This window comes from Crassaminicella indica, from assembly GCF_019203185.1.
Taxonomy (GTDB): Bacteria; Bacillota; Clostridia; order Peptostreptococcales; family Thermotaleaceae; genus Crassaminicella; species Crassaminicella indica.
Map to the genome: position 1 here is coordinate 807400 of NZ_CP078093.1, position 57671 is coordinate 865070.

Annotated in this window: 56 protein-coding genes, 1 tRNA gene, 3 rRNA genes, 3 riboswitches and 1 other annotated feature (2 of these 64 only partly in view); of the genes, 8 read left to right on the plus strand and 52 right to left on the minus strand. The window is 33.5% G+C overall.

Annotated elements, in window-relative coordinates; all coding sequences use genetic code 11:
- From KVH43_RS03845 to KVH43_RS03890, 10 genes are all read right to left on the minus strand, one after another.
- Positions 1-337, minus strand: the 5' end (the start) of a protein-coding gene (locus tag KVH43_RS03845) for a DUF7922 domain-containing protein (RefSeq protein WP_218283559.1). It extends 941 nt beyond the left edge of the window; 337 of the gene's 1278 nt are visible here — the first part of the coding sequence; the start codon lies at positions 335-337; its stop codon lies off the left edge, out of view.
- A 153-nt stretch (positions 338-490) separates the two neighbouring features.
- Positions 491-1354, minus strand: a complete 864-nt coding sequence (gene rsmA / locus KVH43_RS03850) for a 16S rRNA (adenine(1518)-N(6)/adenine(1519)-N(6))-dimethyltransferase RsmA (protein WP_218284066.1) — start codon at positions 1352-1354, stop codon at positions 491-493.
- Positions 1355-1370: 16 nt separating this feature from the next.
- Positions 1371-1901, minus strand: coding sequence for a ribonuclease M5 (gene rnmV, locus KVH43_RS03855; protein ID WP_218283560.1), 531 nt, complete (start codon positions 1899-1901; stop codon positions 1371-1373).
- Between the two features lie 142 nt (positions 1902-2043).
- A complete protein-coding gene (locus KVH43_RS03860) occupies positions 2044-3075 on the minus strand; it encodes a G5 domain-containing protein (RefSeq protein ID WP_218283561.1) in 1032 nt (343 codons plus the stop codon).
- Between the two features lie 406 nt (positions 3076-3481).
- Positions 3482-4249, minus strand: a complete 768-nt coding sequence (locus tag KVH43_RS03865; protein ID WP_218283562.1) for a TatD family hydrolase — start codon at positions 4247-4249, stop codon at positions 3482-3484.
- Between the two features lie 12 nt (positions 4250-4261).
- Positions 4262-6193 (minus strand): methionine--tRNA ligase, encoded by a 1932-nt coding sequence (metG, locus tag KVH43_RS03870; RefSeq protein ID WP_218283563.1) that lies wholly within the window; start codon positions 6191-6193, stop codon positions 4262-4264.
- Positions 6186-6479: a hypothetical protein gene (locus KVH43_RS03875; RefSeq protein WP_218283564.1), complete on the minus strand. Its 294-nt coding sequence runs from the start codon at positions 6477-6479 to the stop codon at positions 6186-6188. The genes metG and KVH43_RS03875 overlap by 8 nt, the downstream gene beginning before the upstream one ends.
- Positions 6480-6521: 42 nt before the next feature.
- Positions 6522-6763, minus strand: a binding site (T-box leader).
- A 329-nt stretch (positions 6764-7092) separates the two neighbouring features.
- Positions 7093-7440, minus strand: a complete 348-nt coding sequence (locus KVH43_RS03880; RefSeq protein WP_255547804.1) for a hypothetical protein — start codon at positions 7438-7440, stop codon at positions 7093-7095.
- A 284-nt stretch (positions 7441-7724) separates the two neighbouring features.
- On the minus strand, positions 7725-8258 hold the full coding sequence (locus tag KVH43_RS03885) for a spore maturation protein (protein WP_218283565.1): 534 nt from the start codon (positions 8256-8258) through the stop codon (positions 7725-7727).
- A 1-nt stretch (position 8259) separates the two neighbouring features.
- Positions 8260-8835: a nucleoside recognition domain-containing protein gene (locus KVH43_RS03890; RefSeq protein WP_218283566.1), complete on the minus strand. Its 576-nt coding sequence runs from the start codon at positions 8833-8835 to the stop codon at positions 8260-8262.
- Between the two features lie 164 nt (positions 8836-8999).
- On the opposite strand from KVH43_RS03890, the gene KVH43_RS03895 reads away from it, so the two are divergent.
- Positions 9000-9266, plus strand: coding sequence for a hypothetical protein (locus KVH43_RS03895; protein WP_218283567.1), 267 nt, complete (start codon positions 9000-9002; stop codon positions 9264-9266).
- A gap of 90 nt (positions 9267-9356) precedes the next feature.
- Positions 9357-9596 carry an AbrB/MazE/SpoVT family DNA-binding domain-containing protein gene (locus KVH43_RS03900; protein ID WP_218283568.1) on the plus strand — a complete coding sequence of 80 codons (240 nt, stop codon included), beginning with the start codon at positions 9357-9359 and terminating at the stop codon, positions 9594-9596.
- Between the two features lie 29 nt (positions 9597-9625).
- Here the strand turns inward: KVH43_RS03900 and KVH43_RS03905 are convergent, their stop codons facing one another.
- The 25 genes from KVH43_RS03905 to KVH43_RS04025 all read right to left on the minus strand — a co-directional run bounded on the left by KVH43_RS03905 (position 9626) and on the right by KVH43_RS04025 (position 32769).
- Positions 9626-10381: a tRNA1(Val) (adenine(37)-N6)-methyltransferase gene (locus KVH43_RS03905; protein ID WP_218283569.1), complete on the minus strand. Its 756-nt coding sequence runs from the start codon at positions 10379-10381 to the stop codon at positions 9626-9628.
- Positions 10382-10403: 22 nt separating this feature from the next.
- Positions 10404-10988: a peroxiredoxin family protein gene (locus KVH43_RS03910; RefSeq protein WP_218283570.1), complete on the minus strand. Its 585-nt coding sequence runs from the start codon at positions 10986-10988 to the stop codon at positions 10404-10406.
- Between the two features lie 123 nt (positions 10989-11111).
- Positions 11112-11282, minus strand: a complete 171-nt coding sequence (locus KVH43_RS03915; protein WP_218283571.1) for a DUF362 domain-containing protein — start codon at positions 11280-11282, stop codon at positions 11112-11114.
- Between the two features lie 87 nt (positions 11283-11369).
- Positions 11370-12275 carry a PSP1 domain-containing protein gene (locus tag KVH43_RS03920; protein WP_218283572.1) on the minus strand — a complete coding sequence of 302 codons (906 nt, stop codon included), beginning with the start codon at positions 12273-12275 and terminating at the stop codon, positions 11370-11372.
- Position 12276: 1 nt separating this feature from the next.
- Positions 12277-13257 (minus strand): DNA polymerase III subunit delta', encoded by a 981-nt coding sequence (holB, locus tag KVH43_RS03925; protein WP_218283573.1) that lies wholly within the window; start codon positions 13255-13257, stop codon positions 12277-12279.
- A gap of 29 nt (positions 13258-13286) precedes the next feature.
- Positions 13287-13991 (minus strand): dTMP kinase, encoded by a 705-nt coding sequence (locus tag KVH43_RS03930; RefSeq protein ID WP_218283574.1) that lies wholly within the window; start codon positions 13989-13991, stop codon positions 13287-13289.
- 206 nt (positions 13992-14197) lie between these two features.
- Complete coding sequence (locus KVH43_RS13410; RefSeq protein ID WP_420829647.1) at positions 14198-14482, minus strand: sigma factor G inhibitor Gin; 285 nt, start codon at positions 14480-14482, stop codon at positions 14198-14200.
- 28 nt (positions 14483-14510) lie between these two features.
- Entirely contained in the window at positions 14511-15011 is a 501-nt protein-coding gene (locus tag KVH43_RS03940) for a hypothetical protein (protein WP_218283576.1), read from the minus strand.
- Between the two features lie 142 nt (positions 15012-15153).
- Positions 15154-15333, minus strand: a complete 180-nt coding sequence (locus tag KVH43_RS03945; protein ID WP_218283577.1) for a hypothetical protein — start codon at positions 15331-15333, stop codon at positions 15154-15156.
- 236 nt (positions 15334-15569) lie between these two features.
- Positions 15570-15686 (minus strand): 5S ribosomal RNA (gene rrf / locus KVH43_RS03950).
- A gap of 37 nt (positions 15687-15723) precedes the next feature.
- Positions 15724-18647, minus strand: a 23S ribosomal RNA gene (locus KVH43_RS03955).
- A gap of 47 nt (positions 18648-18694) precedes the next feature.
- Positions 18695-18770, minus strand: a tRNA-Ala gene (locus KVH43_RS03960).
- A gap of 65 nt (positions 18771-18835) precedes the next feature.
- Positions 18836-20362, minus strand: a 16S ribosomal RNA gene (locus KVH43_RS03965).
- Together the 16S, 23S and 5S rRNA genes with 1 tRNA gene alongside form the textbook arrangement of a ribosomal RNA operon.
- Positions 20363-20580: 218 nt before the next feature.
- A complete protein-coding gene (locus KVH43_RS03970; protein ID WP_218283578.1) occupies positions 20581-21201 on the minus strand; it encodes a 50S ribosomal protein L25 in 621 nt (206 codons plus the stop codon).
- A gap of 486 nt (positions 21202-21687) precedes the next feature.
- Complete coding sequence (locus KVH43_RS03975) at positions 21688-22851, minus strand: M20 family metallopeptidase (protein ID WP_218283579.1); 1164 nt, start codon at positions 22849-22851, stop codon at positions 21688-21690.
- A 226-nt stretch (positions 22852-23077) separates the two neighbouring features.
- Positions 23078-23368 (minus strand): zinc ribbon domain-containing protein, encoded by a 291-nt coding sequence (locus KVH43_RS03980; protein ID WP_218283580.1) that lies wholly within the window; start codon positions 23366-23368, stop codon positions 23078-23080.
- 50 nt (positions 23369-23418) lie between these two features.
- Positions 23419-24603, minus strand: coding sequence for a hypothetical protein (locus KVH43_RS03985; protein ID WP_218283581.1), 1185 nt, complete (start codon positions 24601-24603; stop codon positions 23419-23421).
- A 228-nt stretch (positions 24604-24831) separates the two neighbouring features.
- On the minus strand, positions 24832-25428 hold the full coding sequence (gene thiE / locus KVH43_RS03990) for a thiamine phosphate synthase (protein ID WP_218283582.1): 597 nt from the start codon (positions 25426-25428) through the stop codon (positions 24832-24834).
- Positions 25429-26742, minus strand: coding sequence for a phosphomethylpyrimidine synthase ThiC (gene thiC / locus KVH43_RS03995; RefSeq protein ID WP_218283583.1), 1314 nt, complete (start codon positions 26740-26742; stop codon positions 25429-25431).
- Between the two features lie 18 nt (positions 26743-26760).
- Positions 26761-27864, minus strand: a complete 1104-nt coding sequence (gene thiH / locus KVH43_RS04000; protein ID WP_218283584.1) for a 2-iminoacetate synthase ThiH — start codon at positions 27862-27864, stop codon at positions 26761-26763.
- Complete coding sequence (locus tag KVH43_RS04005) at positions 27864-28640, minus strand: thiazole synthase (protein ID WP_218283585.1); 777 nt, start codon at positions 28638-28640, stop codon at positions 27864-27866. The genes thiH and KVH43_RS04005 overlap by 1 nt, the downstream gene beginning before the upstream one ends.
- An 11-nt stretch (positions 28641-28651) precedes the next feature.
- Entirely contained in the window at positions 28652-29458 is an 807-nt protein-coding gene (thiF, locus tag KVH43_RS04010; RefSeq protein WP_218283586.1) for a sulfur carrier protein ThiS adenylyltransferase ThiF, read from the minus strand.
- Between the two features lies 1 nt (position 29459).
- Complete coding sequence (gene thiS, locus KVH43_RS04015) at positions 29460-29654, minus strand: sulfur carrier protein ThiS (protein ID WP_218283587.1); 195 nt, start codon at positions 29652-29654, stop codon at positions 29460-29462.
- A gap of 94 nt (positions 29655-29748) precedes the next feature.
- Positions 29749-29858: riboswitch (TPP riboswitch) on the minus strand.
- 48 nt (positions 29859-29906) lie between these two features.
- A riboswitch (TPP riboswitch) is annotated at positions 29907-30005 on the minus strand.
- A gap of 63 nt (positions 30006-30068) precedes the next feature.
- A complete protein-coding gene (locus KVH43_RS04020) occupies positions 30069-31772 on the minus strand; it encodes a sigma 54-interacting transcriptional regulator (RefSeq protein ID WP_218284068.1) in 1704 nt (567 codons plus the stop codon).
- A 157-nt stretch (positions 31773-31929) separates the two neighbouring features.
- Positions 31930-32769 (minus strand): 3-hydroxybutyryl-CoA dehydrogenase, encoded by an 840-nt coding sequence (locus tag KVH43_RS04025; RefSeq protein WP_218283588.1) that lies wholly within the window; start codon positions 32767-32769, stop codon positions 31930-31932.
- A 406-nt stretch (positions 32770-33175) separates the two neighbouring features.
- Between KVH43_RS04025 and hpdB the strand changes: the two genes are divergently transcribed.
- From hpdB to hpdA, 4 genes are all read left to right on the plus strand, one after another.
- Entirely contained in the window at positions 33176-35893 is a 2718-nt protein-coding gene (gene hpdB / locus KVH43_RS04030) for a 4-hydroxyphenylacetate decarboxylase large subunit (protein WP_218283589.1), read from the plus strand.
- Positions 35894-35896: 3 nt separating this feature from the next.
- Positions 35897-36163 carry a 4-hydroxyphenylacetate decarboxylase small subunit gene (hpdC, locus tag KVH43_RS04035; RefSeq protein WP_218283590.1) on the plus strand — a complete coding sequence of 89 codons (267 nt, stop codon included), beginning with the start codon at positions 35897-35899 and terminating at the stop codon, positions 36161-36163.
- Between the two features lie 73 nt (positions 36164-36236).
- Positions 36237-37496, plus strand: a complete 1260-nt coding sequence (locus KVH43_RS04040; protein ID WP_218283591.1) for an MFS transporter — start codon at positions 36237-36239, stop codon at positions 37494-37496.
- A 21-nt stretch (positions 37497-37517) separates the two neighbouring features.
- The gene (gene hpdA / locus KVH43_RS04045; protein ID WP_218283592.1) at positions 37518-38456 is read left to right on the plus strand and encodes a 4-hydroxyphenylacetate decarboxylase activase; all 939 of its coding nucleotides are present in this window, start codon (positions 37518-37520) and stop codon (positions 38454-38456) included.
- 54 nt (positions 38457-38510) lie between these two features.
- Here hpdA and KVH43_RS04050 read toward each other — a convergent pair whose 3' ends face one another.
- From KVH43_RS04050 to KVH43_RS04110, 13 genes are all read right to left on the minus strand, one after another.
- Positions 38511-40493 carry a complex I subunit 5 family protein gene (locus KVH43_RS04050; RefSeq protein ID WP_218283593.1) on the minus strand — a complete coding sequence of 661 codons (1983 nt, stop codon included), beginning with the start codon at positions 40491-40493 and terminating at the stop codon, positions 38511-38513.
- Between the two features lie 25 nt (positions 40494-40518).
- Entirely contained in the window at positions 40519-42393 is a 1875-nt protein-coding gene (locus KVH43_RS04055) for a complex I subunit 5 family protein (RefSeq protein WP_218283594.1), read from the minus strand.
- A gap of 32 nt (positions 42394-42425) precedes the next feature.
- Positions 42426-43874 (minus strand): complex I subunit 5 family protein, encoded by a 1449-nt coding sequence (locus KVH43_RS04060; protein WP_218283595.1) that lies wholly within the window; start codon positions 43872-43874, stop codon positions 42426-42428.
- 11 nt (positions 43875-43885) lie between these two features.
- A complete protein-coding gene (locus tag KVH43_RS04065; RefSeq protein ID WP_218283596.1) occupies positions 43886-45358 on the minus strand; it encodes a complex I subunit 5 family protein in 1473 nt (490 codons plus the stop codon).
- A 1-nt stretch (position 45359) separates the two neighbouring features.
- Positions 45360-45722, minus strand: a complete 363-nt coding sequence (locus KVH43_RS04070) for a sodium:proton antiporter (protein WP_218283597.1) — start codon at positions 45720-45722, stop codon at positions 45360-45362.
- Position 45723: 1 nt separating this feature from the next.
- Complete coding sequence (locus KVH43_RS04075) at positions 45724-46143, minus strand: MnhB domain-containing protein (protein WP_218283598.1); 420 nt, start codon at positions 46141-46143, stop codon at positions 45724-45726.
- 22 nt (positions 46144-46165) lie between these two features.
- On the minus strand, positions 46166-46438 hold the full coding sequence (gene mbhE / locus KVH43_RS04080; protein ID WP_218283599.1) for a hydrogen gas-evolving membrane-bound hydrogenase subunit E: 273 nt from the start codon (positions 46436-46438) through the stop codon (positions 46166-46168).
- The gene (locus KVH43_RS04085) at positions 46435-46674 is read right to left on the minus strand and encodes a hydrogenase subunit MbhD domain-containing protein (RefSeq protein ID WP_218283600.1); all 240 of its coding nucleotides are present in this window, start codon (positions 46672-46674) and stop codon (positions 46435-46437) included. Before KVH43_RS04085 ends, mbhE begins: the two co-directional genes overlap by 4 nt.
- Positions 46675-46679: 5 nt before the next feature.
- Complete coding sequence (mnhG, locus tag KVH43_RS04090) at positions 46680-46976, minus strand: monovalent cation/H(+) antiporter subunit G (protein ID WP_255547838.1); 297 nt, start codon at positions 46974-46976, stop codon at positions 46680-46682.
- The gene (locus KVH43_RS04095; protein WP_218283601.1) at positions 46976-47242 is read right to left on the minus strand and encodes an MrpF/PhaF family protein; all 267 of its coding nucleotides are present in this window, start codon (positions 47240-47242) and stop codon (positions 46976-46978) included. Before KVH43_RS04095 ends, mnhG begins: the two co-directional genes overlap by 1 nt.
- Positions 47243-47246: 4 nt before the next feature.
- Positions 47247-47720, minus strand: coding sequence for a Na+/H+ antiporter subunit E (locus tag KVH43_RS04100; RefSeq protein WP_218283602.1), 474 nt, complete (start codon positions 47718-47720; stop codon positions 47247-47249).
- A gap of 243 nt (positions 47721-47963) precedes the next feature.
- Positions 47964-49964, minus strand: coding sequence for a sigma-54-dependent Fis family transcriptional regulator (locus KVH43_RS04105; RefSeq protein ID WP_218283603.1), 2001 nt, complete (start codon positions 49962-49964; stop codon positions 47964-47966).
- Between the two features lie 122 nt (positions 49965-50086).
- Positions 50087-50941: a hypothetical protein gene (locus tag KVH43_RS04110; RefSeq protein ID WP_218283604.1), complete on the minus strand. Its 855-nt coding sequence runs from the start codon at positions 50939-50941 to the stop codon at positions 50087-50089.
- Positions 50942-51161: 220 nt separating this feature from the next.
- Between KVH43_RS04110 and KVH43_RS04115 the strand changes: the two genes are divergently transcribed.
- Together KVH43_RS04115 and KVH43_RS04120 are read left to right on the plus strand one after the other, a co-directional pair.
- Complete coding sequence (locus KVH43_RS04115; protein ID WP_218283605.1) at positions 51162-52280, plus strand: HD-GYP domain-containing protein; 1119 nt, start codon at positions 51162-51164, stop codon at positions 52278-52280.
- A gap of 323 nt (positions 52281-52603) precedes the next feature.
- Complete coding sequence (locus tag KVH43_RS04120) at positions 52604-53473, plus strand: PhzF family phenazine biosynthesis protein (protein ID WP_218283606.1); 870 nt, start codon at positions 52604-52606, stop codon at positions 53471-53473.
- Positions 53474-53550: 77 nt separating this feature from the next.
- Here the strand turns inward: KVH43_RS04120 and KVH43_RS04125 are convergent, their stop codons facing one another.
- From KVH43_RS04125 to KVH43_RS04140, 4 genes are all read right to left on the minus strand, one after another.
- Positions 53551-54360: an undecaprenyl-diphosphate phosphatase gene (locus KVH43_RS04125; protein ID WP_420829650.1), complete on the minus strand. Its 810-nt coding sequence runs from the start codon at positions 54358-54360 to the stop codon at positions 53551-53553.
- 125 nt (positions 54361-54485) lie between these two features.
- A complete protein-coding gene (locus tag KVH43_RS04130; RefSeq protein WP_218283608.1) occupies positions 54486-55871 on the minus strand; it encodes an NCS2 family permease in 1386 nt (461 codons plus the stop codon).
- 183 nt (positions 55872-56054) lie between these two features.
- A riboswitch (purine riboswitch) is annotated at positions 56055-56154 on the minus strand.
- Positions 56155-56240: 86 nt separating this feature from the next.
- On the minus strand, positions 56241-56990 hold the full coding sequence (gene pstB, locus KVH43_RS04135; protein ID WP_218283609.1) for a phosphate ABC transporter ATP-binding protein PstB: 750 nt from the start codon (positions 56988-56990) through the stop codon (positions 56241-56243).
- 1 nt (position 56991) lies between these two features.
- Positions 56992-57671, minus strand: the 3' portion of a protein-coding gene (locus KVH43_RS04140; protein WP_218283610.1) for a PstA family ABC transporter permease. Its footprint extends 151 nt past the window's final position; only the last 680 of its 831 coding nucleotides appear in the window; the start codon falls outside the window, past its right edge; the stop codon is at positions 56992-56994.

Genomic DNA, 57671 nt, shown 5'->3' on the forward strand with positions numbered 1-57671 from the left:
CAATTACATTGAAATCGCTTAGACTATTTCCCTTACCATCCACATTATTGGGGTCAAATTTCCAAGTCAACTCACCTTTTCCATTTTCATCAATCACAAAAACACCATTGTCTGCATGAAGCTGCTTTCCATCCTTTGTTCCTATTAAGTACCCTCTATAAATATATTCCCCATTATCAAAATACTTCATATTTTGTATATATTGACTAAGTACACCTTTTCCGTTCTTTGTTTCAATCTTTGCATATCCTTTTGGCTTTTTTCCTTGTTTATTTTCAAAGCCGTCATCTTCTTTATCAAGTATAATAAAATATCTTCTATATTTTCTATTATCCATAATCACCCTCCCCTCTGTTCAAAAACTTTTTTATCACTTACTATTAATATATGTACCAACTATAAAATAAGTTCACTTTTTGCAAAAAAATAATAGTGCCAAACATTACTTAAAGGACTTGATATCCTAAGTAATATCTAGCACCAATATATTTTACAAATATTCCTGCAATGTATCAGCAAGCTTTGCAAACTCTTCTATCGTCAAGGTTTCTCCTCTTCTCCTCTCTTCAATCCCACTATGCTCCAAAGCCTTTTTTATGCTTTCTTTTTCTATTGGTAAAGGACTGTTTGAAAGAGCATTTAAAAGAGTTTTTCTTCTCTTTCCAAAAGCAGCTCGAACTACAGCAAACAGCATTTTTTCATCCTTTACATGCACTCTAGGCGTTTTCAGAACAGTTAATCTTATAACTGTTGACTCTACTTTTGGCTGTGGGATAAATACAGATCTTGGAACTTTTGTTATAATTTCTGGATCGCAATAGTACTGAACAGCTACAGATAATGCTCCATAATCCTTTGTATTAGGTTTTGCCTGCATTCTATCTGCAACTTCCTTTTGAATCATCACTACCATGTTTTTAAGGGGTACTTTTTCTTCAAGAAACTTCATTATAATAGGCGTAGTTACATAATATGGAAGGTTTGCAATTACCTTCACTGCTTTTCCTTCACATTTTTCTTCAATCAATCTATGTATATCTAATTTTAAAACATCCTTGTGAATTACTTCCACATTATCGTAATCCCTTAACGTTTCTGAAAGGATAGGGATTAATGTTTGATCAATTTCAATAGCAATAACCTTTTTTGCCCTTTCTGCTAATACCTGTGTAAGTGTCCCAATCCCCGGACCTACTTCGATCACTATATCATCCTTTTCTACCTCTGCCCCATCAACTATTTTTTCTAATATATTTTCATCAATTAAAAAGTTTTGTCCTAAGCTTTTTGAAAACTTAAACCCATATTTATTAACAATTTCTTTTGTTGTTTTTGGTAAAACTAATCTCTCCATCATATCTCCTACTCCATTATAATTTTTTTAAAGCTTTTTCAAATTCTTCTCTTGTAACACCGTAATTATTTAGCCTATTTAAAAACTGCTTTGCATTTGCATAGCCTACTCCTAAAATTTTTCCCAATTCATCTCTCCTTCTGCTTGCTTCATGAGATCCTATTAAATCATTTCTAATCAAGTCTATCTGTTTAAATACATCTCTTTTTTCTTCACTTTCCGTTCTAACCTTATTCAATGCTGCAATAATATTTTCAGAAGAAGCATTTTCTATACCTATATCTCCATTTTTTGTTGCCTGTTCTCTAGGTAAAAAAGCATGTTTACATCCTTTTATACGCTTTGAGATATTTTTTCTAATCTTCTCTCCTGCATGATCAGGGTCCGTAAATATAATAACCCCTTTCCTTTTTTGAGCAAATGCTATTCTTTTATATACATCTTCTGTTATCCCGAATCCATGCGTTATAATTATTTCTGCATCAACTGCTTTTTTTACAGCAATCATATCATCTCGTCCTTCTACTACAATAACTTCCTTAATCATAGTTTTCCTCCATATATTCTTTTGATTCTTAAATCATTGTACAATATAGTACCATTTATGTAAAACTGAAATTTATCAATTTTAATTTTCTTTTTTATAAAAAACTATAAATCAAAAACAAGGGTAAGGAATACTCCTTACCCTAATCTAAAACATAAACTAACACCTTTCTTTTTCCATATCTTGCTACATCTCTAGGACTTTCAAAATAAAGATCTATTCTTTTTCCCTTAATCGCCCCACCTGTATCTTCAGCGCTTGCAAAGCCATAATCCTTTGACCCATCAAGAGCTTTTACATACAGTTTAGTTCCTAAAGGAATTACTCTCGGGTCTACAGCTACAACCCCCGGTCGCACCCTTGTTCCACTTCTAGTTATCCCATACTCTGGATGACTCGGATGTTTTCCACAGCTCTCAAAAGTAGCATCATAAGCAGTTGCAGTCATCTTAATAACTTTTTTTACTCTAAGCTTTCCTCTAGCAGTTGCAATATACATAGCTGTCCCTTTTTCTATCACTGCATCCTCTGCCTCTGTCAAAATATTTTCTTCAAGCAATTCCTTTGATACTATGATCCCATCCTCATATACTACTTTGTATTTAGCTTCTCTTGATCCATTTTTACCTTTCTTTATGATCTTTGTTTTTCCTTCTTCCAATTTATCATTATATTTTATAACGCTTTGATAAGGAATAGTTTCCTTCTTTGTGATCACTTTTTCTTCTACTTTTACAACTTTAATTGTTTCATATTTTTTTACACTTGCATCTAATGCTGGTGAAATAATGTCTTTTTCTCCAACGGATATATGATATTCATCTAAGATGTCTTTTACTTTTTCATTTGCCGTCATAATCTCCTTAAGCTTCCTATCAACCTGTATATTTACAGGATAGGCTCTTTTAATGGCAATAATCATACCATTTTTTACTTTTCCTTTTAAAGGTTCTGAGAGCTGATCATGTGGATGGAGTGCTACTTTTCCTTTCCTTACTGCATCCTCTACATGAAAGAAAATGCCTTCCACCTTTACTTCTTTGTCACCATCCTTGATGACAACCTCTTTTGTCAGTGCATGGCTAGCATAAAAAAAGCTAATCACCAATACACTAATAAGAATCATAAAATTTCTCTTTGTAAGAAATTTCATGCTCCTAAAGGGTATTTCCATTGTTCTTTTACCTCCTTATTGATTGCCTTTTTCTGCGGCTTTTATAAAATCCCCTAGCTGTCAGAAAGCCTCTCTGTCTCTAAACAATCTATAGTATTCTATACAAAAAAACTTTTTTCGTCAAATTTTTGAACAAATTTTTGAATCGTTCCCGTTAATTTACACAAACCTCTACCTTATTTTTCATTTTCGCCGTATTTCCCAGGAAATTTTCAAATTTTAATCATCTAATAAACCTTCTTTAGTATATCCTTGTCCTATATATTTATATGCACAAAACATGAAATTATTTCTATTTGTACCAAATAAATCTTGACCTCGCTTACTGAAATTACATGAAAAATACGTTAAGAACCTCCTCAAATAATAAAAAACATAGGATAGATCAACTATCCTATGTTTTTTATTATTTAATGCCAAAAAATTTCTTTGCATTTTCAGTTGTTTGATGAGCTACTTCTTCTAATGATAACCCCTTAATCTCAGCAATTCTTTCAGCTACATATCTTACATAAGAGCTTTCATTTCTTTTCCCTCTGAAAGGTACTGGTGTTAAATATGGGGAATCCGTCTCAACAAAAAGGTACTCAAGAGGGATGCTTTCTACTACCTCTACTGTTTTTCTAGCATTTTTAAAGGTTACAGGTCCTGCAATAGATATAAAAGCACCAAGCTTTATATATTGACGTGCAAGCTCTCTACTTCCTGAAAAACAATGAATTACAACACCTGTATCAAAAGCCTTCTCTTCCTTAAGAATACGCATTACATCATCATTTGCTTCACGGTCATGAATAATTATAGGAAGGTTTACTTCCTTTGCCAAAGCAATCTGCTTTCTAAATATTTCTCTTTGTATATCTCTAGGAGAATGATCATAATGATAATCAAGTCCTATTTCTCCTATAGCTACAACCTTTGGCTTTTTAGCTAACCCTTTTAGAAGTGATAATGTCATATCATCCACATCCTCTGCATCATGTGGATGCACCCCTACTGCTGCATAAATCATATCATACTGATTAGCTAGCTCTATAGATTTTACTGAAGACTCAAAATCTGCCCCTGGATTAACTATATATGATATACCATTAGCTTTTGCATTTTCTATTATTTTTTCCCTATCATTATCAAACCTTCCATCATCCAAATGGGCATGTGTATCAAATAGCATAAATATCCTCCTTTAGCTTACCTGTGCTCCATCTTCAATATCAGCTGTTACAAGTGTTAATGTTTTTCCATCAGCTGCTGCTAAAATCATTCCTCTTGATTCTTCTCCTCTTAGCTTGATTGGCTTTAGATTTGTTACAACAATAACCTTTCTACCTACCAATTCCTCTGGTTTGTAGTGTTTTGCAATACCTGATACAATTTGTCTTACCTCGTCACCAATCTTCACTTGAGATACTAAAAGCTTATCTGCCTTTGGATGCTTTTTACATTCTAAAATTTGTCCAACCTTCAAATCAATCTTATCAAAATCATCAATTGTAATTTCAGGTTTTTGCGTCATTTCCTTCTTCTCCTCTTTCTTTAGCTCTTCACTTTTCTTTGTAGCTTCTAAAGCTTTTAATTCTTTTTCAATATCAATTCTTGGGAATAATGGTGCATCTTTTTTCACTTTTATACCGCTAGGAAGCTTTCCAAACTCAAAAGTATCTTCCCAAGCAGTTCCTTGTCCGTGATTAATACCTAGTTGTGTCCAAATCCTTTTAGATGTTGTATGCATAAACGGTAAAATCAAAACAGAGATAATTCTAATACTATCTGCTAGATTATATAAAACCGTATTCAATCTTTCCTTCTGTGCTTCATCCTTAGCTAAAATCCACGGAGTTGTCTCATCTATATATTTATTAGTTCTTCTTACAAGCTTCCAAATTTCTTCTAAAGCATTGCTATAATCTAGTGCATTCATTTTTTCTTCCAATTTTGCTGCAACACCAGTGGCTAAAGCTTTTAAATCATCATCAAATTCCGTACCTGTCTTTGCCTCAGGAATAATACCACCATTGTATTTTTCAATCATAGCAACTGTTCTACTTACTAGATTTCCCAAATCATTTGCAAGGTCTGAGTTGATCCTATGTAGAAGAACATCATTAGTAAATACACCATCCTGTCCAAATGAATACTCTCTTAACAAGAAATATTTTAATGCATCTGTTCCATATCTATCTACAAGGACTACAGGATCTACTACATTTCCTTTTGATTTAGACATTTTTCCACCCTCAAGTAAAATCCATCCATGTCCAAATACCTTCTTAGGAAGTGGAATATCTAGTGCCATTAGTATTGCTGGCCAAATAATTGTATGGAATCTTACAATTTCCTTTGCCATTAAATGTACATCAGCAGGCCAATATTTTTTATATTTTCCGTCTAACTCTTCTGGATAGCCTAAAGCTGTAATATAGTTTGATAATGCATCAAGCCATACATAAATAACATGCTTTTCATCAATAGGAACCTTAATTCCCCAATCAAAGCTTGTTCTTGATATACATAAATCCTCAAGTCCTGACTTTATAAAGTTAACCATTTCATTTTTTCTTGATGCAGGCTGTAAAAACTCGGGATTCTCTTCAAATAACTGAAGAAGTCTATCTTGATATTTTGAAAGCTTAAAAAAGTAAGCTTCTTCCTTTGTTTTTTCTACAGGTCTTCCACAATCTGGACATTTTCCATCAACAACTTGGGTCTCTGTCCAAAAGGATTCACAAGGAGTACAATATAACCCTTCATATTCACCCTTGTAAATATCTCCTTTGTCATAAAGCTTCTTAAATATTTTTTGAACTCTTCTCTTATGATCTTCATCTGTAGTTCTAATAAAATAGTCATAGGAGATTTCCATAGTCTCCCATAATTTTTTAATTCCTGCTACAATCCCATCAATATATTCCTTTGGCTCCATACCATTTTCTTTTGCTACAGCTTGAAGCTTTTGTCCATGCTCATCTGTCCCTGTCAAAAACATTACATCATATCCAGTAAGTCTTTTAAATCTTGCTAAAGCATCAGCTGCTACAGTTGAGTATGTATGCCCAATATGTAAATTAGAGCTTGGATAATAAATCGGTGTTGTAATATAAAAGCTTCCTTTACTCATAAGTTCTTTTCCTCCTCTTTTTCTTTCTCCTTTTAAGTTCATTTTTACATTTTATCCATTCAAATATACCAAATACAGCCATAACCAAATGTCCTAATAAAGTAATTTTTAATTTATAATGGTCTACTTCCTGAATATATTCGATCACAAAGATTGAAAAGGGTTCAGGATGAAATAAAATTACTGTAATCCCTACAACAATATAGATCACAGAAATAAAAATAAATCCAATCAAATATCCATAGATAAATCTTAAAAACAGCCCTAGCTGCTTCACAAACGCCAAAAGCACCACCTGCCCTTTAAAATAAAAAAACCCGCCCCTAAGCAAAGGGACGAGAAATTTCTCGTGCTACCACCCTAATTCATTACTATCTCACAATAGTAACCTTAGTAAGTGACAAGAATCACCTTGCAAAATTAACGGACGCAACTCCGGCATAACCTAAACAAAAGTCTCAGCTATGCAGTTTAGGGGCCATCTTCAGTATATTACTTCGTGCTAAGTCTCACCACCCCTAGCTCTCTGTAACGAAATATCATACCTACTCTTCCCATCATTACTTTTATCGTATAAGCTTATTATATATACTAATTTATAAAAATATGTAAGTGTTGTCAATACTATTTATGTTATATTTTACTTTTAAATAAGGATTTTTATGCTCTTCTATTTCTCTTCCTACAAACTATTCCAAAACTAAAAAGTTTTTTATCTACCTAATCTAATATTCGCTTTAAGCGAAGCAAACACCAAATTCAATATATTTTTCAGTTTATTCACTCCCATAACCCCATTGAACACAAAATACCTCTTGTCTTTAATTCTGCCAAGAGGTATCTATATATTCATAGTTTTAATCAATTGAAATTTTTATTTTCTAGTTTTTTACTTCCAATTATTTTACTTGCTTGAGTCTAGCAATATCTGCCCAATTATTAGCTGTAGCTTCCTCAACTCTATACATATCTCTCTTAATTATTTGTATGTCTCCTTTGATATGGGCTATATCATTCAGCATACTATCATGTTCTGCTTTGTTCACTTGTGATGAATGCTCTAATGCCTTAACGATTTCATAGGTTTCATCCATTCTAGTTTTCATGTATGCTATTTCATTTTTTATACCTGATATTTCATCTTTCATACCTGATATTTCATCTTTCATACCTGATATTTCAGTTTTTAAAGGCTTTAATTCTTCTTTAAGGATTTCCCTAATTGCTAACAGCAATTCTTTTTCCATCATTTCACCACCTATATTATTGATTAACTTTATTTTAACATCAAATTACTTTCTACTCAAATTTATCAATAAAAAAAATCGTCCCGACTAAATACCATTACAGACATGATAATCCATGCCATAAATCTATTCATCTTTTGTTTTTTTATGCTAAGCAACTTTAAGGCCCCCCTTTTCTTAAGTCAAAACTACTTTTTGTAAAAAAATAAATATATCGTATAAGTATTTTTTCCTGTTTAATAGTTCACTAAAATCTCATATTCTCTTTAGCATACAATATTAATCTATGAAAATACCCACCTACAAACCCATACCGAAGCAAAAATAGCTGCTATATGAGATATTAATGCTGCAGGAAGAGTATGTCTTCCTCTTTTTATTCCCACAGCACCAAAATATACAGCCATGGTATAGAATATAGTTTCAGCTGATCCCATCATAGTACAAGCAAGTCTTCCAATAAAAGAATCTGGTCCATAAGTCCCAACCAAATCCTTTAAAATTCCTAGCGAACCACTCCCTGATATAGGTCTCATAATTGCTAGAGGTAAAACTTCACTTGGAACCCCGAATAATTTTGTAATAGGTGATAATATTTTAATAAATATATTTAAAGCTCCTGAATCTTTAAATATTCCTATAGCTAAAAAAATAGCAATAAGGTATGGCATAATACGAATAGCCGTTTGAAATCCTTCTTTAGCCCCTTCTACAAAAGCTTCGTAAATGTTTACTTTTTTAATCATCCCATGTACTAAAATGATAGTGATTAAAATAGGAATAATCATTATAGATATAAAATTCAAAATTTGAATCATATTAATATTTCCTTTCTAATAATTTACAAGCTATAATCCCTACAATAGTTGAAACAGCAGTTGCAGTAATGGAGGTCCCGATAATCTCTGTAGGATTTAAGCTTCCCGCATCTGCTCGGATCTTGAGTACAGATAATGGAATAAGCTGAATAGACGACATGTTAATAACTAAAAACATACACATAGCATTACTTGCTGTACTTTTGTCATTATTAATCCTTTGAAGCTGTTCCATTGTCTTAAGTCCTAGTGCTGTTGCAGAATTACCTGCACCAAACATATTTGCTACCATGTTCATGACTATACTGCTAATAGCAGGATGGTTTTTAGGGATTGTAGGATACAAAAGTCTTATAAATGGACTCATTATCCTTCCAATTTTTCTTATTAGTCCTGACTTTTCTGCTATATTCATAAGTCCTAACCACACTGCCATAATTCCAGTAAGACCTATTGCAAATACTACTGCCTCTTGAGTATTTTTAATAACAGCATCATTAATCACATGGGTATTCTGTGTGAATACAGCAGTAATAATGCCTATAATCATCATCATAAACCAAATGACACTCATCATTTCTTATCTCCCCATTTCTTTATAAGGCTTAAATATTAACGTTATATAAATATCCCTATGAAAGTATATGATATTACTCAAAAAACATATGAATATAAATCCTTTATAAAAAGACATAATGTAAAGAATTTTTTCGTATCTATCTATGAAAGGGGGAATACTCTTTGAATATAAAAGTTTCTTTAGGAGATCTAGGTATTATTTTATTAGGCTCAGCATTATTTGTTTTCATAATTTATGCAATCATACTTTTAAAAAACTTAAATGCCATAGTAAAAATCATACAAAAAACACTTAAAGATCATCAAGATAACATCGATATCCTTCTGAATAAGGTTCCTGATATCGCAAAAAACTCAAATATTTCAACATGGATATTGAGTAGTATACAGGTTATATATGCTCTAAAAAAAATAATAAAATTCTTTTAAAATTTATGGTTGACTTTTATTTACAATTCTGGTACTATTTAATTACATTAAAAAAAATGTCGAAAGTTGTAGAAGAAAGGAGATAAACAAATGAAATCCACAGGTATTGTAAGAAAAGTAGATGAACTAGGTAGAGTAGTACTTCCAATTGAATTAAGAAGAACATTAAACATCAAAGAAAAGGATGCGCTTGAGATTTATGTCGATAAAGATCAAATCATCCTAAAAAAATACGAACCAGCTTGTATTTTCTGCGGTCAAGCAAAGGATATCGAAGTTTTCAAAGGAAAAAATATCTGCCCAGCTTGTATAGAAGAGTTGAGCAAATAAAAATAACTTGTGCTACAGCACAAGTATTTTTATTTGTTTTGACTATCTCTTCCATATATTTCATGAATCTCATCTGTGTATGTTCCATCTTCATTATAAACATATAAAGGATCCATGAATTTTAATTCGGGTCTTCCATATTTTACGCATTGTATTAATAAAATATTAGGTTTTTTATTTTTATTAGGATGGACAAATCTTATTTTCTTAGGCTCAAGTCGATATTGTCTGCATAAATAAATAATATCTACCAATCTATGGGGTCTATGTACCATATAAAAATGACCTCTATCCTTTAAAAGCTTACTAGAAACAGAAATAACATCTTCTAATGTGCATTTTACTTCATGTCTTGATATGGCTTTCATGCTTTCAGGATTTAAAAGCCCTCCTCCTGCGTTCATATAAGGAGGATTAGATGTAACACAATCAAAGGAATAAGACTCTATATGTTCTAATATATTTTTTAAGTCTTCATTGATAATTTTTACTCTATCTTGTAATTTATTCAGCTTTACACTTCTTTGAGCCATTTCTGCAACAGCTTCTTGAATTTCAACGCCCAAAATTTCTTTTGCATCTGTTTTTCCTGCTAGTAATATAGGGATAATTCCTGTTCCCGTTCCCAAATCTACAACTCGCCAATTTTTTCTTATTTCACAAAAATTGCTAAGCAGTACAGCATCAATCCCAAAGCAAAAACCATTTGGATTTTGTATAAGTCTTAGTCCCTTGCACTGCAAATCATCTACTCTTTCGTGTTGTTTTACTAATTTTTCTTCCATACTATCTCTCCTGATTCTACTCCTATTTGTTTAATACGTTTTCAATTTTTTCAAGCATTGTTTTTTTATCCATACTCTGCGTTACAGCTTCTTTGATTATTCCTTCTTCATCAATAATATAAGTAGTAGGATATGTCCTTACCTTATATTTAACTGATATCTCTCCATCTACATCATATAATATAGGAAATGTATATCCCTTTTCATCTAAAAAATCATTCACACCTTTTGCATCCTTTTTTTCAGCAGCTAACACATTTACAGCTAAAACCACTATATTCTTTTCTTGATACTTTTCATATATTTCTTGTATATGAGGCATTTCTTGATTACATGCACCACTCCAAGTAGTGAAGAAATTAAGGAATACAACTTTTCCCTTTAAATCAGATAATTTTATTTCATTTCCTTCTTTGTCTAAAAGTGTAAAATCATAAGCTTTATCCCCTACAAATACACCATTTTCTTCTATTACTTGATCCTTTTCATCATCGTTTTCTGATTCAACTACTGGATCTTTTTTAGGCTCCTCTTTTTTAAGATATCCCCCTAAAGCAGCAGTCCCTAGTACAATTATCACCAATACAATTATCCATTTTTTGTACATGACACCACATCCCACTCCCTCTTTAATTGTAAAAGCCTTTTATATCATTATACTATAATTTATATGATAAATGCAGAAAACTCTCTTTACAAAAAAAGCCCCTCATTACAGGGACTTTCTTCATTATTCTGGTTTAGGTGCATCTACAGGACATACATTTGCACAAGCACCACATTCTATACATCCTGCTTGATCGATTATATACTTGTCATCACCAGCACTGATTACATCTACAGGACACTCTGGTTCACATGCACCACAGCTAATACATGCATCTGTAATTACATATGCCAAAATATTCACCTCCACAGCTTTTGGAAAATAGACTTCTAGTTAAGTATTTCCAACTATCATACAAATTATAACGATGATGATAAATTTTTATTCTTCTAATTCGTCTAATCCTTCAACCTCTGTATCTGATATCTCTACCGTTTCATTTTTGCAACAGCATCCAATCCTTTTTACTTGCTCCTTATGATAAATATATATGTCATCACTTAATTTGTACTCTTGAGCACCTTCTTTTTCTTCTACTATATGACGTACCTTTACACACTCTAAAAGCACACTATTATCTACAACAATACCTACCCCGTCTGCTGTTAGCACCTTCTCTCCCTGTTCAGGAAGGTTTTCTCTTAAACACTGATATGTTTCATGTTCATATTTTAAGCAACACATGAGTCGTCCACAAATTCCAGATATCTTTGTTGGATTTAACGATAAACTCTGTTCCTTTGCCATTTTTATAGAAACAGGCTCAAAATCTCCCAGCCAAGTAGCACAGCAAAGACTTTTTCCACAAGGTCCTATACCACCAATCATCTTTGCTTCATCTCTAACACCAATTTGACGTAGCTCTATTCTCGTTTTAAAGACTGCTGCCAAATCTTTTACTAATTCTCTAAAATCTACTCTCCCATCAGCTGTAAAATAAAATATTACTTTATTATTGTCAAAGGTATACTCTACATCAATCAGCTTCATTTCCAATTGGTGAGCACTAATTTTTTCTAAGCATATGTTAAAAGCTTCCTGTTCTTTTTCTATATTCTGCTTATTTTGTATTTCATCTTCTAAAGTAGCTACCCTTAATACTTTTTTCAACGGAGCTACTATATCATCTTCTTCAATCTCTTTTGGTCCTACTACAACTTCTCCAAATTCTATCCCTCTTGCAGTTTCAACAATAACATTTTGTCCTTTTTCAATAGAAATCTCATCTGGATCAAAATAATATATTTTTCCTGCTTTTTTGAATCTTACACCAACAACAGTTACCATTTTATTCCTCCTGTATAGTTAAAAGCATCATTTCAATTGCTAATTGAAAATTTACATTTGCTTTTATATCATTTTTTGTTTTTTCTATAATATGAATAATATTTCCTATTTTATTATATGCTATATAATTCATATGTCTTTGTAAAGCTGCTTTTTTATCCATATTCACCAAAAACTTGTCTGATTCTGTTTGGCTCAGTAAAAGTATATCTCTAAACCAAAAAAGCATAAAATCTAATATTTCATCTATATAAGCTTTATTTTGTTGAAAAAATTCAAATAACTCGAATACCATTAATTGGTCTTTTTTTAAGAGCTTTTCAATGACTTTTATTGTTTCTTCTCTTTTAATTTTAAATTCTTCTGATTCCTTCAGCTTCAATGCTTTTCCTAAACTTCCATCAGAAAAAGCTGCTAGAACTTTTGCTTCATCGGTTTGCATACCATACTTATTCACTAAAATATCCTCTATAATTTTTTCTCCAATTGGATGAAATTTCAATATCTGACACCGCGATTTAATAGTCGGCAAAAAGCTATTTGCATTAGTACTAAGAAGTATTATTACAGCATATGCTGGCGGCTCCTCTAGAGTTTTTAATAGACGATTTTGTGCGCTATCTGTCATAAGGTTGGCATCCTTTATAATATATATTTTTTTATTGCTCTCATAAGGCTTTCTCAGTAAATCCTGTTGAAAATCTTCAATTTGGTTGTTTTTGATACTTTTCCCTTCTGGTTCAATCATTTTTATATCTGGATGGTTATTAGTATTTACCTTCAAACACGATGAACAGTGATTGCAAACATCTTCATAATAATTTTTGCACTGTATTGCCTTCGCAAAAACTAAGGCTATCTGTGCTTTCCCAACACCCTTTGGTCCTTCAAATATATATGCATGAGCAATTCTTTTATTTTGAATAGACCTTTTTAAATAATTAATTCCCTTCTCTTGTCCTATGATATCTTTAAAACGCATTCAAATCCTCCAATTATTGATATACTCTCTTACAGCTTTTCTTTTACTATTTTATAAATCTCTTCATGAATTTCATCAATACTCTTTAGCTTTTGATTTTTAATGCATTCAATTTTTTTCCAATGATATTTGTTCGCTACCCATAAAGCATTCTCATATGTTTTTTTCAGATATTCAAAATCTCTTTCATGTATATCCTTTTTCATTTGCCCATTTATTTTATTCATTCGATTTTTCATTAGCTGATAGCTTACTTCTGGACTCATATTTAAAAATATCACTTCATCTGGAATCGGCAGCTCCATCTTTTTAAATTCTAAATCCCATAGCCAATCTAAAAAAATTCCTTTTTCCTTCTGAGTCTGAAACTTAGAAGCCTGATGAACCATATTTGAAGTAGTATATCTATCTGCAATAATTATTCCACCATCTTCAAGGAAGGTTTTCCAATCCTTTACATATGAAGCATATCGATCTACTGCATAAAAGGTAGAAGCAGTATATGGATTGACATCATCTGGCTTATTGCCAAAATCTCCATTCAAATACATCTTTACAAGAGCAGAAGCTTGACTTTCATAATTAGGAAAAGTAATTTTTTTTATATTCATTCCTTCAGCCAATAATCTTTTATATAATTTCTCTGATTGAGTAGCTTTTCCACTTGCATCTACACCTGATTCTATAACGAATAATTTTCCCTTCACTTTTGTTCCTCCTGTCTCCAATATCATGCTTTATCTATTATTTTATCATATCTTCCTTTATATATAGGTAAATAACTTCAAAATGAAATATAAAAGATAGTTCATTCCAAATAACTTATCTTTATATATTTCTTTTTTTATGTTGAAGTTGTTTACCTATAAATAAACAACATAAAAATTTGATGTTGAAATATAAAAATAAAGCCATCAACAAAAGCTGATGACTTTGCTCACTATAGGGTAACCAAGAAATTATGCCATATTTTCTTAAAAATTATATTATAGTATTCGTATCTTACATCATCCATATCTAAAGTACTTATAACCCTTTCACATTCTTCACATATGTATTCGTCTAACACCCTTATATATTTTGGTGCTTTTTCTTTGCACATACAACAGGAGACTGTCTTATGCATACAGCTCACCAACCTTTTTATTGTGATTATTGACCTATATTTATTATTGTATTCAAAACCAGTATGTCTTGTTATTCTTTTTTCAAAAAAAATTCTCATGTAGATCACATGAGAATTTTTATAATCACTAATATGACTTTTGAGAAGTATAAATTGCACTCAGTACTTCATCATTTGGTTCTATAATAAACATATATTTTTTACTACTTCTTGTAAATTCACCTACATACCATCTTTCTGTATTTCTTCCAGATACAAATTTGTATATTGATACTTTATTACTTTTTGCTTCCTGTATATCTACTTCATTAAAAGGCCTAAATTGTTCTAATTCACTTAACTTTAATGTTAAAAATAAATGATTTGCTTTTCCAAATACTTTTTCCATAATAAATTCATCATCTATAATCTTGTAGTTAAAATAGGCTACATGCTTATATATAATGATAAAACAAGCAATAACTGCTCCTGCAAGAGTCACTAACCCTCCAATCGTTCCAATAATAGGACTAAGCCCTCTTAATATTTTCATAGCCATATTCATTGCAAACAATGGTCCGCAAATCATAAATAGTACTTTCCAAAACGAAAGCTTCTTTTGCTTTATGGTTTGCCTAATCAATGCCATATTTTCTTCTCCTTATCTGATTTAAAATGATATTCTTAATAGTACAAATATTATCATATCATCTTATTTTCCTTTTCGCAACTCAAACAAAAAAAAGCTTCCATCTGAAAGCTTTTTGTCAACGATGTCCTTAAAATATTTTTCATTTTGCAATTTTAAGATGATTTTTTTTCATACTGCTCTTCAAATGTCTAGATTTTTCCTTTCTTCTCATTGATGTTTTAGTCTTTTTTAAATCTTTTACTGCATCTGCTAATAAATATATTTGAAAGCATGCAATAGGTATACACAGCATAATAAGAAATATTAGCTTTAAAACCATATATAATCATCCTTTTCTAATGATCTCTTCTCTTTTTTCCTTGCATATATATTCTAGATATCTTTTATTTTTCCTTTGTTGTATCCTTAGTTCTTTTGTCCTATTTATTCTTTTATTGTAGATTTATGTTGTAGCCTACACCATATATAGTTTTTTTATTTTCATACATACCATATATATTCGTGTTTTTTTTATGAAAAAGAAAAAGCTCAGAAAAAATTTCTGAGCTTTTTCTAAACCAGCGACGACCTACTCTCCCAAGGCGTCTCCGCCTAAGTACCATCAGCGCTGAAGGGCTTAACTTCTGTGTTCGGTATGGGAACAGGTGTGACCCCTTCGCTATTGCCACTGGATTATTATATATACCCTCAAAACTAAACAATGCATATTTTGGTCAAGCCCTCGACCTATTAGTATCGGTCAGCTAAAGACATTACTGCCCTTACACCTCCGACCTATCAACCAGATCGTCTTTCTGGGGTCTTACTGGATTAACTCCATGGGAAATCTTATCTTAAGGGGGGCTTCGCGCTTAGATGCCTTCAGCGCTTATCCCTTCCGTACATAGCTACTCAGCTGTGCCACTGGCGTGACAACTGATGCACCAGAGGTACGTCCATCCCGGTCCTCTCGTACTAAGGACAGCTCCTCTCAAATTTCCTACGCCCACAGCGGATAGGGACCGAACTGTCTCACGACGTTCTGAACCCAGCTCGCGTGCCTCTTTAATGGGCGAACAGCCCAACCCTTGGGACCTACTTCAGCCCCAGGATGAGACGAGCCGACATCGAGGTGCCAAACCTCCCCGTCGATGTGGACTCTTGGGGGAGATAAGCCTGTTATCCCCGGGGTAGCTTTTATCCGTTGAGCGATGGCCCTTCCACTCGGAACCACCGGATCACTAAGCCCGACTTTCGTCCTTGCTCGACCTGTGTGTCTCGCAATCAAGCTCCCTTCTGCCTTTGCACTCTTCGCGCGATTTCCGACCGCGCTGAGGGAACCTTTGGGCGCCTCCGTTACTCTTTAGGAGGCGACCGCCCCAGTCAAACTGCCCACCTGACAGTGTCCCAAAGCTGGATTCACAGCTTATGGTTAGAACTTCAGTATTACAAGAGTGGTATCCCAACGTCGACTCCACACACACTGGCGTGCATGCTTCTCAGTCTCCCACCTATCCTGTACATGTAATACCAAAATCCAGTGTCAGGCTACAGTAAAGCTCCACGGGGTCTTTCCGTCCTGCTGCGGGTAACCGGCATCTTCACCGGTACTACAATTTCACCGAGTCTATTGTTGAGACAGTGCCCAAATCGTTACGCCTTTCGTGCGGGTCGGAACTTACCCGACAAGGAATTTCGCTACCTTAGGACCGTTATAGTTACGGCCGCCGTTTACTGGGGCTTAAGTTCTGTGCTTCACTTTCGTTAACACTTCCCCTTAACCTTCCAGCACCGGGCAGGCGTCAGCCCCTATACATCGTCTTTCGACTTAGCAGAGACCTGTGTTTTTGCTAAACAGTCGCTTGGGCCTATTCTCTGCGGCCACCTCGGGCTTGCACCCTAACGTGGCACCCCTTCTCCCGAAGTTACGGGGTCATTTTGCCGAGTTCCTTAACAATAGTTCTCTCGCTCGCCTTAGGATTCTCTCCTCACCTACCTGTGTCGGTTTGCGGTACGGGCACCTACAATCTCGCTAGAGGCTTTTCTTGACAGTGTGGAATCAGTAAGTTCGCTACTTGTTTTTCGCTCCCCATCACGTCTCAGAATTATCGAAACGGATTTGCCTATCTCGACTTCCTAAACGCTTGGACGCACACAACCAACGGTGCGCTTAACCTATCCTCCTGTGTCACCCCATTGCTCAAACGATTTTCGGTGGTACAGGAATTTCAACCTGTTGTCCATCGCCTACGACTTTCGTCCTCGGCTTAGGTCCCGACTAACCCTGAGTGGACGAACCTTCCTCAGGAAACCTTAGGTTTTCGGCGGGCAGGATTCTCACCTGCCTCTCGCTACTCATGCCAACATTCTCTCTTGTATACAGTCCACTGCTCCTTACGGTACAGCTTCAACCCGTATACAATGCTCCCCTACCCATCCCAAAGGGATGCCGTAGCTTCGGTGACAGGTTTGAGCCCCGGTAATTTTCGGCGCAGGATCACTCGACTAGTGAGCTATTACGCACTCTTTGAATGAATGGCTGCTTCTAAGCCAACATCCTAGTTGTCTATGCAATCCCACATCCTTTTCCACTTAACCTGTACTTAGGGACCTTAGCTGACGGTCTGGGCTGTTTCCCTCTCGACTATGAATCTTATCACACATAGTCTGACTCCTAAAATTATGATTACGGCATTCGGAGTTTGATAGTCTTCGGTAACCGGTGAGGGCCCCTAGGACATTCAGTGCTCTACCTCCGTATCACAACTTTTAAGGCTAGCCCTAAAGCTATTTCGGGGAGAACCAGCTATCTCCGAGTTCGATTGGAATTTCTCCGCTATCCACAAGTCATCCCAGCCTTTTTCAACAGACATGGGTTCGGTCCTCCACGAAATTTTACTTCCGCTTCAACCTGCTCATGGATAGGTCACCCGGTTTCGGGTCTACGGCATACAACTAAAATCGCCCTATTCAGACTCGCTTTCGCTGCGGCTCCGTAGCATAACTACTTAACCTTGCTGCATACCGTAACTCGTTGGCCCGTTCTACAAAAAGTACGCGGTCGTTCATAAAAAGAACTTCCACTGCTTGTAAACATAGGGTTTCAGGTTCTATTTCACTCCCCTCCCGGGGTTCTTTTCACCTTTCCCTCACGGTACTATGCGCTATCGGTCACCAGGTAGTATTTAGCCTTGGGGGGTGGTCCCCCCTGCTTCCCACAAGGTTTCACGTGTCTCGTGGTACTCTGGAGTATACTCGAAAGTCTTCTTGTTTCGCCTACAGGACTATTACCTTCTATGGTGAGCCTTTCCAGACTTCTTCGACTACAATACCTCTTTCTTAATGAGTATATCCGCAACCCCTAAAGAAAATTCTTTAGGTTTGGGCTAGTCCCCTTTCGCTCGCCGCTACTTAGGGAATCGAGTTTTCTTTCTCTTCCTCAGGGTACTTAGATGTTTCAGTTCCCCTGGTATGCCTACCATTACCTATGGATTCAGTAATAGTTACTTAAGTATTACCTTAAGTAGGTTTCCCCATTCGGAAATCCCCGGATCAACGCTTGCTTGCAGCTACCCGAGGCTTATCGCAGCTTACCACGTCCTTCATCGGCTCCTGGTGCCAAGGCATCCGCCCTATGCTCTTTATAGCTTGACCAGTAAAAATTGTATTTTATATGCATTGTTCAGTTTTCAAAGTACACATGGTGGAGACGAGGGGGATCGAACCCCTGACCCCCTGCGTGCAAGGCAGGTGCTCTCCCAGCTGAGCTACGTCCCCATAATTAACTTTTGAAGGTTTGATCCTTCAAAACTATACAGTGTAAGTTAAGCCTTTCTCCTTAGAAAGGAGGTGATCCAGCCGCACCTTCCGATACGGCTACCTTGTTACGACTTCACCCCAGTTATTGATTTCACCTTCGGCAGCTTCCTCCATAAGGTTAGATAGCTGACTTCGGGTGCCCCCAACTCCCGTGGTGTGACGGGCGGTGTGTACAAGACCCGGGAACGCATTCACCGCGGCATTCTGATCCACGATTACTAGCAACTCCAGCTTCATGTGGGCGAGTTGCAGCCCACAATCCGAACTGAGACTGGCTTTTAGGATTTGCTCCAGATTACTCCTTCGCTTCCCGTTGTACCAGCCATTGTAGCACGTGTGTAGCCCAGAACATAAGGGGCATGATGATTTGACGTCATCCCCACCTTCCTCCGAGTTATCCCCGGCAGTCTCTCTAGAGTGCCCATCCGAAATGCTGGCAACTAAAGACAAGGGTTGCGCTCGTTGCGGGACTTAACCCAACATCTCACGACACGAGCTGACGACAACCATGCACCACCTGTCTCTCTGTCCCCGGAGGGATTTCACCGATTAAGGTTAATGCAGAGGATGTCAAGTCCTGGTAAGGTTCTTCGCGTTGCTTCGAATTAAACCACATGCTCCGCTGCTTGTGCGGGTCCCCGTCAATTCCTTTGAGTTTCAGTCTTGCGACCGTACTCCCCAGGCGGAGTGCTTAATGCGTTAGCTGCGGCACCGAAGGGATGAACCTCCGACACCTAGCACTCATCGTTTACGGCGTGGACTACCAGGGTATCTAATCCTGTTCGCTCCCCACGCTTTCGTGCCTCAGCGTCAGTTACAGTCCAGAGAGTCGCCTTCGCCACTGGTGTTCCTCCTAATATCTACGCATTTCACCGCTACACTAGGAATTCCACTCTCCTCTCCTGCACTCAAGCCAATAAGTTTCCAAGGCTTACTACGGTTGAGCCGTAGCCTTTCACCCCAGACTTTATCGGCCGCCTACGCACCCTTTACGCCCAGTGATTCCGGATAACGCTCGCCCCCTACGTATTACCGCGGCTGCTGGCACGTAGTTAGCCGGGGCTTCCTCCTAAGGTACCGTCAGTTTTCTTCCCTTAGGACAGAGTTTTACGACCCGAAGGCCTTCATCACTCACGCGGCGTTGCTGCATCAGGCTTTCGCCCATTGTGCAATATTCCCCACTGCTGCCTCCCGTAGGAGTCTGGACCGTGTCTCAGTTCCAGTGTGGCCGATCACCCTCTCAGGTCGGCTACTGATCGTTGCCTTGGTGAGCCGTTACCTCACCAACTAGCTAATCAGACGCGGGCCCATCCTATACCGCTAAAGCTTTGACTCATGTACCATGCGGTACTAGAGCTTTATCAGGTATTAATCCCGGTTTCCCGAGGCTATCCCTGTGTATAGGGCAGGTTGCCCACGCGTTACTCACCCGTCCGCCGCTTTCCACTAATCAAATCTCCCGAAGGATCATTGACAGCTTCTCGCTCGACTTGCATGTGTTAGGCACGCCGCCAGCGTTCATCCTGAGCCAGGATCAAACTCTCAAATAAAAGAATTCGAATTGAACGTTTCTCGTTTATAACGAGTATCTGGCTTAATTTCTTACACTGTATAATTTTCAAGGTTCAATTTTTTTATTTAATCGCCGTTTAGCGACTTTTTTATATTAGCATATCTGTTTCATCTTGTCAACTAATTTTCGAATAATTTTTTTAGAATAAATATAAATTTATTCCTCAAACAAAAATAAAGTAGGCAATTAATCTACCTACTTTATCTCTTTGGGTACTTCAATAACCTTTTCGAGCAAATCATCTTCTTCTGTTGCCTCTACAATTTTTTCTGTTTTTGTAAGTGCCGCAACAACTTCATAAGGTTCATTTAATACACTAATTTCTTCACCAAACTCTACATCTGCTATCCTCAATGGATTTCCTGGTGCTAATGATGATATATCTATATCTATGCTCTCAGGAATACGATCTGGTAAACATTCAATATTAGCTTCTCTTAATTGCTGCTGTACAACACCAATACTTGATTCTACTTTTTCTTTTCCTATTAATCTGATAGGTACTGTTGTATGTATTGGCTTATTAGTAGAAATTTCCTGAAGATCTATATGTCTTATTTCATTAGTTAACGGATTTCTCTGAATCTCCTTGATAATAACTGTTGAATAATTGTTGTCTACCTGCAAATCAAAGAGTACATTTGTTCCATAATTTCTTATGATATTATCTATTTCCCTTTTATCTAATTCTATTGCTCTCGTATTAGTATTTGGTCCATACACTACTGCTGGAACATGACCAATGTTTCTTATTCGATGGCACGCATTAGAACCTATTTGATTTCTCAAGTCCCCATGAATAACAGATTTTAGCATACATATTCCTCCCAATTATTAAATCTAATAGTAAGTATCTCCAATTCGCTTTTTTATATACTTTCATTCTCAAATTTATAAAGGAAGGAATAATCTAGCAATGCCATCATATTTTATATAGGTAAACAACATCAACATAAAAAAAAAGAAATATATAAAGATAAGTGAATGACTTCGATAACTTTTGTAAAAAAACTTACTGAAATTTCATAAAAAATACGTTAAGAACCTTCATTGTTTGAACGAAGTGAGTTTTGAAGGTTTAGTATTTTTTCATGAAATAAAGTTTTGTTTTTTCAAAAGTTATCTGGAATGAACTATCTTTTATATTTCATTTTAAAGTTGTTTACCTATAGATAAACAATATCAATATTAAAAAATAAATATATAAATATTAAGTGAATAACTTTTGTAAAAAACTTACTGAAACCATATGAAAAATGTGTTAATAACCTTCATTGTTTGAACAAAGTAAGTTTTGAAGGTTTAGCATTTTTCCTCATTTAAAAAATCTATTGCAAACTGCGCATAAAGAGCTATACCAATTTCTAATGCATCTTCATCTATGTTAAATCTTGGATGATGATGTGGATAATTTGCCTGCTTTTCTTCATTTCTTGCTCCAACAAAAGCAAGTACTCCTTCTAGATATCTAGCAAAATCTTCTCCACCTGTTACTTTTTCCATTTTGCTAATACCTTCTTTTCCTAATAGCTTTTCTACAGACTTTTCAGCTATCCCTGAACAAACTGCTTCATTAATCGTAGCAGGAGTACCATGAATATATTCAATTTCTGCTTCTGCCCTATAACTTGCTGCTGTATTTTTAGCAATTCTTTCCAGGATTTTAGGGAATTCTTTTCTTATTTCATTATTAAAGCATCTTGTCGTTCCTTCGAGAACTGCTTCATCAGCAATTACATTAAACCTTGTTCCTCCTTGAAATTTTCCTATACTGACAACAGCTGATTCTAATGGACTTATTTCTCTACTTACTACAGATTGCAAATCCATCACGATAGCAGAAGCAGCAACTACTGCATCAACTCCTTGATGAGGCAAAGATCCATGCCCACCCTTTCCTTTTACTTTGATCTTAAATAAATCTGCTGATGCCATACGAGGACCTTCCTCTACTGATACAGTTCCACAAGCTAGATCAGTCCATAGATGAATACCAAATACACCATCTACACCTTCCATAACCCCTTCTTGAACCATCTTTTCTGCTCCTGCAGCTAATTCCTCTGCAGGCTGGAAGAATAATTTTACAGTACCATTGATTTCAGATTTGCAGTCATTTAATATTTTCGCAGCTCCTAAAAGCATAGCGCCATGCCCATCATGACCACATGCATGCATGATTCCTTCATTTTGAGATTTATAAGGAATATCATTTGCTTCTTTTACCTGCAATGCATCAATATCAGCTCTTAACGCTACTGTTTTTCCATTCTTTTCTCCTTTAATAACTGCTACGATTCCTGTTCCTGCCACAGAAATATAATCAATCCCCATTTTGTCAAGCTCTTCCTTAATTCTTTTTGAAGTTCTAAATTCCTGCCAGCTTGGTTCAGGATACTTATGAAACTCTCTTCTTAAATCAATTACATACTGTTTGTTTTGTTTTGCTAATTCTTTTATATTCATAATCGTTCAGCTTTATAAAATCTATAAAAATCTTAATAAATTAAATATATGAAAATTATAGATTTTATTCATACACTCAATATTTTTACAATATTAGTGTACATAATAGCATTTCTCTACAATGCTATACCGCAAGCCAACGGTACTTTTGTTCACTTCCTTTCTTAACAATCAAGCAACTAATTTTCCAAAATGAAAATGTAGAGTAGTTACTTGATTTATATTTTTATAATTCCATACTCTTTCGATTACCACAATTTGAACAAGTTTTAGAGGTATAAGCTTCATTTATATAAACCACTTTAACATCATGCAATTTTGCCTTGTATGTCAAAAATGTATTGAATTTACCTAATCCCCAATTTTCTTTTATACTTCTGTTTAATTTTGTTAAATTTGATTTTTTAATCATTTGCTCTTGTGATAAATCTCCAAGAATTAATTCTTTTCTTTGAGCTAAATAAGTATTATAAAGGAGTTTACATAAAAAACTATTAATGAAGTTTAGTTTTTTCAAAAGTTATCTGGAATGAGCTATTTTTTATATTTCGTTTTGATGTTATTTATCTATAACATTTTTACGAAAATACCTGCTACTATAACAGAAACTATCGTAACAGTTGTAAAGCCTCCTACCAACATCTTTGGTAGCATTTGATCCATAAGATATTTTCTTTCCTCTTCCTTTTCTGTAAGTGCCTTTACAGCTTCTTCTGTTAATATATAGTTAGGCGGAAAACCATATAAAGCTGTAAGCGCAACAGCAAATGCCATTTCTTTTGTATATCCTAATGCTTTTCCTATAAGCATAGATAATATACCCATTCCTAAAACGCCTAGTATGATAATTCCCATGAGTGGTACAGCAATTTCTCCTAGCATTTGTGGTGTAGCTTTGCCAAGACCTGTAAATATAAATGCCATAAGTCCTGTCATAAAAAATCCAAAAGAACCTGATAAGTTTAATGGCTTTCTTTCTATAAAACCTACCTCAGCAGCAATAACTCCAAATATCAAACAGATAACATATTTTGATATAAATTCATCAATAGCTGCAGCAAATGCTATAGCTGCCCATGCAACCAATCCAAGCTTCGCAAGAATTATATATGTAGTTTGATACTTTTGAGGGATTTTAGGAAAGATTCTGAATTTTTCTCCTGAAGCTACAGCTAATTCATCTTTAGTATCTTCTTGTAGCTTTACTTCTCCACTTTTAAATATATTCAATAATCTATTTCCTTCCTTTTTAAGCATAATTGCCGTTAAGGGGTATCCTACAAATCCTTGCATTACATACATAATAATTGCTAATACTGCTAAATCAGCAAGTCCTTTTGCAGTTGCAGCATCTGACATCATAATAGCAGCCACAATTCCTCCTGTTAATGGTGGTGTTGCTGTTACAACAGTCTCCCATCCAAACAAAACTCTACCAAAGGTTAAAGTCATTAAGCATATTCCAATCACACCAGATAATGCAACTACTATAGTTTTCCACTGTTCCATCAACTCTCTTACACTCAGCATAGTACCCATATGTGTAATCAATAAATACATAGAAAGCAGTATAATAGGCTTTTGAAATCCTGCTAACGCTACAATATCACTAGGAAAAAAAGTCCAAAAACCAAATAAAAATAGTAGTGCTGATACAAATACAGATGGTATAAATGCTTTTGTTTTTGTAGATATGATATCTCCAACGCTTAATGCAATAAGTACTACACAAAATGCCATCATTAAACTCATTCATATTCCTCCTTGTGTTTGTTATTTTCTTCCATTAAAAACATCTCTCCTTTCAAAGCTATAATAGTAATGAAAAAAATAATGAAAAAACTTCTCTCCCTTTATCCACTAAAATAAAGGGGGAAGAAGTTAAAAGCAAAATAATATATTTTTATGCATATATATTCATTTCTGTAAGTTTACCAATTTTTTTCTTATTTGTCAATGTATTTTGAAAAATATATTTTTTTATACAATTCTCATATTTTCTTTAAGTTTTTGAGCAGCTGTATAAGGGTCCTCTGATGATACAATAAAAGACATAACAGCAATTCCTTCTACTCCTGTTAGAAGAACTTCTCGAACATTCTTATTAGTTATCCCTCCTAAAGCTATGACTGGAATATTTACATTCTCTTTTATTTCTTTTATAAAATTTAATCCTTTAGGTGCTAATCCTTTTTTGCAATCTGTCTTATATACATGGCTTGCAAGCAAATAATTCGCCCCTTTTTTTTCTGCTAAAATCGCTTCTTCTAAGCTGTGAACAGAAACTCCTAAAGAGCCTTTCCAATTAAAGCTTGTTTTTATAAAATCATAAAATCCTGTATGATAACCATCTGCTCCTACAGCTTTAGCTACTTCTAGATTTCGATTTATAATCAGCAAAGCATTTTTTTCTTTTGTAATTTTCCTTACAGCTTTAGCTATTGGTAGCAATTCATCATAAGTTAAATCCTTTTCTCTTAATATTACTGCTTCTACTCCACCTGCCACTGCTTTTTCAATGACCTCTATAAATGTTTTATTCCTTATTATTTTTCGGTTGGTAATTAAAAAAAGCATTTAGTCATCCTCTCTTAACATATTTATGTTTTTCCCTGACATTACCTTATTCATATTTCTCATAGAACACATTTTTCCACACATAGTACAGCTATCTTTGTGAGCTGGAAGCGACTCTTTTCTATACCTTCTTGCCTTTTCAGGATCAATAGCTAATTCAAACATCTTTTCCCAATCTAATGCTTGTCTTGCCTTACTCATTGCATCATCCCATTCTTTTGCACCTTTTATATTTTTCCCTAAATCTCCAGCATGTGCAGCAATTCTTGTTGCAATGATTCCTTCTTTCATATCTTCTAAGCTTGGAAGCCTTAGATGTTCCGCTGGTGTAACATAGCATAAAAAATCGACCCCATAGCTTGCAGCTAACGCACCACCAATAGCACTCGTTATGTGGTCGTATCCTGGTGCTACATCTGTAACTATTGGGCCTAATACATAAAATGGTGCACCATGACAAAGCTTTTTTTCAAGCATTACATTGGCAGCAATTTCATTTATAGTCATGTGTCCAGGTCCTTCAATCATTACCTGCACATTTCTTTCCCATGCTCTTAAAGTCAGCTCTCCTAATATTAGTAATTCCTGAATTTGACTTGCATCTGTAGCATCATTGATGCTTCCAGGTCTACATGCATCTCCAAGACTTAAAGTAACATCATATTCCTCACAAATATCTAATAACTCATCAAAATGTTCATAAAATGGATTTTCCTTATCATTTAATTCCATCCAAGCATAAATTAACGACCCACCCCTTGAAACAATATTGGTAAGTCTTTTATTTCTTTTAAAAACCTCTGCTGTATATCTATTGATGCCTGCATGGATTGTAACAAAATCCACCCCATCTTCTGCATGTTTTTTAACTACTTTCAAAAACTCCTCTGCCGTAATATCCTTTAATTCTTTATCATAAAACCCTACCGCATCATATACCGGAACAGTCCCTATCATTGCAGGAGACATTTCTATCAGTCTTTTTCTAAATTCTTCAGTTTTTCCATAAGAGCTTAGATCCATAATCGCTTCAGCCTTCATATCAATAGCTGTCTTAACCTTTTCAAGCTCTTTTTCTATATCACAGCAATCCTTTGAAATACCTAAGTTTACATTTATTTTTGTTCTTAATCCTTCTCCAACCCCCTCTGGATTTAAGCTTTTATGATTCTTATTTGCAGGAATAATCACCTTCCCTTCTGCAATCAAATTTTTTAAAACTTCTACATCTATATTTTCCTTTTTTGATACAAGCTCCATTTCCTTTGTGATTATACCTTTTCTAGCTGCATCCATTTGTGTTGTATATGTCATTTTTATTCCTCTCCTTTTCTATATTTGCATCCAATCCTTAAATACTGGCTGATACCCTTTTGATAAAATAACATTCTTCATCTCTTCTACGCTTCTATTATCTGATATCTCAAATTGTCCTTCTCCCTTATCATTACTGCTGTGTCCTCCTACTTCTGTGCTTACCCCTGCAGACATTTTGGTAACGCCTAGAGGGATTAAGTGATCTCTAAAGCTTGCTCTTTCCCTAGTAGATAATGTAATCCCTAAATATGGCATAAAAATCCTTAAAGCTAGTAAATACTGAACAATATTTTTATCACTCACATTATGAACTTCATCAAAGCATCCTGCATGAGGACGAATACGAGGTGGTGATATACTAATACATACATCTGGGTATTTGTTTTGGAGATAATTAGCATGAAGTCCACTCATAAAAGCTTCTCTTCTCCATTCATTTAGCCCTAAAAGAGCTCCAATATTCACATTCCTCATCTTAGCTTTGCATCCTCTTTCAGGTGTATCTAATCTAAAATGATAATCTTTTTTAGGTCCTGATATATGTACCCGATCGTAAATCTTCTCATCATATACCTCTTGATAAACAGCTAAGTTATCTACCCCTGCTTCTACCATTCTTTCATAATCCTCTTGCGTTAAGGGATATACTTCAATCCCAACAGAATCAAAATATTTCTTTAGAATCTTTACTGCATCTATAATATAAGATACTGGTGTAGCATTAGGGGATTCTCCTGTTAAAACAAGAATATGCTTAAGTCCTGTTTTAGCAATAGAAATAGCTTCCCTTTCTATTTCTTCTGGGGATAATTTTTTTCTTTTAATATTGTTATCCACATTAAACCCACAATAAGCACATCTATTCACACAGAAGTTTCCTATATACATTGGAGTAAATAATAATATGGTCTTTCCAAAATGCTGTAATGATAAAGCATGTGCCTTTTGTGCCATTTCTTCTAAAAAACTTTCTGCCTTTGGAGACAATAGTGCTAAAAAATCATAAATATTTATTTTATTTTTATTTAGTATTCTTTTAATCTCTGTTGATGTAACATTTTCAAAAAAAGCATCATAATCAAAATCCTTAAAATTTATATAAACATCATAAAAGCCCATCAAAACTCACCTTCATTCAAAAATCCTGTAAGTGGAGAAGAAGCAATAGCACATTTTTTAGTAGCTCCTAATTTTGAAAGATATGCAGTTCTTCCTGCTATTACTGCAAGAGAGAATGCTTTTGCCATATTTACAGGGTCATCAGAAGTAGCAATAGCTGTATTTACTAAAACTGCTGCTGCACCCATTTCCATAGCTTCAGCCGCCTCTGATGGCTTTCCAATTCCTGCATCTACAATGATTGGTAAATCTATTTCGTCAATCAAAATCTCAATAAGCTCCTTCGTCCTAATTCCTCTATTTGTTCCTATAGGTGCCCCCAAAGGCATTACTGCTGCTGCACCTGCATCTACCAATCTCTTTGCACTCATAAGATCAGGACTCATATAAGGAAGTACAACAAAGCCTTCCTTTGATAAAATTTCCGTTGCTTTAATAGTTTCTTGATTATCAGGAAGTAAATACTTATGATCAGATATAACCTCAATCTTTACCCAATCACCACAGCCCATAGCCCTTGCAAGTCTTGCAATCCTCACAGCTTCTTCTGCATTTCTTGCTCCAGAGGTATTTGGAAGCCATATAACATCTTTGGAAATATATTCAAGGATATTTTCTTCCTTAGCTTCAAGATCAACTCTTCTCACCGCCATTGTAACTACTTGAGTTTCAGAGCTTTTAATAACATCAGGTATAATTTTTTTACTCGGAAATTTTCCAGTCCCAATGAACAATCTGCTTTTTAATTCAATTCCTCCAATTTTCAATAAATCCATTCCATCATCTCCTAAACTTCATATTCTTCTAAAATAATCCTAAGCACTGTATTCGCTTGATGATTTGCGGCGATAGCAACTCTCGGTGCCATGAGTCCACAGCCCGGCTTTGCTTCTGATATTTCATCTCCAACTAAATAGAAGCGATCTCTCACTATTTTTGTTTTTATTGTATTATTCGAAAAATATCCAGCCATTCCAGAGGCTGCAACGATATATTTCTCAGGAAGCTTAGATAAAGCTGTATTGACTAAAGTTGCTTTACACATAGGATTGTCCAATGCTTCCACAATAATATCCGCATCTTCAAAGCAATCCTTTATATTGCTTTCATCAAGGTATAAATCTTTTGTTTCAACATCTACAAAAGGATTAATATTTTTTAGGACATCTTTTATTGCTTCTGTTTTTTTCATTCCTATATGCTTTGTAAAATACTGCTGCCTATTTAAATTGCTTGGCTCAACTACATCAAAATCTATAAGCACTAGTTTTCCTATTCCTAATCTTGCTAAAGAGACAGCTACATTTGAACCAAGTCCCCCAAGTCCTGCAATCCCTACACATGCCTTTTTTACTTTTTCATGAACTCCCGGTGTATGTCTAGCTACTAGTAAAGCTTCTAACTCCTCTTCATTTGGAATTTCTCCTCTTATAATGAGAGTAAGTCTGTCATCCTTCTTCAAAGGTGCATCTTCTCTTAAAATAAATCCGTTTAAAACAACAATATCTGCTTCCTTTTTTACAAAATCACGAATTCCAAAGGCTGTAGATCTTTCATTTACAATAACCGGCTTTTCATTTACATATATTTTCAAATCAACCACCTCCAACAAAGCTTACGATCTCTACTTTATCTGCTTTGTTTAATACATGCTCATTATATTTTTCTTTTGGAATAATTGTAAGATTTACTTCTACAACTACCTTTTCTTCATTCAAATCTAATTTTTTCAACATCTCACAAATAGTTATCTCTGAATCAAAATCCATTTCTTTTCCATTGATTATCATGCTTTTCCCTCCTTTCTTTTACGCTTTATCCCAAAAACACATTAAAATTAATATATTAAAAAAGTGCGAATTCATAGAGAATTCGCACTTTAAATAATAGCGTACAAAATATTCCCTACGTTGGCATTACCCAAATCAGGTTATACGGGTCAGAGATTTCATCTCTTTCTCAGCCCATCAACATGAGCTCCCCATAGTTTATAAAATTTTCCATTTTAAAAAGCTTACCCTAGGGTAAGCTTTAAAAATAATCATTTTTATCTTTAGCTTCCCTACGGCAGTATTAACTGCATCAGGTTATAAGGGTTAGGATTTCTCCCTCTCAGCCAAAAGGCACCCCTAGCATTTCTATTCTATTCTCTTTTATTGTAATCCTTAATTATGATTTTGTAAAGTTTTTGATTATATACCTAATTATTCTAATCCATATCTCTTCAATTTCTTATAAAGTCCTACACGGCTAATTCCAAGAGATTTCGCTGTTTGATATTTGTTTCCATTATTCTCTTTCAAACAGGCTACTATCATATCTTTCTCCATTTCTTCTACCATCTCTTTTAATGACTTATTTCCTATAGGATAGTTTTTTTTATCATTTTTAGTAAGTCTTGTTGGTAAATGCTTTGGTTTTATTATTAAGTCTGAATCTAAAAGGTTTATAGCCCTTTCAATAACATTTTCAAGCTCTCTTATATTTCCAGGCCAAGCATATTTTTTTAATATTTCTATCGCTCCCTGAGAAATCCCTTCTACATAAATACCTAATCTATTAGATAATTTCATTTTAAGTTCATTAGCAAGGGCTTCTATATCTTCTTTTCTTTCTCTAAGAGGAGGTATCTTAATAGACATTACATTTAATCTATAAAAAAGGTCTTCACGAAATTCACCATTCTTCACTAGAGCATCTAAATCTTTATTCGTAGATGAAATAATTCTAACATCTATTTTTCGAATCACATTCCCTCCAAGTCTTTCTACCTCTTTTTCCTGAAGAACCCTTAAAAGCTTTGCCTGCATAGCAAAAGGCATATCCCCTATCTCATCTAACAAAATCGTTCCTCCATTTGCAAGCTCAAATTTCCCTTCCTTTCCTCCCTTTTTAGCACCTGTAAAAGCACCCTCTTCATATCCAAACAATTCTGATTCTAGTAATTCTGCTGGTATAGCTGCACAGTTTATTTTTACAAAAGGTCCTAAATATCTATTGCTAGCATTATGAATAGAATGAGCAAAAAGCTCCTTACCTGTTCCACTCTCTCCTGTAATAAGAACATTAGAACTCGTTTTTGCTGCTTTCATTGCCATATCCTTTACAATACTCATACTCGGACTTTCTCCTACTAAATCTTGAAAGGAATATTTTGCAGACCTCTCCTTATTAAGTTCACTTTTATAGTAAGCAATCTCCTTCTCTAGTTTGGATATTTTTTTACTAAGTGTTTGAAAATCTCTTATATCCTTAAACATAACCTTTCCAACTGCACCAATAATTCTTCCATCCTTTTTAATAGGAACACGCATAGAGATCATTCTTTTATTTTTTATTTCCTGAATTTCTCCCACTTCCATAATTCCAGTTTCTAATACAACATGAAGTCTTGTATTCTCAATAACCTCTGCTACATGTTTTCCTTCAGGCTCTGATATATCTAAAAATTCTTTATAGGCTTTACTCATCATAGTAATGATTCCATTTTCATCAACAACAGTAACCCATTCATTGGCTGTATCCAAAATAGTATTTAGTATTTCTATATATATCTTATCCTTATCCATTTCTTTGCTCATTTTTCTATAATTAGTAATATCATGGAATAAAGCCATTGCTCCTTCAACATTTCCTTCTAATATCATTGGCATCATACTCATTCTATACTGTCTTTTATTGATGCAAACATTCCTATTTAATTCCTCTTTTCCTGTTTTCACAATAATAGGAAGTCTACAGTTTGGAATAATCTTGTGAATATGTTTTCCTATAATATCCTCTTTTTTTAAATCAAGTAATTTTTCAGCACGCTGGTTCATGACCATTATATTTCCAGCTTGATCTATTGCTAAAAGTGCATCAGGAATATTATTAATTAAAGCATCAAAGTATTTACTCATGCTCAGCCCTCCTCAAAGCAAGGACAATATATTTACAAAGCATACTTTATACAATTTCACTGAAATTATATCATATATTTTGAATTTCTCAAAACTTGTCGAATTTTGCGTATATTTAAAGCTAATAAAATCCCTTGATACACGTATCAAGAGATTATTATTTTTAATATTGATAAAATCCTTTCCCTGTCTTTCTACCTAAAAGATTTCCCTTCACCATCTTTTTCAACAATGGATGAGGTCTATATTTTGGATCTCCAAATTCTTTGTAAAGCACTTCCATGATCGCTAAATTCACATCATTTCCTATTAAATCAGCTAAAGCTAAAGGACCTATAGGGTGATTTGCACCCAATTTCATAGCTTTATCAATATCTTCAGCACTTGCAATACCTTCTGCTAAAATACCAATAGCTTCATTAATCATAGGAATTAAAATTCTATTTACTACAAACCCTGGGGCCTCTTCTACTTCTACAGGGATTTTATCTATTTTTTTAGTCATTTCTAAAACATTATTTTTAGTTTCTTCAGATGTAGCAACTCCCTTTATAACTTCTACAAGCTTCATAACAGGAACTGGATTAAAAAAATGCATTCCTATAACCTTATCAGGTCTATTAGTTGCAGTAGCTATTTCTGTTATGGAAAGTGATGATGTATTAGTAGCTAAAATAGTTTCTTTTTTACAAACTTTATCCAGCTCTGCAAATATTTCTTTCTTTTTTTCAATACATTCTACTGCTGCTTCTACTACTAGATCTACATCTACTATATCCATCCCCGTAGTAGTTGTTATTCTTCCTAATATCTCATTTTTCTCTTTCTCAGTAGTTTTTCCATTTTTAATACACTTTTCTAAATTTTTTGTGATCATCTCAAGTCCTCTTTCTAAAGAACTTTCTTGAATATCTTTCATGATCACTTGGTATCCTGCTTGCGCAAAAGCTTGTACGATTCCTGATCCCATTGTTCCAGCACCAATTACACAAATCTTTTCCATAAAGAACCTCCCAAATTTTATTTTATAAATTGCTTTTATAATTTTTTCAGTATCATAAAATCTACTACGCAAATCTTATACCAAGTTTTTATTTTATTCATAAAAGTTTTAATCCGTTGCTTTCATTTGAACTACTTATATTCATTTACTCATTTACTTTTATACCTTTATCTACAAGTGCTGTTTTGTAAATTAAGTAAACACTATAATGAGATTTTACTGCATCCTACACATACTTCATATGTGTAAATTAAGTTTACATATTTCTTTTGATTTACACTCGTTTCAAAAAATTATTTTTATGTAAATCTGTCATATTCTTTTCGCAAATACAATACACATTATTATATGTAAAGCTTAGCTTTCTTTTTTCATAAAAATTCAAATAAAAAAAGGGGGGGTTTTGATGGGAACTAAAAAAAAATTAGCAGATATTTTAGCAGCAAAAGGGTTACCCATCAATTTCCAAGCTGGTGGGAGCGCACCAGAAAAAATGATCGATAGAGAAGTAAAAAAAGAACCTACTGAACGCGCAAAAAAATTAAGAGACATTTATTACGACACATTATCTTCTGCCAATACTGAATTTCCTTATTGGTACACCCGTAAATGGAATGAATTAGAAGGTGAAGTTACAGTTGTCAGACGTGCAGAAGCATTGAAATGTGCTTTTTCTCATCTAACTCCTGTTATATTCCCTGGTGAAAAGCTTGTTATGCAAAAAGCAAGCTATTATAGAGGTTCCTTCCCAATGCCATGGTTATCAGAGGGATTTTTTGTAGCAAAAGAGGACGAACTTTACAAAGAAGCATTAGAAAGAGGAAGTGCTAGTGCAGGAGAATTAAGCAAATTTGGTACAGGCGGTGGAAATGTTACAGAAAGCTTTGGCAATGTAGTTTCTATAGCTGGTAAATTTGGAATGCGCAAAGAAGAAATCCCTGTATTAGTAAAGTTGGCTAAAGAATGGGTTGGACGAAGCGTAGATGATTTGGGTCATAAATATGAACAGATGGTTCCAGAATATCAAATGAAAGAAAACATAATGAGATCTCTTATTTGTATGTTTGACTCTGGATTTACTTTACCACAAGGACGTGAAATCATTAACTATTACTATCCTCTACAGTACGGCTTTGATGCCCTTATTGAAATGGCTGAGGATTGTAAGAAAAAGGTTGCAGGACGAGCAGGTGGTGATGGTCTTATTGGTATGGACCGTTTGTATTTCTATGAAGCTGTAAAAATAGTTTTAGAAGGTGTGCAAGCTTGGATTCTAAATTATGCAAAAGAAGCAAAAAGACTATCATCAGCAACTGTAGATCCTGTTCAGAAAAAAGAGTATGAGGAAATATCATCTTGTTTAGAATGGATTTCTCACAAACAACCTCGCAGCTTTAGAGAAGCCCTTCAGCTTACTTATATTGTACACATCGCTTGCTTAAATGAAGATGCTATTTCTGGATTATCTCCTGGAAGACTCGGACAAATTCTTTATCCGTGGTTTGAACAAGATATAGATGCTGGTCGTATTACAGAAAAAGAAGTTCTTGAGCTTTTAGAGCTTCACAGAATTAAAATGACTTGTATTGACTGTTTTGCATCTACTGGAGTTGTAGGTGGCGTTCTTTCTGGAAATACTTTTAATAACTTAAGCATCGGTGGTTTGACAAGAGATGGTAAATCTGCTACAAACCCTCTTGAAATGCTTATTGTAGAAGCAGGGATTACTTGTGCAACTCCACAGCCGACTTTGTCAGTTCTTTATGATGAAAAATTGCCAGAAGAATTCTTATTAAAATGTATTGAATGTGATAAAACAGGTACAGGATATCCAGCTTGGATGAATAATAGAGGCGGTATTGAATTTTTATTACAGCAATACGGTTCTGAAGGAATGACCGTAGAAGAGGCTCGCTCCTTTGCTATTGGAGGATGTCTTGAAACTTCTCCTGCCTGTTGGAAAACATTGACTCTTAATGGAAAAACTTATGAGATTCCAGGTGGCGCAGGTCAACCAACTAGTGTAGGTGTACACTTTATCGCAAATCCAAAGATACTTGAGTTAGTTATCACAAATGGTAAGGATCATAGAACAGGACTTCAAGTATATCCTCCTCATAATAAAAAGCTCGAAAGCTATGAGGAGTTATGGGAATGCTTTAAAGATTACTATGAGATGACTGTTGACTGCTTAACAACAACTAACAATATTCAACACGATATCTGGAGAAAACATAATATGTCCATATTTAGTTCTATGTTAAAGCCAGATTGTTTAGATAAAGGCCATCATATAGGTCATTTAGGATATCGTTACAACGCAACCTTTAATGTTGAAAGCTGTGGTACTATCAATATGGTAAACTCATTAGCAGCTATTAAAAAATTAGTCTATGACGATAAAAAGTATACGATTGATGATATGCGTGAAGCTATGCTTCACAACTTTGGTTTTAAAGCTGCTGATGAAATCGGAAGCTATTCTTTAGCAGATCAGGAAAAAGCACAAATAAACGACCCATATGACGATCTTTATGGAGATTGCTTGACATCTCCAAAATATGGTAATGACGACCCATATGTAGATAATATCTTAAAAGAATATGAAGAATGGTTCTGCAAAATGTGTAGAAATCATGAATCCCTTTATGGTAAGCCATTATATGCTTGTCAGATTTCAGTTTCAACTCACGGGGCACAAGGTCGCGCAACACTTGCTTCCGCTGATGGTCGTTTATCTGGTACAACTTATGCAGATGGTTCTATGTCTGCTTATCCAGGAACAGACAAACACGGTCCTTATGCATTATTTCAATCTGCTACTGTTTGGGACCATACTCAATCTCAAAACTCTCAGATGAACTTAAAGATTCATCCAAGTGCTATTAGGGGCATAGAAGGTTCTAAAAAGCTATTAGATTTAACTAGAGCTTATATGAGAAAAGGTGGATTCCATATTCAATACAATATAGTTGACTCTAAAGTCCTTAAAGCTGCTCAAGAAAAACCTGAAAACTATAGAGATTTGATGGTTAGGGTTGCAGGCTTTACACAGTATTGGTGTGAAATCGGCAAACCAATCCAAGATGAAGTAATTGCAAGAACTGAATATGAAGGGGTGTAAATAATGAGTGAAAAGAACTTAAAACATCATGATTGCTTAAATTTCGCACCAATTGACGTTGCGAAGGGCATTTGTAGAATAACTAATAAAATTATTTTTACAGATACAAATACATGTCCAAAATTTATTGCTTTAAAAAAATGTAAAAATTGTGCCCACTTTACAAATCCTAATAGTAAAAATATCGGCACTTGTTTAGGACTAGAAAAAGAATCATGGACGTATGGTGAGCTTTGCGCTGTAACTTGTGAAGGTTATAAAGAAAAATAGTTTGCATTAGCAAAAGAAGAGCGCCATTAAAATTTAGCGCTCTTCTTATTTATAAAATGAGGAGGCTTAAAAAATGGATGAAAGAAAAGCAAAACATTTAGGTCATATGGTTGTTATCGCTTCATGGCTTGCTGTTTTTTGTCTTTTTGGTTATAGGTCTACCTTCTCTGTCCTTTTAGGTCCTATGTCTAAAGGTTTAGGATGGAGTGTTTCCCAACTGTCATTAGGATATTCTCTAATGATGACTGTTTATGCCATCACCGCTTTTTTCAGTGGAATGATCATCGATAAATGGGGTACAAAACCAGCTTATGCCATTGGCTCTGTTTGTGCAGCCCTCGGTTTTTATATCACTAGCAATGCACAAACCTATCTGTCATATTTGATTCCATATGTAATTTTTGCTGGTGTTGGCACAGGTATGCTTTGGGTTTCTTCAACTGTTTCTGTACGGAAATGGTATGTGGGAAAATCATATGCTACAATGTGGGGTTTTGCCTTTATGGGTGCTCCTGTTGCACAGGTTGTTTTAAGCTTGGGTGTAAAAAAAGTACTTTTAACTATGGATTGGCGTCTAGCCATGAAGGGGTTGGCTGTTGTTGTTTTTGTTGCTCTTGTTATAGCAGCTTTGATTGCAAAGAAAAATCCACAAGATTATGGTCTTAAACCATTTGGGCTTGTAAACAATAACAATTCTCCTAAAAAGGATGATTATGTTTGGGGTCTTAAAGAAGCTTTTAGCAAACCTGCCATTTGGGGTGCTATTTTAGCTTTCTTAACTAGCATGGTAGCTGAATTTTTGATTTGGACACAAGTAGTCATGTATTGGACCCGCGATATCAAATTATCCTTAGATACAGCTACAAACCTATACGTTATTATTGGTATTGCTGGAATATTCACCATGCCTCTTATGGGAAAAGTAGCAGACCATATTGTTTCAAAATCTACTTCAGAAGCAAAGGGAAGAAAAACCATGCTCATTTTTGCTCCTATCATGGGTGTGATTGCTTGTATACTTTTACTCAGCACAAAAGCGTCTATGGTATTTAGCGCTATCTCCTGTCTTTTGTTTGCAGTTTATTGGGCTATTGAACCAGGTGGTGTTGCTGGATATGCAGGTTCTATTTACGGAGGAAAAACTTTAGGAAAGATTTGGGGAGCAGCTACATTAATAGTTATGGGAATCGGCCCTGCTGTAGGAAGCTTCATGGGTGGATACTTATTTGACATATCAGGAAATTACCAAAACTCTATCATTTTTGCAACATGTTCCTTTGCTATTTCTGCAGTTGTAGCTTTCTTCTTGCCTTTGTCTGCAGAACACAAATGATCCAAAAAGGAGTTTAGAGAAATGAAAGAAAAAAAAGGATTACTATTTGATATTCAAAGCTATTCTGTTCATGATGGCCCCGGTTGTAGAACTATATGTTTTTTTAGTGGATGTCCACTTCAATGCGAATGGTGCGCTAACCCTGAAGGCTGGACATATAAAGAAAAACTCATGTTTGCACAAAGCAAATGTAAGCATTCTAAAGGCTGTACCCGTTGCATTACCGCATGTCCACATGGAGCTATCCAATTTGATAATGGAAAAATATTTATTGACAGGAATTTTTGTAGTAGCTGCAAAACCTTTGACTGTACAAAAGTATGCTACCATGAAGCTTTAAAGGTTTGTGGCAAGTGGTATACACCAGCTGAACTTATGAAAATCCTTGCTCGTGATCGTCAATATTGGGGTAAAAATGGTGGTGTTACCTTCAGTGGTGGAGAACCCTTTATGCAAAAAGATTTTCTATTGGAAATGCTTAAGCTATGCAAAGAAAAATATATTCATAAAGCCATAGAAACTACTGCTTATACAAATTCTCACGATTTTCTTCAAATAATGGATTATATTGATTTTGCTTTTATCGATATAAAGCATATGGATAGAGAAAAACACAAGGAAAAAACAGGTGTTTATAATGATTTGATTTTAAAAAATATCGAACAGTTAGCTCATTCATCTTGGAAAGGTAGATTAGTTTTAAGAATGCCTGTTATTAGAAGCTTTAATGATACAGATGAAAATATCCATAAGCTAATTAAGTTCATGAAAAGACTTGAACTATTCGAAATCAATATCCTTCCTTTCCATAGGCTTGGTGATTCAAAATGGAATCAGTTAGGAAAGGTTTATCCTTATAAGGATGAAGCACCTACCCCTGCTGAAAAGTTAAATGCCATTCAAGATCTTTTTCTAAATAATGATATTGCTTGTTATATTGCTCATGATACTAGCTTTTAATTAATATAAAAAGAGTCCAACAATGAATAACCCTTATTGGACTCTTTTTATATACTAAAAAATCATAATCACTAAAACCATAGCTAAAACAATAGCTATCATAAACAAGCTATACATTAAGCTATTAACATTCTTACAGATTGCTCCTAGCACATCAGACAAGCTGTGAAATTCAAATGTAATATCTTCTATGAAATGCTTTATATCTATAGCATCTTTATTTCCCGGTTTTCTATATCTTTCTCTCCTGATCTGAATACCGCTTAAAGCCTTTATTCCAGCTTTTCCTAAATATGCCATATCCACTACAATCCTATCTAAAAAGTGAAAAATAGCAGATGTGATCATAAATATTATCTTAAGCATCGGATGGTACAAATCCCTCTCCAGATTAAACCAATTCAAGGAAGGATTGATATAAAAGCTTTCATTTCCATCGTGCTTTCTAAGATACATTTGAACAAACCCTAAATAGATGAATACCCCTATTAATATTGTAATTATTGAAGATTGTACATTTTCATAAGTATAAAGATTAAATTTTATATGTTCATCAATATTAAAAGTCTTTACAGCACTTTCTATTAATGGCAATAAAATATTTGGCTTTAATCCTACAAGAATGACAACAATACCTAAAACAGCCATAGGGAATATCGCTCTTTTTCTAATATGTTCCTTATATTGTCCCCTATATTTTTCATTCTTTTCCATAAATACAGCTATAAAGATTTTAAGAAGATATGCTACTGTAAAACCACTACTTATAGTAAATATGACCTCCCCTAATGTCCACCACATACTATGATACATATTATGAGCTTCTGCCATAGCATGATGCAAAAGAGTTTTGCTTATAAATCCATTGAAGCCTGGCATTCCAATAATCGCTAAAAGCCCAACGAAAAATACGCACTTCAATAAGCTTTTATGTCTTCCAAAGCCTCTTATTACATTAATACTCAGTTCATGCAAAATCATATAAATAATCCCTGCTCCCATGAATAACAGCACTTTGAATATCGCATGATTCAATATATGATAAAATGTTCCATATATAGCTACTGTTTCATGTTTCTTTAACATTCCTACAAGACCTATACCAACCATTATATATCCAGCCTGACTCATGCTGCTATATGCAAGAATCCTTTTGATATTCCTTTGAAATAATGCTAAAAAGCCTCCCATAAACATATTAACAAACCCAAGCACTAATATAGCAGTAGAAATAAATAAATCTCCTTCCATCATTGTCCACACCGTTATTATCATACCAAAAATTCCTGTCTTTATGAGTATCCCTGAAAGCACAGCACTTGCAGGAGTAGGTGCTGCTGGATGAGCCTTTGGAAGCCATACATGAAAAGGAAACATACTAGCCTTTGTACCAAAGCCTATGATTATTAAAGCACTTATCAAATATTTTATATTTCCTATATCTCTCACATTTTCAGCTAATTCACTTACGTTTAAAGTAGCAGTATAATCATACAGTAAAAACAGTCCCATAAGTAGTATCATACCTGCAGCAATAGCCATTCCTAAATAGGATTTTCCTGCATCGTGAGCATATTCATCTTCATCATGAATAATCAATGCATATGAAGTAAAAGACATGATTTCAAAAAATGTAAATAGATTTAAAATATTTTCAGATAAAAATATTCCTACTGTACTGGCTAAAGTAAGCATAAAGAAAGCATAATATCTATTTCTATTTTTATATCTTATTAAATATTGAGTAGAATACATAGTAGTTAAAAACCATACAAAAGTAGTAATCAATACAAAAATATATCTAAAAGCGTCTAATTTCAAATACAACCCAATACCCATAATATCTGGTATAAAAAGGATAATCGGCTCCTTAAGAACTCTTTGATAAAGAAGGATTACAAGCAAAAATTCTACCCCTGTCATCAATACATTAAAAGCATCTCTATATCCTTCATTTTTTCTGCCTAGTATCCATCCAATCAGCGCACTGATTCCTGGAAGAAGTAGTATAATCAGCAATGCTGTTTTATCAATCAATAAAATTCACCCTCTTCATATATATTTAAAAAACTAGCAGTACTAGCATTACTGCAAGAATTGCTGCAACAATAAATATAGAATACATTAAACTGTTCATGTTTTTAGAAACATTCCCTTTTAAATGCATACCACCAAGTTGACTGATGCTACCTCCTATATAATGAACAAAATTCACTACACCCCTATCTATAACATGAAAAACTGCTGATGTAGCTGTAAAAGTACCTTGCAATATTGGCACATATACATTTCTTTCAAGATTAAACCAGTTAAGCGATGGATTCACATAGCTTCCATCCTCTTTTCTTAAATATCCTCGAACCAATGTCATATAAATACATATTCCGATAAATATAGTAACCACTGAGCTTTTTATATTATCAAATGTATAAAAATTAGCTTCTAAAGCTTCTGTTATACCAAAGCTTCCTACAGCTTTGTCTATTAAAAAAAGAATACTTTTTGGCTGTATCCCTATATACAAAACAGCTATACTTAAAATAACCATAGGCATTAATGCTCTTTTTTTAATATGTGCTCTAAACTGTCCTCTATATGCTTCATTTTTTTCCATAAATACAGTAATGAAAATTTTTAGCATATAAGCAACTGTAAAACTACTGCTTGCAGTAAATATAACTTCTGCTAAATTCATCCAAGCATTATTGTATAAATGATGTGCTTCATATATTGCTTCATGCAAAAGCGTTTTACTTATAAATCCATTAAATCCAGGCATTCCTATAATTGCACAAAGCCCTATTAAAAAAACGCCCTTTAATATATTTTTATGCTTTCCAAAGCCTCTAATATTATTAATACTTAATTCATGCAAAATCATGTAAATGATTCCTGTTCCCATGAACAGCAAAACCTTAAATATAGCATGGTTGATGATATGATAAAGCATACCATAAAGAGCTACCCCTTTGTGTTCTTTTAATATACCACAAAGACCTATCCCTACTAGGATATATCCTGCCTGACTCATTCCACTATATGCTAATATTCTTTTGATATTTCTTTGAAATATTGCTAACAGACCACCTAAAAACATATTAGCAAGTCCTAAGCCTAATATCACACTCGAAACTATAAAATCTCCCTGCATCAGGTTTTCTGTTGTAATGATCATACCAAACAAACCAGTTTTAAGAAGAACTCCTGAAAGTACAGCACTTGCCGGAGTAGGTGCTGCTGGATAAACCTTTGGCACCCATACATGAAGAGGTACAATACTAGCTTTTACACCAAATCCTACAATTATTAGAAAGCTTATGAGATATTTCATATTTCCCAATTGCTGTACCGCTTTTCCTAATTGGCTTATATTTAATACTCCTGTATACTCATACAATAAAAACAATCCCATTAACAGTACCATTCCACCAGCAATAGCCATTCCAATATATATTTTTCCCGCACCTAAAGCATACTCATCTTGGTCATGAATTATTAAAGCATAAGAAGTAAAAGACATAATCTCAAAGAATGTAAATAAGTTTAATATATTTTCAGATAAAAAGATCCCTACCGTACTAGCTAGCGTTAGCATAAAAAATGCATAGTATCTATTTCTGTTTTTATATTTTATTAAATATTGAGTAGAATAAATAGTAGTTAAAAACCATATAAACGCACTAATAAATACAAATATATATCTAAAAGCATCAAGCTTTAAATACATCCCTGTACCCATAATATCTGGTATAAAAAGTTCAATAGGCCCTCTCATCACCTCTTTATAAAGAAGCATTACTGCTAATAATTCTATTCCTGTTGCAATCACATTAAATATATCTCTATTTCGTTCGCTCTTTTTTCCGATTATATAGCCAACAGGTGCAGCAATGCTTGGAAGTAGCAATATACCTACTAAAGTCATTTTATAAATCAAGGATTTCTCACCCCTTTCATAAAAGTAGTATTTTATACAATATTCTCAACAATACCTTGTATATAATGCAAAATTAAATTTGGAAATAATCCTAAGAAAACAACAATCCCTGTTAATAAAACAATAGGTATAAGCATTCTAGGGGGAGGATCCAATTTTTTTATATCCTTCTTTTCTTCTGCATGGAAAAATGCTGTAACAACAATAGGCAGTAAATATGCAGCTGTAAGCAAAGCACTCACTAATAGAATGATCGGAAAAATTATCTTATTTTCAGACAATCCACCTAAAGCTAAATACCACTTGCTTACAAAGGCATTAGTTGGTGGAATACCTATAAGAGAAATAGATGCAATTCCAAAGCACCACATAGTTACTGGCATTTGTTTTCCGATTCCTTTAATCTCATCAATATTTTTCTTGTGTGTCATAAAATAAATAGCTCCTACACAGAAAAACAAGGTGATTTTTATAACCGCATGATTGACAAGGTGAAGAAGCCCCCCGATGAGCGCATCTTCATTTAAAAGAATAATCCCAAGTACAATATACCCTAATTGGCTTACTGTTGAATAAGCAAGTCTTTTCTTTAAATTTTCTTGATGAAGTGCTAAAAGAGAACCCAATAGAATTGTTAAAAAAACCAATATCCCTATATAAGTGTTTCCATGAATTGTTCTTATCACATCTGCACCAAAGACAAAATAACAAATCCGAACCAATACAAATATTCCAGATTTTACAACTGCCACAGCATGAAGAAGTGAGCTTACAGGAGTAGGAGCAACCATTGCAGCTGGAAGCCATGAATGGAAAGGTACAATAGCTGCTTTTACCCCAAATCCAATAAACATTACCATAAATATAGTCAACATCAATTTAGGATTATCTATGGTTATAGCTCCTAATACGCCCCCCTCAACAAAGTTCAGATTATTGCTGATGCTAAAAAGTAAAATCATTCCTAAAAGAGCAAGTGTTGCTCCTCCAAAGGAGTAAATCAAATATTTTCTACCGCTATACAAAGCCTCTTTGCTTCCTGCATGAATAACTAATGGAAATGTAGCAAGCGTTAGCAATTCATAAAAAATATATAGAGTAAACAAATTTCCTGAAAAAGCTATCCCTAAGGTAACACCTAGAGTGAGTATGAAAAAGATAAAAAATCTTTCTTGTTTTCCTTCATGATCCATATATACAGAAGAATAGAACGTTGTAAAAATCCATAGAATAGATGCAAGTAAAGAGAATAATACTCCTAGTTTATCTACTTTAAAATAAATATCTATTAATGGATTAATCTTTAATATATGGATTTGTCCTCCACCCATGTAAAGAACCCCAATTAAAACCAATAAATTCAAGCTCACTACTGAAATCGCATAAATATTTCTGGTCTTTTCTCCTTTAAACAATACCTTCGTCCCTATTATGGCGAATAAAAATGGAAGCATAATCGGAGCTATTATCAATAAATTCATTTCTTTCCCTCCTACACAAGTCCTAAAGCAATCACATCTATGATTTTATGAGAAATCGCTCCAACAACAATCATTCCTATCATTAAAAGTGCTATAGGCATCAAAGCTTTCACATCTTTTTCATTAGATTTATAAAGCTTATCTTTTATATTTTCTTCTCCAAAATAGCCGTTTACCACAATCGGAAAATAATATGCTGCATTCAATAAGCTACTTAGTAATATAGCTGCAATATACATATATTTTGTAGCATCAATACTTGCAAGGGATAAATACCATTTGCTGATAAACCCAGGAAGTATCGGTATTCCAACCATTGATAAAGCTCCTATTGTAAATAATCCTAGAGTATAGGGCATTTCCTTCCCTACGCCCTTTAATTCACTCAGCTTTTTATTTCCCGTTTTTTCAATCATTCTTCCTGCTGTTAAAAATAATAAGGATTTTGTTACAGCATGACCAATGATATGAAATATTGCCATTATAAGCCCAAGCTTATTCCCAAGACCTATTCCAAAGAATATATACCCCATCTGTGCAACACTTGAATAAGCAATAACTCTTTTGATTTCCTTCTGTCGCAAAGCAAAAACCGAACCCATAATCATCCCCATAGTTCCTAATATCAAAATCAAGTTGAGAATCGAAAATTCATAAATCATTTCATCCCCAAACACTCTATACAATATTTTTATAAGGAGCAAAACAGGTGATTTTAATACGAGTGCTGAAAGAATAGCACTTGAAGAAGCTGGAGCACTTGAATGAGCATCTGGAAGCCATATATGCATTGGAAACATAGCACTTTTTATACCTATTCCTACTGTAAAAAGTCCTGCAGCAATATGCAGTGTATTTTGGTAGCTTTCATATCCCTTCATCAATTCTTTGTGTATATAAGTCATATTCAAATTTCCTGTAATATCATACAAAAACGCAATACCCATCAAAACAAGACCCGAACCCAGACAGCTTAAGATTAAATATTTTATAGCAGCAGCAATATTTTCTTTTTTGTCCTTCACAACAATTATTCCACAAGAAGCTAATGTTGTTACTTCAATAAAAACAAAACAATTAAATAAATCATTTGAAAATACCATTCCTAATAAAGACCCTACTAGAATATTAATTAGCAGATAATAAAAACCAACTTTATTAGGCTTTATTTCTTTTTCAATACTATACAGAGCATACCATAAAATAAGTGTTGCAACGCCTGTGAATAAAATAGCCATTATGCTCTCTACCGTTCCGATTTGAAATTCTATTCCCCACGGTGCATCAAAATGGCCTACCTTATAAAAAAAGCTTCCATTTTCTTTTACAAATAAAAATGTAGCTATCCCTAAAAGGAAAGATACACCCATTGTCAATAAACTCACAAGCTTTACCAAAGCATTCTTCTTAATCAGCGGCATTGTAAAGGCACTGATAAAAAGAATCAATATGATCAGTAGTGGAAAATTATTTTCATAAACCATACTAATCCCCCCTCATTTCCATAATTTTGTCCAATTCGATAGTTCCGTATTTTTCATAAAGCTTTACTGTCAATGCAAGTGCAAAAGCAGTAACACTTACAGCTACAACAATTCCAGTAAGCATAAGGGCTGTAGGGATAGGATTAATATATCCTGCTATGCCTTTATGAACTCCAGTAACAATAGGCGCTTCTCTTCCCTGTATGCTTCCTTTTGCAATAAAAAACAAGAAAACAGCTGTATCCATAATATTCATGCCAATAATTTTTTTTATTAAATTATTATGGAGCAATAATGTTACAAAGCCTACTCCAAATAAAATCATAGAAGCCGTTTCAAAATAATTTGTTAATAATTTTTCCATATCATATTTCTCCTTCATAAAACAAACTGAAAAAAAAGTATACAGTTACAGATACAATCATTCCAACTGCTATGTTTAAAGGAAGCAAATACCCCCCACTTAAAATATTTCCAGGTTTTCCAAGAGGCAGCTGAGGAAGATGTAGAGAACTTCCTCCTGTGATAAAGCTATATCCTTTTAAAATTCCATAAAATATCAAAGCACTGCACATAAGCTTCATAAGTCTTTTATAACTAAACTTCTTTCTTGCAGAATTCTTTCCGAACACAATCCTGTATAAAATAAAGCTTGTGCCAATAATAGTTCCACCAGCAAATCCTCCTCCCGGAGAAAGATGACCGTGGCATATCACATACAATCCAAAAATCTGAATAAATGGAATAATAAGCTTGCTGATTTCTTTTAATATTGTATTATGCATATAAAGCACTCACTTTCTATATTTACTCTTCTTTTTTTAAAACCATTAAAACAACTATCGCTCCTGTAAACAATACAGTAGCTTCTGCAAAGGTATCAAAGGCTCTATAATCAAGTATAATCGCTGTTACAATATTTAATGCACCCGTATCCTCTACACCATCTCTTATATATTTTTCCATTACATAATTATTTGCTGGATTGTGAGGTTTACCAAATTCAGGGAGTTCCTGAACCCCTATCAAAAGAATCCCTATAATGACCATTGTTAAAAATACTGCAGTTATTTTCTTCATTTACCCACACCTCTTATTTTCTTCAGTGTAAGAACAAACAATAATGTAGTAATCCCAGCACCCACTGCAGCTTCCGTTATTGCTAAATCTGGTGCATTTAACTGTTGCCAAAGAATAGCCATCACAAGACTATATACAGCAAAAATAATAATTGCTCCTAATAGGTCCTTAATAACAGATACAGAAATCGCTGCAAATATTAAAAACAAGAGCATAACAACACTAAAACCTTCCATTTTCCTCACTCCATTGTCTTTTTATTCTTTTCTTGCATAAAGACCGCTTTTGATATTAAATGGGTAGCTGTTGGATTTGTAATCCAAAGAAACGCAATTACTAACAGTAGCTTTAAGCTTGTAAAATTGAAGCCACTGTAAAGCATCAGTCCAATTAGACAGAGTACAGCTCCTAAGGTATCGCATTTTGCTGCACTATGAGCTCTTGTAAACAAATCAGGAAGTCTCAAAATCCCTATAGTTCCAACTGCAAAGAAGAATAACCCCCCTAGGATAAAAACTGTCATTAAAACCATTTTCATCAATCTTTCCCCGCCTTCTCTATAAAATTCGCGATCACAATAGAGGCTACAAAGCTTATAAGTGCATAAACCAATACTACATCAATAAAATAGCTTTCCTTTAAAATGAATGAAACAATAGAAATCAATACTATAGTCTTTGTACCGATTACATTAATTGCAATAAGCCGATCTGCAGCACTTGGTCCAATTACAGCTCTAAGCATACATAATATGATAGTGAAGGATAAGAAAAGGCATGAAAATATAAATAATTTTTGCATCATATTCCTACTCCTCTATTTTTAAAAGTATTTTCTCAAATTTTGAATCTAAAACGTCCTCTATATACTCTTTCTTAAGACAATGCACTACTAATTCATTCCCTTCCATAAACACCGTAAGAGTTCCTGGTGTAAGAGTAATTGAATTTGCAAGAATAGTTCTATAAAAGTCGCTTTTTAACTTAGAATGGAATCTCACTATTTTTGGTGATATGTTCATTTTAGGACTGAGTACAATCTTTGCTACTTGAAAATTTGCTACAATAATTTCTTTAATCAATATCAATAAATAAGTCATATAACAATATACTTTTTTTAGAAATTGAAAGTTTTTTCCTTCATCCGAAACAATCAATTCTTTGTTCAATACATAGACACCTATACATATTACTACTCCTATAAATAATCTTTCTATATTTATTGTCTCTGCTAGTATGAACCAAAAGACTATGAAAAAAAACAATCGGATTATTTTATTCATAATATCCTCCATTTTATAATTTATTTATTGATATTTAGTATACGCAATATTTATGCCAATACTTCTAATATAAACATTAAAATCTAGTAAAACCTTCATTTTACTTATACCCAACTATTGTTCTTTTCAAGAAATAAAAATAGGATTGAGAAAAAAATCCTTCAATCCTATAAACCGTGTTCTATTTTGATACATTTTTCTTATTTGTCTTTTTTATAATAGTTTCAATTTGATACACGTGTTTTATTTTGATACATATTTTAAGTCGTATTTCTCTATTTTCCTATATAATGTACTTCTTCCGATTCCCAAAATCTTCGAAGCAAGTGCTAAATTTCCATCTACTTCTTGTATAGTTTTTACAATAGCCATTTTTTCAATTTCTTCTAAAGACATAAGCTGCTCTGTAAATCCAAATCCTTTTGGAAGATTACTCGATTTCATATTATTAGGTAAATGCTTATAAGTAAGGATTTCTCCATCATCTACTATATTTACAACTAATTGGATCACATTTTGCAACTCTCTAACATTTCCCGGCCAATGATAATTCATCATGCCTCTATAAAAGCTTTCATGAACCCCTTTTATATTTTTTTCCATTCGACTGCTGAATTTTTCTATAAAATAATCAATAAATATTTTTATATCCTCTTTTCTCTCCCTTAACGAAGGAGTTTTTATAGGCATTACATTCAATCTATAAAAGAGATCCTCTCTAAAATTACCAAGCTCAACCTCTTTTTTCAAATCCTTATGGGTTGCAGCAATCACCCTTACATCAATAGGAATTACATTATGCCCACCAATCCTTACTATTTGTCTTGTTTCTAACACTCTAAGCAAATTTGTTTGAGTATCTAAAGGCATATCCCCTATTTCATCTAAAAATATCGTCCCTCCATCTGCAAGTTCAAACTTCCCTGGATGTCCACCTCTTTTAGCACCAGTAAAAGCTCCTTCTACATATCCAAAAAGCTCACTTCCTACAAGTTCTCTAGGAATAGCTCCACAGTTTAAAAATACAAATGGCTTCTTTCTTCTTTGACTTTCATTATGAATAGCTTGAGCAAAAAGTTCTTTTCCTGTCCCACTCTCTCCTAATAATAATATAGTTGTATCCGTTCCTGCAGCTAAAGTAGCTAATCTTATTGCTTCTTTTATTTTTTTACTATTTCCTAATATATCATTAAATCTAAATCTTGCTTCTGCACCAACGATTTTATTGACCAAGCTGTGTACAGTTTTTGATTCTTTAAAGGTAAATACAACTCCTTCTACTTCATTCGTTCCCCGATCTAATATAGGTGTTACGGTTACTATACAAGAAATATCTTTTCCTTTTTTAGTTTTAAAATAAATTTCTTCTTCTTCATATTTTTTTCCATTATTTATCCTTCTCATTATTCTGTCATAATTTTTTTGATCTAAAATAGCATGGATATTTTCTCCTAATATATCTTCTTCTTTAAGTCCTAAAAACCTTCGTGCAAATAAATTAATATCCATTATAATTCCTTTATTGTCCGTACAAATTAACCCTTCTGAAATAGATTCCATAATAGCATAAAAATGCTTATTTGCTCTATCAAGCTTTTTGTTGGTTTTCTCCAGCTTCATTTTCTTTCCTATTGCTTGAGCTGCTGCAACCACCATTCCTAATGTATGAGGATGAACATTCTCTTTAGGTCCTGTAGCACTAAGAACCCCTATAATTTCTTCTTTTTCACCCCTTATAGGACAAGCTGATGACGCCCAATTATGATACTGCTTGCAATAATGCTCTGCCCCTATAACTTGAATCGGTTGTCCAATCTCAAGAGCAGTACCTATTGCATTAGTACCGATAACAGCTTCTTGAACATTGCAGCCTTTATAAATATTAAGCTTTCCATATTTTTTTATAAGCTCATAATCCCCTATACACTCTATAACATACCCATCCTTGTCTGTAAGTCTTACAATAAAGCCTGTATTTTCAACTATTTGACGAAGACTGTGCATAAAAGGCATTGCTGTTTTTATTAAAAATATACTTTTTCTATACTTTTTTTCAAAAGCTTCATCTGATAATTCATTTTTGATTTCTTCATCCATTGGATCTACACCATGTAATTTACTACGCATCCAAGAATAAGCAATCACATCTCTTATTAAGTCTTTTTCTATTATTCCTTTTGAAATAAATAGCTTCCATGCTTTTACAAAACCTTCATTTTTGCTTAGTAGCTTTTTTCCAAGCAAATAAATTCCTCCTATAATCAGTATTTTTTATTTATTATATCATTCATATAAAGTTTATAACTCCTTTATAGAAAAAAAGCTATATTGCTCGAAAAATCACTTTCTATTTTGAGACATCGTTTTTAAAAATCTTCTAATTTACTTTTATATTCTCTACCTAAATAATCTTTAACGACAATTTGTATTTTAACATTATCTACCATCTCTTCAAATCCAACATCTTTAAATAGCTCATCTAATTCAAATATATTGCTATATTCCCATTTATCTATCTCACCATGTAAACATTCTTTTTCTGCCACATCTGTAATATCAACGCTTTTTATTAATTTTTCTTTATAATATATATTTGCTTTTGCAGATTTTATTTTAAGTTTTTCTAAGCCTCTATAGAAATTTTGAATTCTTGCAAAAACCTCTACTTGAGAATTACTCATAGTTGGAAAATAGACCTCAAAATCTATTCTGTTCATTAATTTATTATATAAATCTATATCCTCAAGTTTTCCTGTTTTTTTACTATTTTTATTTTCTGCAACTACCTGAAATTCATAATTTTTATCGTAAGAAAGCTTTGCTTTTGCTTTGTAATTTAATCCTCCTATATGAATAGCTTCTATCTTACTCCATTTCTCTATTTCTCCATTATTTTCTTCTCCATATAAAACATATACTTTTTCATTTTTCCCTAAATCTCTAAAGGTCCAATTAAATGTAACTTTGGCTTGGTCAAATTTATCGTCTATGTTAACAATGTCATAATCTTTATCAATAATCCACACATGCTCTCTTCTAATATCATAAAGGGTCATTTTAATATCTCGGTCAATACTACTAAATCTTCCGTCTAAATGATTCACAGATGATTTCACTTTTTCTATAGAGTTTTGCATTTCTTGTAGCTTATAGCCCATTCTAATATTTAAAGCAAGCAATATAGCAATCACTATGCTTATTGCCACTTCTTTTTTCCTCATTTTTTGTCCTCCTTTAAATATATATAATACAATCACAACTTTTATATACCTTCATATTCATTCTAACACAAAAGGAAAAATATAGAATTGTTTAAGCTTGAAAATTTACAGGAATAAATACCTACATATAAATCATTCCATACTCCTATAAACTCTTATAGCTTTTAGGGTAAAATGATAATAATAGAACTAATCTTAAATTAGAAATGGGGGGAATGCCATGACTGCTAAATTGAAAACTGTTAAACTGCCAGTAAATCAATTAGCTGAAAATATGGTTATTGGGGTAGACATTATAGATCATGAAGGAAGAAAGCTTATCAGAAAAGGCTATAAAATAAAATCACCTGATAGAATAAAGGATTTATTAAAAAAACATAATATTGAAAATATTGGTATCCATTTATGTGAAATCGAGTACCTAAAGAATAAAGAAGAGCTTCCTATTCCTGATGCTAAAGATATGTCTTTGATAAATACGTTAGAAGAAGAAATCGTTTATTTCAAGGAAAGCTTACCTACTATTAAAGCAAGTATCTCTACTTACTTTCAGCATATATTAGATGGTAAAGAAATAAATCCTACTACTTTGAAAGAATATACAAAGGAAAATCTTAAGATTTTTAATTTGAGAACAAATATATTCCAGCTTATTGAAATCATGAGAAAAATGGATCATACTGTTTATACGCACTGCTATAACGTAGCTTTAACAAGCTATACAATAGGGAAATGGATGCAGCTTTGTGAAAAGGATTTAGAAGAATTGTTTTTAGCAGCAATGCTTACAGATATAGGAAAGCTTCAAATACCAAAAGAAATATTATATAAAAAAGATTCTTTAACTCATGAAGAAAAAATAGAAATTCAAAAGCATACAATCTACAGTTATAATCTTATAAAGCCTTATTCATGTATTAGCTATAAAATAAAGCAAGCCGTACTCACCCATCACGAAAGAATGAATAATACAGGATATCCTTTAAGATTAAAAGCATCAGATATCCCTTTGTATAGTAGGATTATCGCTGTAGCTGATATCTATAATACTTTGATATCAGAGGGCATTGGAATCTTTACAGTATTTGATGTGCTAAAAAATATGGAAACAGATTATAAAAAGCTATTAGATCTAAACATACTATATACTTTCTTAAAATATATAGGGCAATGCTTTATAGGGCAAAAGGTAAAATTAAACAACAATCAGCTTGGAGAAGTAATTTTTATCAATAATAAACATATGAACAAACCTATTATAAGACTAATGTCTAGCAATAAAATAATTGATACGAATAAATATAGCCACAATTGGAAAATAAAAGAATTTATTATATAGATATGATGGATGTATTGATAAAACTAAATCTCTAATGGATTATAAAAAAGTAGCATAGATAAAAAACACAAATATCTATTTTACACTGTCCGTATGTCTTTTTTAGATCTACCAACTTTTACAACTTATTTCAAACCTCCTGCTTTTCTTATTCCATCACAATCTGTGTTTTAAGAGCAATTCTCCTGTATAATCTATTATTTTCAAAGCAATCTATCAAGCAAAGGAGGAATTTCATAATCTCATTACGAATTTTACATAAAAAATAGTATTGGTACCTTTGTTAATATATAAAAAATCTATTTGTAAAGGAGAATGCTCAAATGAAAGTAAAGGTTTATACATTAAATGCATTTGGAAAGTCAAATAATGGAGGAAATCCTGCTGGCGTTGTATTAAATGCAAATACTTTATCAACTGAAGTTATGCAAAGGATTGCAAAAGAGGTTGGGTTTTCAGAAACTGCATTTGTACAAAAATCAGATGTTGCAGACTTTAAAGTAAGATTTTTCACTCCTAGTGAAGAGATTGATTTATGTGGACATGCTACCATTGCCTGCTTTTATGTATTAGCAAATAAAAGCATCAGCAACCCTGGAAAATACAAACAAGAAACAAAGGCTGGTGTATTAGATTTAGAAGTAAAAATAGATGGTACGATTTTAATGAATCAAGCTCTTCCTGAATTTCTTGATATTATTGATCAAAAAGAAATTGCAGCTTCTTTAAATATTTCAGAGGATAAAATTGCATCTGACTTGCCTATTCAAATCGTATCTACTGGATTAAAGGATATTTTAATCCCTATCAAAAATTTAGATACTTTACTTACAATGACACCAGATTTCGATAAGATTGCAGAAATAAGTAAAAAATATAACGTAATAGGATATCATGCCTTCACATTAGAAACAAAGTTTGACAGTACTGCTCATTGTAGAAATTTTGCCCCTTTATATGCTATTCCTGAAGAATCAGCAACAGGTACCTCTAACGGGGCTTTAAGCTGTTACTTATTTAAATATGGAAAAGTTACAGCCAAAAATAAAAATAATTTAATTTTCGAGCAAGGATATTCAATTAATCAGCCTTCTGAAATAAGAGCTAGTCTATCAACAAATGATAAAAATATCATAGAGATAAAAGTTGGGGGAAATGCTTCTGCCCTTAAAGAAAAAATGCTTGAAGTATAAAAATAATATTGTAAGAGTCTATCGGGAAATAAAAATCAGCCCTTCAACAAAGAAAAAATTTCCCGATAGCCTATTTATTAACTCATGAAATTAAAATATGCCAAAATCAGAGCGCCTAAAATAATTCTATAGTATCCAAACACCTTGAAGTCTTTTCTTCTTATGTATCTCATGAAGAAAGCAATTACTGCTAATGCTACAACAAAAGAAACAACTACTCCGATAAATAAAAGCATCCACTGATCAGAAGTAATATGTATTCCTTTTTTCATCAAAGAATAAGCAGTAGCCCCTGCCATAGTTGGAATAGCTAGAAAAAACGAAAACTCCGCAGCTACCTGTCTATTCGCTCCTAAAAGCATAGCTCCAATAATAGTTGCAGCAGATCTAGATGTTCCAGGAACCATAGCAAGACATTGAATCAGTCCTATTACAAATGCTGTTTTGAAGGTCATTTCCTGAATAGAATTTATTCTAGAAAATTTTCTTCTTTTTTCTAATAAAATAATAACAATTCCTCCAATAAAAAGAGTAGTTGCTACTACAGTAGGATTAAATAACCTATCTAAATAATCTCCTATTAAAAGACCTAAAACAACTGCAGGAATAAAAGCAACAATAACCTTCATCCAAAGCTTAATCGTATCTCTTTTCTGTCTTATTGTCTTTCTTTTAGAAAAAGGATTTAATTTATTAAAGTATAAACAAACAACTGATAAAATAGCACCAAACTGTATAATTACATCAAAAGCATTGGCAAATTCACCTTTAAATTCAATCCAATGATTTACCAAAATAAGATGTCCAGTACTGCTGATCGGCAAAAATTCTGTAATTCCCTCTACAATAGAAAGTATAATAACCTTTATAATATCACTCACAGATATAATCCTCCTCTCAAAATTGACCTGATATTAGTATAGTTGTATTTGTTAAGAAAAGCAAGTTAAGTATAAATATAAAAACCTGTCGCTTTATTTAGCTAACAGGTTTCTATAAAAAGATAGCTTTCTTATTGAGGCAATAATATAAACCGAATGACAAATAATATAGCAAGTACATACATAATAGGATGAACTTCTTTATACTTTCCTACACTGATTTTCATAATTGGATAAAAGATAATTCCTGCAGCAATACCATTTGCAATACTATAGCTAAAAGGCATCATAGCAATAGTAAAAAATGCTGGTACAGCTTCTGTAAAATCTTCAAAATTCACTTCCTTTATAGATTCAAGCATTAAAACCCCTACAATAATTAAAGCTGGTGCAGTTGCTTGTGCAGGTACAACTCCAACAACACCCCCAAAGAATAAAGAAAGAATAAATAAAATACCTACAACCAGCGTAGTTAGTCCTGTTCTTCCTCCTTCTGCAATACCTGCAGTTGATTCAACATACGTAGCAGTAGTTGCTCCACCAAGCATAGAACTAAAGGTCGTTGCAATAGCATCTGCTAAAAGTGCCTTTTTCATTCCTCTAATCCTTCCGTCCTTTTTAATCATATTAGCTCTTTGAGCTGTTCCTACTAATGTACCAATAGTATCAAATAAATCTACTAAGCTAAATGTTAAAACAACCATTATAACACTTGTAAGAGCTCCTATTATCCCTTTCCCACCATGAGATAATAATCCACTAAAATCCATAGCCATCAATGTAGGTGCTACAGATGGAGGAATACTGATAAGCTTTAATCCATGAATATCTGTAATTCCCATTGGAATACCAATTATAGTAGTTAGCAAAATTGATATTAGCATAGCTCCCTTTATGCCTCTTGCTATAAGAATTGCCATAATCACAATTCCTATTAATGTCAGTACTACATTTTTATCTGTAAAATCACCAAAGCTTACAAGCGTTCCAGGGTTAGCGATCACAATTCCTCCACTTTTTAAACCAATAAGCGCAATGAACAATCCAATCCCTGCAGTGATTGCCACCTTTATATTTTGTGGCAGACAGTTAACAATCTTTTCTCTTATTGAAGTTATCGTAATTAAAATAAATAAAATCCCAGAAATCATTACAGCAGCTAATCCTTGTTGCCAAGTATATCCTAATGTCAAGCAAACACTATATGAAAAAAATGCAGTAAGTCCTATTCCAGGTGCTACAGCAAATGGGAGATTTGCGTATAATGCCATTACCAAAGTACCAATTGCTGCTATAATACAAGTTCCTGTAAAAGCTGAAGCCACAACAGGATCATTCAAAGTCGACAAAGCTAAAGCTGCATCTCCTTTAAGCCCTGCTGCGTTCATACCAGAAGCCTTCAATATATTTGGAATTACCAAAAGGGCATATGCCATTGTAATAAATGTAGTAAATCCTGCTAATACTTCTGTTTTAAAATCTGTTCCATTCTCTGACAATTTGAAAAATGATTCCATAATTTTCCCTCCTCAAAAAAAATCTGCCATCAGACTATGTGTAAATCTGATGACAGAATTTGACTATTTCTGTCTATAGATATGTACCTTTTAGGCATGACTTATTTACAAAAGAAATAATCTTCTGTAGATAAGGTACTTTTCTCAAATTTATTGAGGAGTAACCTATATGCATTTTAAAATACATATCTATCGATTTACCATAGTTAGAAATTTACGGTTTCTAGTAGATACTTCTGAACCCTATTATCAGAATTATATGGCTTTCTTTTCCTTATTTATTTTTATGTATATTAACATTCTAATCTGCAAAAGTCAACAAAAATCAACATTTAAAAATAATTTTAAATTTAGTTAATATTCGTATTTTTATCCAAAAATCCCCTCTATATACTGCTGGGTTCTTAAATTCTTAGGATTTTCAAACAATTCTTTAGTTTTTCCATATTCTACAATTTCTCCATTGAATATGAAAGCTGTTGAGTCAGCAATTCTCTTTGCCTGCGAAAGATTGTGCGTAACTATGACAATCGTATATTTATCAGAAAGCTTTATGAGCATTTCTTCAATATTTGCAGTGTTTTTTATATCTAAAGCTGAACATGGTTCATCTAATAATAATATTTCAGGTTCGACAGTCAATGCTCTAGCTATACAAAGGCGTTGCTGCTGACCTCCTGAAAGCTTTGTTGCTTTCATATTTAAATCATCTTTTACCTCTTCATAAAGACCAGCAAGCCTCAATTTTTCTTCTATAATACCCTTTAATTGTTCTTTATCCTTTATTCCATAGTAAACAGGAGCATAAATCATATTTTTATATATAGATAATGGAAAGGGAGTAGGATTTTGAAAAACCATTCCTATTTTTTCACGTACCTGTTCCTTGTCCATCTCCCTTATATTTTTTCCTTTTAATAATATTTCTCCAAAAATTCGAGAATTTATTTCTTCCTCTATCATACGATTTAAGCTTTTAATAAAAGTAGACTTTCCACATCCAGAAGGACCAATAATCGCTGTAATCTTTTTTTCTTCAATTTTTATATTTATATTATCTAAAATCTTTTTATTATCAAAGGATACAGTCAAATTCTTTGTCTCAAGTATAACACCCATTCTATTCCTCCTTCCTAAGCAACCCGACCAGTATACCAAAACTATTCAAAGCTAAAAGCAGTAGTAATAATACAAAGGCTGTCTTATATGCATTTTCAATAGATATTCCTTCTCCAATCAATATATACAAATGGTATGGCAAAGCCATTGCAGGGGAAAATAAGCTCTTAGGAACAGGCGCATGGATTATGCCTCCTGTAAACATAATAGGAGCTGTTGCTCCCATAGCAAAGCCTCCTGCTAAAGCTATAGAAGATATTATTTCATCAAAGCACATAGGAAGTATGATTTTAAAAAAGGTATATGATTTTGAAACCCCTAAAGCATAAGAAGCATATATCAACTCATTATTTATTTCTCCTAATGCTTTTTCTACCCTTACTTCTATAAATGGAAAAATCATAATTCCTAAAACAATCCCACCAGACAACAAAGATATCCCTAAATTCAAATATACCACTAAAAAAGTATATCCAAATAATCCCAAAACAATAGAAGGAATTCCTGATGTAGATTGAATCACTATATGTATCAACCCACATATTTTTTTATTTGTACAATAAAAATTAATATACACAGCTGTTGCAATGGCAATAATACTAGCAAAAAAACACGCAACTAAAGTAAAACAAACACTTCCTACAATAGCAGGAAATATCCCTCCCTCTGTTCCAAGAGGAA

Coding starts and splice junctions, on each gene's coding strand:
- KVH43_RS04100 (WP_218283602.1), bottom strand. CDS start 47,720: ATGAATAAAATAATCCGATTGTTTTTTTTCATAGTCTTTTGGTTCATA.
- KVH43_RS04070 (WP_218283597.1), bottom strand. CDS start 45,722: ATGGAAAAATTATTAACAAATTATTTTGAAACGGCTTCTATGATTTTA.
- KVH43_RS04110 (WP_218283604.1), bottom strand. CDS start 50,941: ATGAGGAAAAAAGAAGTGGCAATAAGCATAGTGATTGCTATATTGCTT.
- KVH43_RS04005 (WP_218283585.1), bottom strand. CDS start 28,640: ATGGATTTATTGAAAATTGGAGGAATTGAATTAAAAAGCAGATTGTTC.
- thiC (WP_218283583.1), bottom strand. CDS start 26,742: ATGACATATACAACACAAATGGATGCAGCTAGAAAAGGTATAATCACA.
- KVH43_RS03885 (WP_218283565.1), bottom strand. CDS start 8,258: ATGATTCAAATTTTGAATTTTATATCTATAATGATTATTCCTATTTTA.
- KVH43_RS04120 (WP_218283606.1), top strand. CDS start 52,604: ATGAAAGTAAAGGTTTATACATTAAATGCATTTGGAAAGTCAAATAAT.
- holB (WP_218283573.1), bottom strand. CDS start 13,257: ATGCGTTTTAAAGATATCATAGGACAAGAGAAGGGAATTAATTATTTA.
- KVH43_RS04040 (WP_218283591.1), top strand. CDS start 36,237: ATGGATGAAAGAAAAGCAAAACATTTAGGTCATATGGTTGTTATCGCT.
- thiE (WP_218283582.1), bottom strand. CDS start 25,428: ATGCTTTTTTTAATTACCAACCGAAAAATAATAAGGAATAAAACATTT.
- KVH43_RS04075 (WP_218283598.1), bottom strand. CDS start 46,143: ATGCATAATACAATATTAAAAGAAATCAGCAAGCTTATTATTCCATTT.
- KVH43_RS03890 (WP_218283566.1), bottom strand. CDS start 8,835: ATGATGAGTGTCATTTGGTTTATGATGATGATTATAGGCATTATTACT.
- KVH43_RS03910 (WP_218283570.1), bottom strand. CDS start 10,988: ATGTACAAAAAATGGATAATTGTATTGGTGATAATTGTACTAGGGACT.
- rnmV (WP_218283560.1), bottom strand. CDS start 1,901: ATGATTAAGGAAGTTATTGTAGTAGAAGGACGAGATGATATGATTGCT.
- KVH43_RS03975 (WP_218283579.1), bottom strand. CDS start 22,851: ATGAATATAAAAGAATTAGCAAAACAAAACAAACAGTATGTAATTGAT.
- hpdA (WP_218283592.1), top strand. CDS start 37,518: ATGAAAGAAAAAAAAGGATTACTATTTGATATTCAAAGCTATTCTGTT.
- KVH43_RS03865 (WP_218283562.1), bottom strand. CDS start 4,249: ATGCTATTTGATACACATGCCCATTTGGATGATGGAAGGTTTGATAAT.
- KVH43_RS03985 (WP_218283581.1), bottom strand. CDS start 24,603: ATGAGTTTAATGATGGCATTTTGTGTAGTACTTATTGCATTAAGCGTT.
- mnhG (WP_255547838.1), bottom strand. CDS start 46,976: ATGAAAATGGTTTTAATGACAGTTTTTATCCTAGGGGGGTTATTCTTC.
- KVH43_RS04065 (WP_218283596.1), bottom strand. CDS start 45,358: ATGGTTTATGAAAATAATTTTCCACTACTGATCATATTGATTCTTTTT.
- KVH43_RS03920 (WP_218283572.1), bottom strand. CDS start 12,275: ATGGTAACTGTTGTTGGTGTAAGATTCAAAAAAGCAGGAAAAATATAT.
- KVH43_RS04085 (WP_218283600.1), bottom strand. CDS start 46,674: ATGGAAGGTTTTAGTGTTGTTATGCTCTTGTTTTTAATATTTGCAGCG.
- thiH (WP_218283584.1), bottom strand. CDS start 27,864: ATGGGCTTTTATGATGTTTATATAAATTTTAAGGATTTTGATTATGAT.
- KVH43_RS03860 (WP_218283561.1), bottom strand. CDS start 3,075: ATGGAAATACCCTTTAGGAGCATGAAATTTCTTACAAAGAGAAATTTT.
- KVH43_RS03905 (WP_218283569.1), bottom strand. CDS start 10,381: ATGGAAGAAAAATTAGTAAAACAACACGAAAGAGTAGATGATTTGCAG.
- KVH43_RS13410 (WP_420829647.1), bottom strand. CDS start 14,482: ATGAGAATTTTTTTTGAAAAAAGAATAACAAGACATACTGGTTTTGAA.
- KVH43_RS03945 (WP_218283577.1), bottom strand. CDS start 15,333: ATGGTTTTAAAGCTAATATTTCTTATTATGCTGTGTATACCTATTGCA.
- rsmA (WP_218284066.1), bottom strand. CDS start 1,354: ATGGAGAGATTAGTTTTACCAAAAACAACAAAAGAAATTGTTAATAAA.
- hpdB (WP_218283589.1), top strand. CDS start 33,176: ATGGGAACTAAAAAAAAATTAGCAGATATTTTAGCAGCAAAAGGGTTA.
- hpdC (WP_218283590.1), top strand. CDS start 35,897: ATGAGTGAAAAGAACTTAAAACATCATGATTGCTTAAATTTCGCACCA.
- KVH43_RS04115 (WP_218283605.1), top strand. CDS start 51,162: ATGACTGCTAAATTGAAAACTGTTAAACTGCCAGTAAATCAATTAGCT.
- KVH43_RS04060 (WP_218283595.1), bottom strand. CDS start 43,874: ATGAATTTATTGATAATAGCTCCGATTATGCTTCCATTTTTATTCGCC.
- KVH43_RS03940 (WP_218283576.1), bottom strand. CDS start 15,011: ATGGCATTGATTAGGCAAACCATAAAGCAAAAGAAGCTTTCGTTTTGG.
- KVH43_RS03900 (WP_218283568.1), top strand. CDS start 9,357: ATGAAATCCACAGGTATTGTAAGAAAAGTAGATGAACTAGGTAGAGTA.
- KVH43_RS03970 (WP_218283578.1), bottom strand. CDS start 21,201: ATGCTAAAATCTGTTATTCATGGGGACTTGAGAAATCAAATAGGTTCT.
- pstB (WP_218283609.1), bottom strand. CDS start 56,990: ATGGGTGTTATACTTGAGACAAAGAATTTGACTGTATCCTTTGATAAT.
- mbhE (WP_218283599.1), bottom strand. CDS start 46,438: ATGAAGAAAATAACTGCAGTATTTTTAACAATGGTCATTATAGGGATT.
- thiS (WP_218283587.1), bottom strand. CDS start 29,654: ATGATAATCAATGGAAAAGAAATGGATTTTGATTCAGAGATAACTATT.
- KVH43_RS03880 (WP_255547804.1), bottom strand. CDS start 7,440: ATGGAAAAAGAATTGCTGTTAGCAATTAGGGAAATCCTTAAAGAAGAA.
- KVH43_RS04130 (WP_218283608.1), bottom strand. CDS start 55,871: ATGGAATCATTTTTCAAATTGTCAGAGAATGGAACAGATTTTAAAACA.
- KVH43_RS04095 (WP_218283601.1), bottom strand. CDS start 47,242: ATGATGCAAAAATTATTTATATTTTCATGCCTTTTCTTATCCTTCACT.
- KVH43_RS03930 (WP_218283574.1), bottom strand. CDS start 13,991: ATGATATTGGAGACAGGAGGAACAAAAGTGAAGGGAAAATTATTCGTT.
- metG (WP_218283563.1), bottom strand. CDS start 6,193: ATGAGTAAAGGAAGCTTTTATATTACAACACCGATTTATTATCCAAGC.
- KVH43_RS04025 (WP_218283588.1), bottom strand. CDS start 32,769: ATGGAAAAGATTTGTGTAATTGGTGCTGGAACAATGGGATCAGGAATC.